Origin of the sequence: Mycobacterium sp. 852014-52144_SCH5372336 (assembly GCF_001665615.1) — a bacterium.
GTDB classification, from domain to species: domain Bacteria; phylum Actinomycetota; class Actinomycetes; order Mycobacteriales; family Mycobacteriaceae; genus Mycobacterium; species Mycobacterium neumannii_A.
The window spans coordinates 55,393-112,336 of sequence record NZ_LZSW01000043.1; the positions used below are offsets into that span (position 1 = coordinate 55,393).

Annotated in this window: 57 protein-coding genes and 1 pseudogene (2 of these 58 running past the window's edge); 37 read left to right on the forward strand and 21 right to left on the reverse strand. The window is 68.1% G+C overall.

Going from position 1 to position 56,944, the window contains the following annotated elements:
• Window positions 1-126: the 5' end (the start) of a DUF899 domain-containing protein gene (locus A5759_RS09775; RefSeq protein WP_068197102.1), read on the reverse strand. Its footprint begins 561 nt before the window's first position; the window shows 126 of its 687 coding nt (coding positions 1-126); the start codon lies at window positions 124-126; the stop codon falls past the left edge of the window.
• 143 nt (window positions 127-269) lie between these two features.
• Here A5759_RS09775 and A5759_RS09780 point away from each other — a divergent pair, with 143 nt between their 5' ends.
• Entirely contained in the window at window positions 270-1,580 is a 1,311-nt protein-coding gene (locus tag A5759_RS09780; RefSeq protein WP_369816183.1) for a lipase family protein, read from the forward strand.
• A 15-nt stretch (window positions 1,581-1,595) separates the two neighbouring features.
• Here the strand turns inward: A5759_RS09780 and A5759_RS09785 are convergent, their stop codons facing one another.
• Entirely contained in the window at window positions 1,596-2,222 is a 627-nt protein-coding gene (locus A5759_RS09785; RefSeq protein WP_068196781.1) for a trimeric intracellular cation channel family protein, read from the reverse strand.
• A 305-nt stretch (window positions 2,223-2,527) separates the two neighbouring features.
• Here A5759_RS09785 and A5759_RS09790 point away from each other — a divergent pair, with 305 nt between their 5' ends.
• The 7 genes from A5759_RS09790 to A5759_RS09820 all read left to right on the forward strand — a co-directional run bounded on the left by A5759_RS09790 (window position 2,528) and on the right by A5759_RS09820 (window position 9,842).
• Window positions 2,528-3,865, forward strand: a complete 1,338-nt coding sequence (locus A5759_RS09790; protein ID WP_082962069.1) for a DUF2254 domain-containing protein — start codon at window positions 2,528-2,530, stop codon at window positions 3,863-3,865.
• A gap of 39 nt (window positions 3,866-3,904) precedes the next feature.
• Window positions 3,905-4,537 carry a dTMP kinase gene (locus A5759_RS09795; RefSeq protein WP_068196784.1) on the forward strand — a complete coding sequence of 211 codons (633 nt, stop codon included), beginning with the start codon at window positions 3,905-3,907 and terminating at the stop codon, window positions 4,535-4,537.
• Between the two features lie 79 nt (window positions 4,538-4,616).
• Window positions 4,617-5,303, forward strand: coding sequence for a two-component system response regulator MtrA (mtrA, locus tag A5759_RS09800; protein ID WP_064345844.1), 687 nt, complete (start codon window positions 4,617-4,619; stop codon window positions 5,301-5,303).
• 73 nt (window positions 5,304-5,376) lie between these two features.
• On the forward strand, window positions 5,377-7,023 hold the full coding sequence (gene mtrB, locus A5759_RS09805; RefSeq protein ID WP_068196787.1) for an MtrAB system histidine kinase MtrB: 1,647 nt from the start codon (window positions 5,377-5,379) through the stop codon (window positions 7,021-7,023).
• Between the two features lie 2 nt (window positions 7,024-7,025).
• A complete protein-coding gene (gene lpqB / locus A5759_RS09810; protein WP_197506013.1) occupies window positions 7,026-8,777 on the forward strand; it encodes an MtrAB system accessory lipoprotein LpqB in 1,752 nt (583 codons plus the stop codon).
• A 76-nt stretch (window positions 8,778-8,853) separates the two neighbouring features.
• Window positions 8,854-9,411 (forward strand): DUF6529 family protein, encoded by a 558-nt coding sequence (locus A5759_RS09815; RefSeq protein WP_068196793.1) that lies wholly within the window; start codon window positions 8,854-8,856, stop codon window positions 9,409-9,411.
• Window positions 9,412-9,425: 14 nt separating this feature from the next.
• Window positions 9,426-9,842 carry a ubiquinol-cytochrome c reductase iron-sulfur subunit gene (locus tag A5759_RS09820; RefSeq protein ID WP_066848971.1) on the forward strand — a complete coding sequence of 139 codons (417 nt, stop codon included), beginning with the start codon at window positions 9,426-9,428 and terminating at the stop codon, window positions 9,840-9,842.
• A gap of 4 nt (window positions 9,843-9,846) precedes the next feature.
• On the opposite strand, the gene A5759_RS09825 is transcribed toward A5759_RS09820, so the two are convergent.
• Window positions 9,847-11,154, reverse strand: a complete 1,308-nt coding sequence (locus A5759_RS09825; protein ID WP_068197106.1) for a DUF2252 domain-containing protein — start codon at window positions 11,152-11,154, stop codon at window positions 9,847-9,849.
• Window positions 11,155-11,198: 44 nt separating this feature from the next.
• Here A5759_RS09825 and A5759_RS09830 point away from each other — a divergent pair, with 44 nt between their 5' ends.
• The 3 genes from A5759_RS09830 (at window position 11,199) to secA (ending at window position 15,778) form a co-directional block, all read left to right on the forward strand.
• Complete coding sequence (locus A5759_RS09830; protein ID WP_068196796.1) at window positions 11,199-11,828, forward strand: ComF family protein; 630 nt, start codon at window positions 11,199-11,201, stop codon at window positions 11,826-11,828.
• A 327-nt stretch (window positions 11,829-12,155) separates the two neighbouring features.
• Window positions 12,156-12,791 (forward strand): ribosome hibernation-promoting factor, HPF/YfiA family, encoded by a 636-nt coding sequence (gene hpf / locus A5759_RS09835; RefSeq protein WP_197506014.1) that lies wholly within the window; start codon window positions 12,156-12,158, stop codon window positions 12,789-12,791.
• A gap of 164 nt (window positions 12,792-12,955) precedes the next feature.
• Entirely contained in the window at window positions 12,956-15,778 is a 2,823-nt protein-coding gene (gene secA / locus A5759_RS09840) for a preprotein translocase subunit SecA (protein WP_068196801.1), read from the forward strand.
• Here secA and A5759_RS09845 read toward each other — a convergent pair.
• Window positions 15,775-16,248: an SRPBCC family protein gene (locus A5759_RS09845; protein ID WP_068196804.1), complete on the reverse strand. Its 474-nt coding sequence runs from the start codon at window positions 16,246-16,248 to the stop codon at window positions 15,775-15,777. The two genes, secA and A5759_RS09845, sit on opposite strands and share 4 nt — an antisense overlap.
• Window positions 16,249-16,264: 16 nt before the next feature.
• On the reverse strand, window positions 16,265-16,786 hold the full coding sequence (locus A5759_RS09850; protein WP_068196805.1) for an Rv3235 family protein: 522 nt from the start codon (window positions 16,784-16,786) through the stop codon (window positions 16,265-16,267).
• Between the two features lie 202 nt (window positions 16,787-16,988).
• On the opposite strand from A5759_RS09850, the gene A5759_RS09855 reads away from it, so the two are divergent.
• From A5759_RS09855 to A5759_RS09875, 5 genes are all read left to right on the forward strand, one after another.
• Window positions 16,989-18,398: a wax ester/triacylglycerol synthase family O-acyltransferase gene (locus A5759_RS09855; protein ID WP_068196809.1), complete on the forward strand. Its 1,410-nt coding sequence runs from the start codon at window positions 16,989-16,991 to the stop codon at window positions 18,396-18,398.
• A gap of 61 nt (window positions 18,399-18,459) precedes the next feature.
• Window positions 18,460-20,214 (forward strand): BCCT family transporter, encoded by a 1,755-nt coding sequence (locus A5759_RS09860; RefSeq protein WP_068196812.1) that lies wholly within the window; start codon window positions 18,460-18,462, stop codon window positions 20,212-20,214.
• Window positions 20,215-20,223: 9 nt separating this feature from the next.
• The gene (locus A5759_RS09865) at window positions 20,224-20,721 is read left to right on the forward strand and encodes a hypothetical protein (protein WP_068196813.1); all 498 of its coding nucleotides are present in this window, start codon (window positions 20,224-20,226) and stop codon (window positions 20,719-20,721) included.
• Between the two features lie 60 nt (window positions 20,722-20,781).
• Window positions 20,782-21,915, forward strand: a complete 1,134-nt coding sequence (locus A5759_RS09870) for a ferredoxin reductase (protein WP_068196815.1) — start codon at window positions 20,782-20,784, stop codon at window positions 21,913-21,915.
• Between the two features lie 69 nt (window positions 21,916-21,984).
• A complete protein-coding gene (locus A5759_RS09875) occupies window positions 21,985-23,223 on the forward strand; it encodes a fatty acid desaturase (RefSeq protein WP_068196817.1) in 1,239 nt (412 codons plus the stop codon).
• 239 nt (window positions 23,224-23,462) lie between these two features.
• Here the strand turns inward: A5759_RS09875 and rsgA are convergent, their stop codons facing one another.
• Window positions 23,463-24,449, reverse strand: coding sequence for a ribosome small subunit-dependent GTPase A (gene rsgA / locus A5759_RS09880; RefSeq protein WP_068196819.1), 987 nt, complete (start codon window positions 24,447-24,449; stop codon window positions 23,463-23,465).
• A complete protein-coding gene (gene aroA / locus A5759_RS09885; RefSeq protein ID WP_068196821.1) occupies window positions 24,446-25,765 on the reverse strand; it encodes a 3-phosphoshikimate 1-carboxyvinyltransferase in 1,320 nt (439 codons plus the stop codon). Before aroA ends, rsgA begins: the two co-directional genes overlap by 4 nt.
• A 44-nt stretch (window positions 25,766-25,809) precedes the next feature.
• Here aroA and A5759_RS09890 point away from each other — a divergent pair, with 44 nt between their 5' ends.
• The 8 genes from A5759_RS09890 to A5759_RS09925 all read left to right on the forward strand — a co-directional run bounded on the left by A5759_RS09890 (window position 25,810) and on the right by A5759_RS09925 (window position 31,784).
• Window positions 25,810-26,580 (forward strand): SOS response-associated peptidase, encoded by a 771-nt coding sequence (locus A5759_RS09890; RefSeq protein ID WP_082962070.1) that lies wholly within the window; start codon window positions 25,810-25,812, stop codon window positions 26,578-26,580.
• The gene (locus A5759_RS09895) at window positions 26,577-28,106 is read left to right on the forward strand and encodes a class I SAM-dependent methyltransferase (RefSeq protein ID WP_068196831.1); all 1,530 of its coding nucleotides are present in this window, start codon (window positions 26,577-26,579) and stop codon (window positions 28,104-28,106) included. Before A5759_RS09890 ends, A5759_RS09895 begins: the two co-directional genes overlap by 4 nt.
• Window positions 28,107-28,147: 41 nt before the next feature.
• Window positions 28,148-28,741, forward strand: a complete 594-nt coding sequence (locus tag A5759_RS09900; RefSeq protein ID WP_068196833.1) for a TetR/AcrR family transcriptional regulator — start codon at window positions 28,148-28,150, stop codon at window positions 28,739-28,741.
• Window positions 28,738-29,565: an enoyl-CoA hydratase/isomerase family protein gene (locus A5759_RS09905; RefSeq protein ID WP_068196835.1), complete on the forward strand. Its 828-nt coding sequence runs from the start codon at window positions 28,738-28,740 to the stop codon at window positions 29,563-29,565. The genes A5759_RS09900 and A5759_RS09905 overlap by 4 nt, the downstream gene beginning before the upstream one ends.
• 125 nt (window positions 29,566-29,690) lie before the next feature.
• Complete coding sequence (locus A5759_RS09910; protein ID WP_082962071.1) at window positions 29,691-29,900, forward strand: hypothetical protein; 210 nt, start codon at window positions 29,691-29,693, stop codon at window positions 29,898-29,900.
• Window positions 29,897-30,760, forward strand: a complete 864-nt coding sequence (locus tag A5759_RS09915; protein ID WP_068196841.1) for an oxygenase MpaB family protein — start codon at window positions 29,897-29,899, stop codon at window positions 30,758-30,760. The genes A5759_RS09910 and A5759_RS09915 overlap by 4 nt, the downstream gene beginning before the upstream one ends.
• Window positions 30,757-31,005, forward strand: coding sequence for a hypothetical protein (locus tag A5759_RS09920; protein ID WP_066848917.1), 249 nt, complete (start codon window positions 30,757-30,759; stop codon window positions 31,003-31,005). The genes A5759_RS09915 and A5759_RS09920 overlap by 4 nt, the downstream gene beginning before the upstream one ends.
• A 32-nt stretch (window positions 31,006-31,037) precedes the next feature.
• Window positions 31,038-31,784, forward strand: coding sequence for a YqjF family protein (locus A5759_RS09925; protein WP_068196844.1), 747 nt, complete (start codon window positions 31,038-31,040; stop codon window positions 31,782-31,784).
• On the opposite strand, the gene A5759_RS09930 is transcribed toward A5759_RS09925, so the two are convergent.
• Window positions 31,785-32,633, reverse strand: a complete 849-nt coding sequence (locus tag A5759_RS09930) for an NAD(P)-dependent oxidoreductase (RefSeq protein ID WP_066848912.1) — start codon at window positions 32,631-32,633, stop codon at window positions 31,785-31,787.
• 97 nt (window positions 32,634-32,730) lie between these two features.
• Window positions 32,731-33,224: pseudogene (locus A5759_RS09935) on the reverse strand (aminoacyl-tRNA deacylase).
• A gap of 242 nt (window positions 33,225-33,466) precedes the next feature.
• Here A5759_RS09935 and A5759_RS09940 point away from each other — a divergent pair.
• Window positions 33,467-34,123: a sigma-70 family RNA polymerase sigma factor gene (locus tag A5759_RS09940; RefSeq protein WP_197506011.1), complete on the forward strand. Its 657-nt coding sequence runs from the start codon at window positions 33,467-33,469 to the stop codon at window positions 34,121-34,123.
• Window positions 34,124-34,167: 44 nt separating this feature from the next.
• Window positions 34,168-34,425: a mycothiol system anti-sigma-R factor gene (gene rsrA / locus A5759_RS09945; RefSeq protein ID WP_231984608.1), complete on the forward strand. Its 258-nt coding sequence runs from the start codon at window positions 34,168-34,170 to the stop codon at window positions 34,423-34,425.
• A gap of 22 nt (window positions 34,426-34,447) precedes the next feature.
• Here the strand turns inward: rsrA and A5759_RS26560 are convergent, their stop codons facing one another.
• Window positions 34,448-34,540, reverse strand: a complete 93-nt coding sequence (locus A5759_RS26560) for a 50S ribosomal protein bL37 (protein WP_090355725.1) — start codon at window positions 34,538-34,540, stop codon at window positions 34,448-34,450.
• 155 nt (window positions 34,541-34,695) lie between these two features.
• Here A5759_RS26560 and A5759_RS09950 point away from each other — a divergent pair, with 155 nt between their 5' ends.
• A complete protein-coding gene (locus tag A5759_RS09950; RefSeq protein WP_043414713.1) occupies window positions 34,696-34,911 on the forward strand; it encodes a biotin/lipoyl-binding carrier protein in 216 nt (71 codons plus the stop codon).
• Window positions 34,912-34,948: 37 nt separating this feature from the next.
• Entirely contained in the window at window positions 34,949-36,436 is a 1,488-nt protein-coding gene (locus A5759_RS09955) for a sensor histidine kinase (protein WP_068196854.1), read from the forward strand.
• A gap of 117 nt (window positions 36,437-36,553) precedes the next feature.
• Here the strand turns inward: A5759_RS09955 and whiB1 are convergent, their stop codons facing one another.
• On the reverse strand, window positions 36,554-36,808 hold the full coding sequence (gene whiB1, locus A5759_RS09960; RefSeq protein WP_014208822.1) for a transcriptional regulator WhiB1: 255 nt from the start codon (window positions 36,806-36,808) through the stop codon (window positions 36,554-36,556).
• 248 nt (window positions 36,809-37,056) lie between these two features.
• Window positions 37,057-38,022 carry a diacylglycerol kinase family protein gene (locus A5759_RS09965; protein WP_068196857.1) on the reverse strand — a complete coding sequence of 322 codons (966 nt, stop codon included), beginning with the start codon at window positions 38,020-38,022 and terminating at the stop codon, window positions 37,057-37,059.
• Between the two features lie 51 nt (window positions 38,023-38,073).
• Here A5759_RS09965 and A5759_RS09970 point away from each other — a divergent pair, with 51 nt between their 5' ends.
• Window positions 38,074-38,502 carry a hypothetical protein gene (locus A5759_RS09970; protein ID WP_064394716.1) on the forward strand — a complete coding sequence of 143 codons (429 nt, stop codon included), beginning with the start codon at window positions 38,074-38,076 and terminating at the stop codon, window positions 38,500-38,502.
• Here A5759_RS09970 and A5759_RS09975 read toward each other — a convergent pair.
• Genes A5759_RS09975 through A5759_RS09985 form a run of 3 tightly spaced genes read right to left on the reverse strand, consistent with a single transcriptional unit; the run spans window position 38,451 to window position 40,680 of the window.
• The gene (locus A5759_RS09975; protein ID WP_068196860.1) at window positions 38,451-38,936 is read right to left on the reverse strand and encodes a GNAT family N-acetyltransferase; all 486 of its coding nucleotides are present in this window, start codon (window positions 38,934-38,936) and stop codon (window positions 38,451-38,453) included. The two genes, A5759_RS09970 and A5759_RS09975, sit on opposite strands and share 52 nt — an antisense overlap.
• Entirely contained in the window at window positions 38,933-40,027 is a 1,095-nt protein-coding gene (locus tag A5759_RS09980) for an isochorismate synthase MenF (RefSeq protein WP_068196863.1), read from the reverse strand. The genes A5759_RS09975 and A5759_RS09980 overlap by 4 nt, the downstream gene beginning before the upstream one ends.
• Window positions 40,024-40,680: an acid phosphatase gene (locus A5759_RS09985; RefSeq protein ID WP_369816184.1), complete on the reverse strand. Its 657-nt coding sequence runs from the start codon at window positions 40,678-40,680 to the stop codon at window positions 40,024-40,026. Before A5759_RS09985 ends, A5759_RS09980 begins: the two co-directional genes overlap by 4 nt.
• Window positions 40,681-40,686: 6 nt before the next feature.
• On the opposite strand from A5759_RS09985, the gene A5759_RS09990 reads away from it, so the two are divergent.
• Entirely contained in the window at window positions 40,687-41,553 is an 867-nt protein-coding gene (locus A5759_RS09990) for a ParA family protein (RefSeq protein ID WP_068196866.1), read from the forward strand.
• Between the two features lie 48 nt (window positions 41,554-41,601).
• On the opposite strand, the gene A5759_RS09995 is transcribed toward A5759_RS09990, so the two are convergent.
• The gene (locus A5759_RS09995; RefSeq protein ID WP_068196869.1) at window positions 41,602-42,819 is read right to left on the reverse strand and encodes a hypothetical protein; all 1,218 of its coding nucleotides are present in this window, start codon (window positions 42,817-42,819) and stop codon (window positions 41,602-41,604) included.
• Window positions 42,820-42,836: 17 nt separating this feature from the next.
• Window positions 42,837-44,303 carry a DEAD/DEAH box helicase gene (locus A5759_RS10000; RefSeq protein WP_068196873.1) on the reverse strand — a complete coding sequence of 489 codons (1,467 nt, stop codon included), beginning with the start codon at window positions 44,301-44,303 and terminating at the stop codon, window positions 42,837-42,839.
• Between the two features lie 254 nt (window positions 44,304-44,557).
• Here A5759_RS10000 and A5759_RS10005 point away from each other — a divergent pair, with 254 nt between their 5' ends.
• Window positions 44,558-45,253: a ferritin-like fold-containing protein gene (locus tag A5759_RS10005; protein ID WP_068196876.1), complete on the forward strand. Its 696-nt coding sequence runs from the start codon at window positions 44,558-44,560 to the stop codon at window positions 45,251-45,253.
• Window position 45,254: 1 nt separating this feature from the next.
• Here A5759_RS10005 and A5759_RS10010 read toward each other — a convergent pair whose 3' ends face one another.
• Window positions 45,255-46,001, reverse strand: coding sequence for a hypothetical protein (locus A5759_RS10010; protein ID WP_068196879.1), 747 nt, complete (start codon window positions 45,999-46,001; stop codon window positions 45,255-45,257).
• Between the two features lie 236 nt (window positions 46,002-46,237).
• Here A5759_RS10010 and A5759_RS10015 point away from each other — a divergent pair, with 236 nt between their 5' ends.
• Entirely contained in the window at window positions 46,238-46,483 is a 246-nt protein-coding gene (locus tag A5759_RS10015) for a DUF3107 domain-containing protein (RefSeq protein WP_064394334.1), read from the forward strand.
• On the opposite strand, the gene A5759_RS10020 is transcribed toward A5759_RS10015, so the two are convergent.
• Window positions 46,470-47,132, reverse strand: coding sequence for a TetR/AcrR family transcriptional regulator (locus tag A5759_RS10020; protein ID WP_064394435.1), 663 nt, complete (start codon window positions 47,130-47,132; stop codon window positions 46,470-46,472). The two genes, A5759_RS10015 and A5759_RS10020, sit on opposite strands and share 14 nt — an antisense overlap.
• A gap of 184 nt (window positions 47,133-47,316) precedes the next feature.
• Here A5759_RS10020 and A5759_RS10025 point away from each other — a divergent pair, with 184 nt between their 5' ends.
• The 3 genes from A5759_RS10025 to A5759_RS10035 all read left to right on the forward strand — a co-directional run bounded on the left by A5759_RS10025 (window position 47,317) and on the right by A5759_RS10035 (window position 50,620).
• Window positions 47,317-48,345, forward strand: a complete 1,029-nt coding sequence (locus tag A5759_RS10025) for a DUF3152 domain-containing protein (protein ID WP_064426867.1) — start codon at window positions 47,317-47,319, stop codon at window positions 48,343-48,345.
• A gap of 190 nt (window positions 48,346-48,535) precedes the next feature.
• A complete protein-coding gene (gene moeZ / locus A5759_RS10030) occupies window positions 48,536-49,729 on the forward strand; it encodes an adenylyltransferase/sulfurtransferase MoeZ (RefSeq protein WP_066848869.1) in 1,194 nt (397 codons plus the stop codon).
• A 36-nt stretch (window positions 49,730-49,765) separates the two neighbouring features.
• Window positions 49,766-50,620, forward strand: a complete 855-nt coding sequence (locus tag A5759_RS10035; protein WP_066849755.1) for a TIGR02569 family protein — start codon at window positions 49,766-49,768, stop codon at window positions 50,618-50,620.
• Between the two features lie 76 nt (window positions 50,621-50,696).
• Here A5759_RS10035 and A5759_RS10040 read toward each other — a convergent pair whose 3' ends face one another.
• Both A5759_RS10040 and A5759_RS10045 read right to left on the reverse strand, forming a co-directional pair.
• Window positions 50,697-50,993, reverse strand: a complete 297-nt coding sequence (locus A5759_RS10040) for an MGMT family protein (protein WP_068196881.1) — start codon at window positions 50,991-50,993, stop codon at window positions 50,697-50,699.
• 2 nt (window positions 50,994-50,995) lie between these two features.
• Window positions 50,996-51,769 (reverse strand): alpha/beta fold hydrolase, encoded by a 774-nt coding sequence (locus A5759_RS10045; RefSeq protein ID WP_068196884.1) that lies wholly within the window; start codon window positions 51,767-51,769, stop codon window positions 50,996-50,998.
• 64 nt (window positions 51,770-51,833) lie between these two features.
• Here A5759_RS10045 and A5759_RS10050 point away from each other — a divergent pair, with 64 nt between their 5' ends.
• Complete coding sequence (locus A5759_RS10050) at window positions 51,834-54,956, forward strand: ATP-dependent DNA helicase (RefSeq protein ID WP_068196887.1); 3,123 nt, start codon at window positions 51,834-51,836, stop codon at window positions 54,954-54,956.
• Window positions 54,953-56,944 carry the 5' portion of an ATP-dependent DNA helicase gene (locus tag A5759_RS10055; RefSeq protein ID WP_068196891.1) on the forward strand. The gene runs 1,242 nt beyond the window's last position, so only the first 1,992 of its 3,234 coding nucleotides appear in the window; its start codon is at window positions 54,953-54,955; the stop codon falls past the right edge of the window. The genes A5759_RS10050 and A5759_RS10055 overlap by 4 nt, the downstream gene beginning before the upstream one ends.

Below are 56,944 nucleotides of genomic sequence, written 5' to 3' on the forward strand. Positions count from 1 at the left end.
CCACGGCAGCGCCTGCCGCTCCTGCGCCAGCTCGGTGGCCCTGTGGGTCAGCTCCTTCTCCTTGGCCAGCTGCCGCTCGTAGGCCGTTCTCCACTGTTCACGCGTTCCGACCGCATGAGTCGTCATTCCCAGCGCCTCCTCGTCACGAAAGGGGTTCGGGTAAGCAGACTTGCACCGGCGCGCGAACTCATCGCTCGACTGCGACGACACGACACCGTTGAGCCGGAAACACGCCTCATAGAATGAGTTTCGTTGCTAACGTCCGACCGGTGCGTCGCATCGTCGAAATCGCGATTGCCCTCATCCTCTTTTCCCTCGGTGTCTCGGCGCCCGCGGCGGCCGACGACCCGACCATTGACGATCACCATCCCTATTTCAACGAGGACGAGTACCAGGCGTTCTACACGCCGCCGGATCCGCTGCCGCCGGGCAAGCCCGGCGATCTGGTCCGCACGGAGCCGTCGCGCCTGGTGCTCGAACCGTCCGGCGAACTCGGCATGATCATGGCCGACGGCACGCGGATCATGTACCGCAGCAACGACGCTCGAGGAAACCCGAACGTCGTCACCGGCACGTACTTCGAACCGCACGCGCCGTGGCCGTTCGGCGGGCCGCGCCCGCTGATCGTGTACGGTCCTGGCACCCAGGGCCAGGGCGACCAGTGCGCGCCGTCGCGGCAGTTCAATCAGGGCATCCACTGGTCGCCGTACCTCGACCTGGCGTTCAACTACGAGGAGTTGTTCGTCGCGACGATGGTCGCGCGCGGTTTCGCGATCGTCATGACCGACTACGAGGGTCTTGGCACCCCGGGGCTGCACACCTACGCGAACCGGGTGTCGCAGGGCCACGCGATGCTCGACGCGGCGCGCGCCGCCAAGAACCTACCCGTAACCTCGCTGGTTCCCGACGGCCCGCTGGCATTTTGGGGTTACTCACAGGGCGGTGGTGCGGCGGCGTCCGCCGCGGAGATGGCCGAGTCGTACGCCCCCGAACTCAACGTGGTCGGCTCATACGCCGGGGCGCCGCCCGCCGATCTCAAGGCGCTGTTCCCGTTCATCGACGGCAGCATGCTGATCGGGGCAGTGGGTTATGCGCTGAACGGGGTGATGACGGCTTATCCCGAACACGAGGCGGCGATCAGGGCCACGCTGACACCGCGCGGCGCCGACATGCTCTTCAAAGTGCAGGACCAGTGTGTCGCAGAGACGCTGACGAAGTTCATGTTCCGGCACCTGCAGCCGTACTTCAATCAGGACATCTTCGAACTCGTCGAGCAGGAGCCGTTCAAGTCGCTGTTCGACGAGCAGAAGCTGGGCCGCATGAAACCCAATGCGCCCGTACTCATCAACGCCAACCGGTACGACCCGCTGGTCCCGTGGGCGCCGGCGATGCAGATGGGTCGCGACTGGTGCGCTCAGGGCGCAGACGTCGAGGCGCGCACCAACGAACAACCGCCGTTCCTCAACAAGGCGATGGTCAACCACGGCCTGCCCATGCTGGTCGACGGTGAACCCGCCATGCAGTGGATCGCGGACCGATTCAAGGGTGTGCCGACAGCGTCTAACTGCGGGCGGTTCTGACTGGGCCAGTGGGCCTCAACGTTGCCAAGGGGGACGGGGCGCGTGGAGATCGAACTGCACGCCCACGATGCGGATCACGAAGCACACCCCCGCGGCACTCAGCGTCGCCGCGATGCTCTGGACGCCGAGCCCGTGGAGGATCGCCGCGCAGGCCGCGCCGGTCATCGCCGGTATCGCATAGAGCTCGCTGCGGAACACCGTGGGCACCTGCCCGATCGCTACATCGCGGATGGTCCCTCCGCCCACGGCGGTGATGGTGCCGACGATGACCGCCTGAAGGACGCCGAACTCGAGGTTCAGCGCCTTATAGGCGGCGAGCACCGCGAACACGCTCAGCCCCACGGCATCGGCGATGGTGATGGGCATCGTGAACCGCTCGAGCGCAGGACTCAGGGCGAACGCGATGACGCCGCCGCCCGCTGCCACGGCCAGATAACGCCAGTCCACGAAGGTCGCAGGCGGAAGTGAATCGAGAAGGATGTCGCGGATGACGCCACCGCCCAGGCCGGTGAGCATGCCAACGGTGACGACGCCGAAGATGTCCAGACGCGTTGCGCGCAGTGAGACGAGGGCGCCGTTGAGAGCAAACGCTAACGTGCCGATGAGGTCAAGCACCAGCAGCAGAGGCGTTTCGGTTGACATTGCTTGGTGTATACCCGAGGCCATGCCCGGCTCGCAGGATGCTGTCGGCGCGGTCCTAGTGGGCTGCCCCGGGTGCCGGACTGGCAGGAGGCGCTCCACACCGGCAGCCGGAACTCCAGGTAGGCGAAGGCATTCTGTTACACCGGGAGAACCATGACGACCCTCACCATCCGTCCTTCGGTCGGAGGCGGCGCGACGCCGCCGAGTCGCGTCGCTCTCCAACCACTCTGCCCATGGGAGCGCAGCAAGGGCGCAGCTGTCCCAGGCAAATGGCATGGCGCACAACACATCAGGTGCACGACGGTATGATGCGTCCCTTCAGCGGACCGTCGGCCCTGCGCTTCGCCACCGCCCGTTACCACTTCCGCGAAAGCCTCTTCGCGCTGCCCGCGCTGGTCCTGGTGGGCGGCATCGCCTTAGCGGAGGTGACGGCCTATCTCGACGACGTCATCGGCGTGGACACTTCGCTGCCGTTGACACTCGAGATGAACAGCAATGCGGCGACGTGGTTACTGAGCACCGTCGCGGGCGCCACCATCACGACCGCCGGGGTGGTCTTTTCGCTTACGGTGGTCAGCCTGCAGCTGGCCAGCAGCCAGTTCTCCCCCCGGGTGATGCGGTCGTTCATCCGGGACCGGCTCAGCCAGTCGGTGATAGGCCTGCTGGTGGGCACCTTCGTGTTCTGTGTGCTGACCCTTCGCCATATCAGCGGGGACCCGATGTCGAATGCGCCGCGGGTGTCGATGACGGCGGCGGTCGTGCTGGCGGTGGTGACGGTGCTGTTGATCATCGCCTACCTCAATCGGCTGGCCTATGGCCTCCAGGTGGGGGAGGTGGTGCGCACCATCGCCGCGGAGGCCGACACTGTCATCGACGAGCAGGCGCGGCAGACGCGTATGGAGACACCGGCCCCGCACCCGCCGGCACCGGGTACGGGCGAGCACCTCACGGTCCATGCGGGCAGCGACGGCTGGGTCACCCAGTCGGCGAGCAGATACATCCTCGCCGCCGTCCCGCCCGCGACCGTCGTGCGATTGGAGACCCGCACCGGCGCCTACATCCATCAGGGTGAGGTACTGATGACCTTGTGGCCGAAGCCGGCCGATCCTGACCGCGTCGAGCGCAAGCTGATGTCGACGGTGGAGGTGGCCGACATCCGCACCATGCAGCAAGACGTCGACTTCGGGATCCGCCAACTGGTCGACATCGCCCTGCGTGCGCTCAGCCCCGCCATCAACGACCCGACCACCGCGGCCGACGTGATGCTGCGCCTCGGCAGCATGATGCGCAAACTGCTGACGGCGGACATGCCGCCGCCGGCGGTGTGCGGACCTGACGACAGGATCCTTCTTCGCCCGTGGGATCTGTCGCACGAGGAGTACGTCGCGCACGCGTTCGACCAAATTCGCCAGAGCTCGGTGGGCCAGCCGAACGTCGTCGCCACCGTGCTGCGCGTGCTGCGCATGCTCATCGCGCATGCGCACAATGAGCATTGTGAGGAGTACGTGCCCGCGCTGCGCCGCCAGATCGAGCTGTTGATGGACGCCATGGCCGGCCAATCCGGCCTTCACCCCGCCGACCTCGAACGCCTCCGGGCGATCTCTCGGGAGACGGCCCCTGATCCGGCCGAACACGACGTCTGATGGCGCCGGCGGCGACTGGGCATCGCTAGTCTCACAGCCGTGCTGATGGTCATCGAAGGGGTCGACGGCGCGGGTAAGCGCACGTTGACCAACGGACTTCGAACGGCGTTCGAAGCCGAGGGCAGGACGGTGACGAGCCTGGCGTTTCCGCGCTACGGCCAGTCGGTGGAGGCCGACGTGGCCGCCGAGGCGCTGCACGGATCCCACGGTGACCTCGCCGACTCCGTGTACGCGATGGCGGTGTTGTTCGCGCTCGACCGTGCCCGCGCCCGAGCCGAGATCGAACGCCTGCAGGACGCCTACGACATCGTCATCCTGGACCGCTATGTCGCGTCCAACGCCGCCTACAGCGCCGCGCGCCTTCGCCAGGACGCCGACGGCGAGGTCGTCGAGTGGGTGCGCGCCCTGGAGTACGAGCGCCTCGCGCTTCCGCGGCCGCACGCACAGGTGCTGCTGGCCGTGCCCATAGAACTGGCCGCCCAGCGCGCCGAGCAGCGCGCCAACACCGAAGTGGACCGGGCCAAAGACGCCTACGAGCGCGACGGCGGGCTGCAGCAACGCACCTCCGACGTCTACGCCGCACTGGCCGCATCGCAGTGGTGCGGCCGCTGGAAGGTCGCCGGACCCGACGTCGATCCGGTCGCGCTCGCCGCCGAACTGGACGCTCACTAGCCCCGTTCGGCGCCATTCGCCGGTCAAAGCGCGAAACGCGCCGTGTGGTAGCCGGGGTTTATCGCAATTCGGTGACACCATGGTCTCCATGAGGCAAAGGATTCTGGTTGTCGACGATGACCCGTCGCTCGCCGAGATGCTCACCATCGTGCTGCGGGGCGAAGGCTTCGACACCGCCGTCATCGGCGACGGCACCCAAGCGCTGACCGCGGTCCGCGAGCTGCGGCCCGATCTGGTCCTTCTCGACCTGATGCTGCCCGGCATGAACGGCATCGACGTCTGCCGGGTGCTCCGCGCGGATTCCGGCGTGCCGATCGTGATGCTGACGGCCAAGACCGACACCGTCGACGTCGTACTGGGCCTGGAGTCCGGCGCCGACGACTATGTGATGAAGCCGTTCAAGCCCAAAGAGCTCGTCGCCCGCGTGCGGGCCCGCCTGCGGCGCAACGAGGACGAGCCGGCCGAGATGCTGTCGATCGGCGACGTCGACATCGACGTGCCCGCGCACAAGGTCACCCGTCAGGGCGAGCAGATCTCGCTGACCCCGCTGGAGTTCGACCTGTTGGTGGCGTTGGCGCGTAAACCGCGGCAGGTGTTTACTCGTGATGTGCTGCTCGAACAGGTGTGGGGTTATCGACACCCCGCGGACACCCGTTTGGTGAACGTGCATGTCCAACGGTTGCGGGCGAAGGTCGAGAAGGACCCGGAGAACCCGCAGGTGGTGCTCACTGTTCGAGGAGTGGGGTACAAGGCCGGACCCCCGTGACATGCACGGCTGTCGGCCGTGGTCGTGATCCCGACCGCTTGGCGGTCGCCGTGTTGACCGCTCGGCGGGCGCCGTGATCTTCAGCTCCAGACGACGCATCCATCGGCGCTCGGCGCCGCTGGTGCGGGGGCTGGGAGCGCTGGGCCGGGCGTTGAGCTTGGCGTGGCGGCGCTCTCTGCAGCTGCGTGTCGTCTCGTTGACGTTGGGCCTGTCGCTGGCCGTGATCCTGGTGCTCGGGTTCGTGCTGACCAGCCAGATCACCGATCGCATCCTCGAGGTCAAGGTCCGCGCGGCCACCGAGCAGATCGACCGCGCACGCACCACAGTCAGCGGAATCGTCGGCGGTGAGGAAACCCGCTCGCTCGACAGCAGCCTGCAGTTGGCGCGCAACACGCTGATCGATCGCAGCGCTGACGCCGAACCGGGCCTGGCGGGAACCTACGACGCGGTTCTGGTGGTGCCTGGTGACGGGCCGCGTGCGGCGACCGCGGCAGGCCCGGTCCAGCAGGTGCCCAACACGCTGCGGGAGTTCGTCAAGGCCGGCCAGGTCAGCTATCAGTACGCGACCGTGCACACCGACGGCTTCTCCGGGCCCGCGCTGATCGTCGGCAGTCCGACGTCGTCATCGGTGACCAACCTCGAGCTCTATCTGATCTTCCCGCTCAACAACGAGGAGTCCACGATCGCGCTGGTGCGCGGGACGATGGCCACCGGCGGCGTGGTGCTGCTCGGCCTGCTCGCCGCGATCGCCTTGCTGGTGGCGCGCCAGATCGTGCTGCCGGTGCGCTCCGCGTCGCGTATCGCCGAGCGGTTCGCCGAAGGCCACCTCACCGAGCGCATGCCGGTGCGCGGCGAGGACGACATGGCCCGCCTCGCCGTCTCGTTCAACGACATGGCCGAGAGCCTGCACCGCCAGATCACCCAACTCGAGGAGTTCGGCAACCTGCAGCGCCGGTTCACCTCCGACGTCAGCCACGAACTGCGCACCCCGTTGACGACGGTGCGCATGGCCGCCGACCTGATCTACGACCACAGCGAGGATCTCGATCCCGCGCTGCGCCGGTCCACCGAGCTGATGGTCAGCGAGCTCGACCGGTTCGAGACGTTGCTCAACGATCTGTTGGAGATCTCCCGCCACGACGCCGGTGTCGCCGAGCTGTCGGTCGAGTCGCTGGATCTGCGGTCGACGGTGCGAAGCGCGTTGGACAACGTCGGACACCTGGCCCAAGACGCCGACGTCGAACTCGTCGTCGACATGCCCACCGAGGAGGTCATCGCCGAGGTCGACCCGCGGCGCGTGGAGCGCATTCTGCGCAACCTCATCGCCAACGCCATCGACCACGCCGAGCACAAACCTGTCCGCATCCGGATGGCCGCCGACGACGACACCGTCGCCGTCACCGTCCGCGACCATGGGGTGGGACTGCGGCCCGGCGAGGAGAAACTGGTGTTCAGCCGGTTCTGGCGGTCGGACCCCTCGCGGGTGCGTCGTTCCGGCGGCACAGGTCTCGGTTTGGCGATCAGCATCGAGGACGCCCGCCTGCACCAGGGCAGGCTGGAGGCCTGGGGTGAGCCGGGTAACGGCGCCTGCTTCCGTCTCACGCTGCCGCTCGTGCGCGGGCACAAGGTGACCACCAGCCCGCTGCCGCTCAAACCCGTTGGGCCCGAGAATGTGCCGCCGCGCAGCCACGATCGTGAACCCGCGCAGGAGTCCGTGTGAGAATCCTGCTGGCAATCCTGAGCGTGCTGGCGTTGGTTCTCACCGGCTGTGCGGGCGTGCCCAGTTCGTCCTCCCCGCAAGCTATCGGAACCGTCGACCGACCCGCCCCGCCGAGCCTGCCCAAGCCGACTCCGGGCATGGATCCCGACGTGTTGCTGCGCGAATTCCTCAAGGCCACCGCCGATCCCGCGAACCGGCATCTGGCTGCGCGCCAGTTCCTGACCGAATCAGCTTCGCAAGCGTGGGATGACGCGGGCAGCGCGCTGCTGATCGACAACGTGGTGTTCGTCGAGACGCGTGGTCCCGACCGGGTGTCGGTGACCATGCGCGCCGACATCCTCGGATCGCTGTCGGACATGGGTGTGTTCGAAACGGGGGAGGGCGCGCTGCCCGACCCGGGGCCGATCGAACTGGTCAAGACCGCCGACGGTTGGCGCATCGACAAGCTGCCGAACGGCGTCTTCCTGGACTGGCAGCAGTTTCAGGCCACCTATCGACGCAACACCCTGTACTTCGTCGACCCGACCGGCAGCACCGTGGTGCCCGATCCGCGCTATGTCGCGGTGTCCGATCCCGACCAGTTGGCCACCGAACTGGTGAGCAAGCTGATCGCCGGGCCGCGACCGGAGATGGCCAAGACCGTCCGCAATCTCCTCGAACCGCCACTGAAACTGCGCGGCCCGGTCACCCGCGCCGACGGCGGCAAGATGGGCGTCGGCCGGGGCTACGGCGGCGCCAAAATCGATCTGGACAACCTGTCGACCACCGATCCGCACAGCAGGCAACTGCTTGCGGCGCAACTCATCTGGACGCTGTCCCGCGCGGGGGTCAACGGGCCGTACGTGATCAACGCCGACGGCGCCGCCCTCGACGACCGGTTCACCGACGGGTGGGAGACCTCCGACGTGGCGGCCACCGACCCGGGCGCGGCCTCGGGAGTGGCGGCGGGCCTGCACGCGCTGGTGGGCGGTTCGCTGGTCGCGCTCGACGGTCGGCGGGCGCCGCGGGTTCCCGGACAGTTCGGGCAGATGCCGAACCAGACCGCGGCGGCGGTGTCCCGCACGGGCCAGGAGGTGGCGTCGATCGTCACGGTGCGGCCGGACGCACCGGATATGGCGTCGTCGATGTGGGTCGGCGCGCTCGGCGGGGCCGCGTCGCAGGTGTTGGATGCCCGAAGCCTGTCGCGGCCGAGCTGGTCGCTGGACAACGCGGTGTGGGTGGTGATCGACGGCAACAACGTCGTGCGTGTCATCCAGGACGCGTCGGGCCAGCCGGCGCGCATACCGATCGACTCCACGCTGGTGTCGAGCAGGTTTCCCGGCGTGATCACCGAACTGCAGCTGTCGCGCGACGGCACCCGCGCGGCGATGGTGATCGACGGCCGGGTCGTATTGGCCGGTGTCGAACAGACGCCCGGCGGCGGCTACGCGCTGACCTACCCGCGACGCCTGGGCTACGGCCTGGGCAACACCGTGGTGTCGCTGTCATGGCGCACCGGCGACGACATCGTGGTCAGCCGCACCGATCCTGCGCATCCGGTGTCCTACGTCAACCTCGACGGTGTCAACTCCGACGGTCCGAGCCGCAACCTGCTGATGCCGGTCACCACCGTGGCGGCCAACCCGTCGACGGTGTACGTGGCCGATGCCCGTGGGGTCGTGCAACTCTCCGGTTCGGTGGCCGAGGACGATCCGGCGTGGGCCGAGGTGCGTCCGCTGCTGGTGCCCGGCGCCGAACCCGTGCTGCCGGGCTGACAGCCGCTCACCGCGCCGGCAGCCGAAGCGCCCGCCGGCCTCTTTGTGTACGAGCGGAACGGCGTGCGCAGCGGCGATGTCTGATCCCGTCGTCACCCGCAACACCGGCACAGTGGGGATGCTGATCGCCGTCAGCCTCGGCGCAATGGTCGCCGTCGCGCTCGGAGTGTTCGGCAAGATCCATGAGCCGCAATTCTTCTCGATCAACGTGGCGGGGTTCTCCAGCGGCACGGCGGTGAAGTCGTGGCTGGCCACTCTCGCGATTGTGTTGGCGCTGTTCCAACTGTCCTCGGCGTTCGTGATGTATCGGTTGACGCCCGGTGGGCGCGCGCCGACGTGGATAGGAACGGCCCACATATGGTCGGGGCGGTTGGCGGTGTTGGCCACTGTGCCGGTGGCCGTGCACTGCCTCTACGCTCTCGGCTTCGCCGAAACCGACAGCCGGGTGCTGTTTCACTCGCTGTTCGGCTGTTTCTTCTACGGGGTCTTCGTCACCAAGATGATCCTGTTGACGCGCGGCGGGCTTCACGGCTGGGTGCTTCCCGTCGTCGGGGGACTGGTGTTCTTCGGGTTGGTCTACGTCTGGCTCACCTCGGCGCTGTGGTTCTTCCAGACCAGCGGGCTGAGGTTCTGAGGAAAGGAATCGCCATGCGACGCAAACAATTCCTTGCGGGTGCGGGGCTCGGAATCGCTGGTACCGCGTTGGGGGCCTGCAGCACGTACGGCAAGGATCCCGACGCCGCCGAGGAGTCGGCCGTGACGACGACCGGTGGCGCGGTGGTGCCGGTTGCGGTCCTCGCAAACGTCGCCGACGTCCCGGTCGGCGGAGGTGTCATCGTCGACCAGACCGTGGTGACGCAACCGACGGCGGGTGATTTCATGGGATTTTCGGCCACCTGCACTCACGCCGGGTGCACGGTGCGCGACGTCGCAGGCGCCACGATCAACTGCCCCTGCCACGGCAGCAAGTTCCACCTGGACGGCACGGTGGCGAACGGACCGGCAACGCGTCCGTTGGTGTCGAAACCAGTGGCATTGCAAGGCGATTCGATCGTCTTGCGCTGACGGGTCAGGTCGACGTGACCCCCGGGATGCGGCCTTCGCGAAACGCTTCGACGAAATGGCGGTGATCGTCGCGCACGATGCGGGCGTACTGAAGCCCGAACGTCACGAGGTCGGCCGAGAACTCGTCGACATGGTCGCCGATGACCGCGTCGATCGCCTCCTCGGTCTGGAACTCGACCACCTTCTGGTCGCTGTCGGCATCCCCGACGCAATGCACCTTGGCCACCGCCCGCCCCAGCTGCTCGATCACCTCGTCCAATTCGTCCGGTTCGGTCAACTCGCTCCAGTCGAGATCGGCTGCATACGGCGATAACTCGCTCACGACGAACCCGACGCCGTCGATGTCGGTGTAGCCGAGCAGCGGATCGGCATGCGCCTGCAGCGCACGTTGTGACACCGCCGTTCGGTGGCCATGATGCTTGAAATGCCGGCCCAGGCCCGCCTCTTCGACGACACGGCTGGGCGCGGCGATGTTGCCCTGCTTCATCGACAGCACGGCGTCGTTGTCCAGCGCCTGGTTGAATCCCTCGATCAGCACGGTGTAGGTCGGCAGACCCGCGCTGCCGATACCGTGACCCGTCTTGCCGATCACATCCTTGATGTCGTAGGTGATGCCCTGGAACCGTTTGGTTTTGGGGATGGTCTCGAGGTATCGCGCGAACGCGCCCTCGACGTTGTCGCGTTCGGCATCCTCGAGTCGGCGTACGCCCGCGGCGTCCCGGAAGCGTCGGTCCCAGTCGTCGACCACGGTGAGACGATCCAACATCTCGGCCCTCGTCGACAATCGCGCACTCTGCAACGCGGACAGCACGGCGCCGCGTGCGGTGTCGAGATTCAAGGAGAAGCCCGTGTCGTCGTCGGCCTGCAGGAACCACCGCACCTGATCGACGTAGGCGTGCGCGAAAGTGTTTATCAGCCCGCTGATCTCGTGGTCCGACAGCGCCTTCTGCCAACACATCAGCGCGACGCTGGCCGCGAACCGCTGCAGGTCCCAGGTGAAGTGACCGATGTAGGCCTCGTCGAAGTCGTTGACGTCGAAGATCAGCGTGCCTTCGCCGTCCATATAGGTGCCGAAGTTCTCGGTGTGCAGATCGCCCTGGATCCACACCCGGCTGGTGCGCTCGTCGGCCCAGCGGTCCTCGCGCGCGGCGACGTCGCCGTAGAAGACGCACGCGCTGCCGCGGAAGAAGGCGAAGGGCTCGGCCGCCATCTTGCGGAACTTGGTCCGGAACGCATCTGGATCGGCCTTCATCAGATCGGCGAACGCACTCACCAGGCAATCGACGATCCACGACTCCCGTTGGTCCTGCATGCCCACGGAGTACCCGTGTCACCCACCACCGCCACACTGACCGCGTGCTCGATCTCGTTCTCCCGCTGCAGTGCGGCGGCTGCGGCGCACCGTCGACGCGGTGGTGCGCGGCCTGCGCGGCGACGCTGACGGTCAGGGCAGAGGATCCGCACCTCGTCTCGCCGCGGGTGGATCCCGGCGTCCCGGTGTATTCCCTGGGCCGTTACGCGGGGCCGCGGCGAGCAGCCGTCATCGCGGTCAAAGAGCACGGCCGAACCGATCTGCTGCGCCCGCTTGCCGGGGCGCTGCGGGCCGGCCTGTCCCACCTGCTGACCTGGGGTCTTCTCGATAGCCCGCTGACGGTGGTCCCCGCACCGACCCGCCGGTGGTCGGCCCGTCGGCGCGGCGGTGACCCGGTGACTCGGATTGCGCGTACCGCTGTCGCCGACCTGCCGGGGGTGGGCGTCGTCCAGGCGCTGCGCACACGCGCTCTCGTGGCGGATTCGGTCGGGTTGTCCACCGCCGATCGGCAGCGCAACATCGGCGGCCGGGTCCGAGTCGTGCGGCCTGTCGCGGACGAAGTGCTCGTCGTCGACGACATCGTCACCACCGGCGCCACCGCCGCCGAGTCGGTTCGCGTGCTGCACACCATTGGGGCGCGCGTGGCGGCCGTGCTGGTTGTGGCAAACGCGTGACCGCGCCGCGAGGCCGGATTTCAGGCCCTACATATCAGACCGAGGTGAAGAACTGGAAACAGGTACCCGGATTCACTGGCACTACCGGGTGAACGCGGCTACCGTCGGCTTCAACACCCGTGAATGACTCACGGCCGGCGCTCAGATACGAAGCGCCAGCATCGCCGACGCGGTAGGAGGTGAGTAGACGACACCTTGCACCGGCGAGCGGCGAGACATGCAAAGCCCCGTCGGTGCGGATCACGACAACCCGGGCACGCTCACGCGTGCGGACGCCGAAGAAACGAGTTGCCAAGCATGTCAAGCCAATCCCTGGACTCCCGAACGATGGTGATCGAGGACGAAACGCCCGAAACCCGACCGCGCGCCGAAGTCGCGGTCACCGGTCGCAACGTCGAGATCCCCGACCACTTCCGCACGTACGTCGCAGAGAAACTGTCACGCCTGGAACGATTCGACCGCTCGATCTATCTGTTCGACGTTGAGCTCGATCACGAGCGGAACCGACGTCAACGCAAGTATTGCCAACATGTGGAGATCACCGCGCGCGGCCGCGGCCCCGTGGTCCGCGCCGAAGCCTGTGCCGACAGCTTCTACGGCGCGATGGAATCAGCGGTGGACAAGCTCGCCGAGCGGCTGCGCCGTGCGCGTGATCGCCGCAAGATCCACTACGGCGACAAAACCCCGGTATCGGTCGCCAAGGCCACCGCGGTCACCGCACCACCCGAGCCGCTGACAGCGACGCCGGCCGAACACGACGGCGCGGCGCTCGACGAGCACGAGCCCGGACGCATCGTGCGGATCAAGGAGCATCCGGCCACCCCGATGACCGTCGACGACGCGCTGTCGCAGATGGAACTGGTAGGCCACGACTTCTTCCTTTTCCATGACAAGGAGAGCGACCTGCCGTCGGTGGTCTACCGCAGGCACGCCTACGACTACGGCTTGATTCGGCTCGCCTGAGCCGGAGGCTTGATTTCGGCGCCTGAGCCGCGTGGTTCGGTCCGGCTCACCTGAGCCGGGCCGACCCATATTTCGCCTGGCCTGACGCAGCTGGGCCGGGTTCAGGGCGCATGTCGCCTACCATGGGTTGAGCTCAAGACTTCCAAACCCATAGGGGAACTAGCGTGCTGCAAAAGTTGCTGCGTCTCGGCGAGGGCCGGATGGTCAAACGCCTCAAGGGGGTGGCCGACTACGTCGACTCCCTGGAGGGCGACGTCGAGAAGCTGACCGACGCTGAACTGCGGGCCAAGACCGACGAGTTCAAAAAGCGCGTGGACAACGGCGAAAGCCTCGACGACCTGCTGCCCGAAGCGTTCGCCGTCGCCCGCGAGGCGGCCTGGCGGGTGCTCGACCAGAAGCCGTTCAAGGTGCAGTTGATGGGCGGCGCGGCGCTGCACTTCGGAAACGTCGCGGAGATGAAGACCGGTGAAGGCAAGACGCTGACCGGCGTGCTCCCGGCTTACCTCAACGCGCTGTCGGGCAAGGGCGTGCACATCGTCACCGTGAACGACTACCTGGCCAGGCGCGACGCCGAGTGGATGGGCCGCGTGCACCGGTTCCTCGGCCTGGAAGTCGACGTGATCCTGGCGCAGATGACCCCCGACCAGCGGCGGACCGCCTACGCCGCCGACATCACGTACGGCACCAACAACGAATTCGGCTTCGACTACCTGCGCGACAACATGGCGCACTCCCTGGACGACCTGGTCCAGCGCGGACACAACTTCGCGATCGTCGACGAGGTCGACTCCATCCTCATCGACGAGGCCCGCACCCCGCTGATCATCTCCGGCCCCGCCGACGGCGCGTCGCAGTGGTACACGGAGTTCGCCAGGATCGTGCCGCTGATGGAAAAGGACGTCCACTACGAGGTCGACATCCGCAAGCGCACCGTCGGCGTGCACGAACTCGGCGTCGAGTTCGTCGAGGACCAGCTGGGTATCGACAACCTCTACGAGGCGGCCAACTCGCCGCTGGTCAGCTACCTGAACAACGCGCTCAAGGCCAAGGAGCTGTTCCAGCGCGACAAGGACTACATCGTGCGCGACGGCGACGTGCTCATTGTCGACGAGTTCACCGGTCGCGTGCTGGTGGGCCGTCGCTACAACGAGGGCATGCACCAGGCCATCGAGGCCAAGGAGCGCGTCGAGATCAAGGCCGAGAACCAGACGCTGGCCACGATCACGCTGCAGAACTACTTCCGCCTCTACGACAAGCTCTCAGGTATGACCGGCACCGCGCAGACCGAGGCCGCCGAGCTGCACGAGATCTACAAGCTCGGTGTGGTTCCCATCCCGACCAACAAGCCGATGATCCGCGCCGATCAATCCGACCTGATCTACAAGACCGAAGAGGCCAAGTACATCGCTGTCGTCGACGACGTCGCCGAGCGCTACGAGAAGGGCCAGCCGGTCCTGATCGGCACCACCAGCGTGGAGCGCTCGGAGTACCTGTCTCGCCAGTTCACCAAGCGCAGGATCCCGCACAATGTGCTCAACGCGAAGTACCACGAGCAGGAGGCCTCGATCATCGCCGAGGCCGGCCGGCTGGGCGCGATCACCGTCGCGACCAACATGGCGGGCCGCGGTACTGACATCGTGCTCGGCGGCAATCCGGACTTCCTCACCGACAAGCGGCTGCGCGAACGCGGCCTCGACCCGGTGGAGACCCCGGACGAGTACGAGAAGGTCTGGCACGAGACGCTGTCCGCGGTCAAAGCCGAGTGCGCGCGCGAGTCCGAGGATGTCATCGCCGCGGGCGGCCTGTACGTGCTGGGCACCGAACGGCACGAGTCCCGCCGCATCGACAACCAGCTGCGCGGCCGCTCCGGCCGCCAGGGCGACCCTGGCGAATCCCGGTTCTACCTGTCGCTGGGTGACGAGCTGATGCGACGGTTCAACGGCGCCACCCTGGAGTCGTTGCTGACCCGGCTGAACCTGCCCGACGACGTGCCGATCGAGGCGAAGATGGTCACCCGCGCCATCAAAAGCGCGCAGACGCAGGTTGAGCAGCAGAACTTCGAGGTCCGCAAGAACGTCCTCAAGTACGACGAGGTGATGAACAAGCAGCGCGTCGTCATCTACGACGAGCGCAGGCGCATCCTCGAGGGCGAGAACCTCGCCGAACAGGCCCGCAACATGCTCGTCGACGTGATCACCGCCTACGTCGACGGTGCCACGGCTGAGGGCTATTCCGAGGACTGGGATCTCGAACAGCTCTGGACCGCGCTGCGGCAGCTCTACCCCGTGGGCATCGACCACCACGACCTGATCGACTCCGACGCGATCGGTGAGCCCGGCGAGTTGACGCGCGAGGAGCTGCTGGAGGCGTTGATCGCCGACGCCGACCGCGCGTACGCCGAGCGGGAGAAGCAGATCGAGGAGATCGCGGGCGAGGGCGCGATGCGCCAGTTGGAGCGCAATGTGCTGCTCAACGTGCTGGACCGCAAGTGGCGCGAACACCTCTACGAGATGGACTACCTCAAGGAGGGCATCGGCCTGCGGGCGATGGCGCAGCGCGATCCGCTGGTCGAGTACCAGCGCGAGGGTTACGACATGTTCATCGGAATGCTCGAGGGGCTCAAGGAGGAGTCGGTCGGGTTCCTGTTCAACGTCGCAGTCGAACCCGCGCCGCAGCCGACCGTCGCCCCGGTCGCACCGCCGTCCGGTCTGAGCGAGTTCGCCGAGGCCGCCGCCGCACAAGCCCAAGGTGGGGTGGCGACCAAGGAACGGCCGACGGGAACGGGCCTGCGCGCCAAGGGAATCGACGACGAGTCGCGTCCGCTGACCTACACCGGGCCGTCGGAGGACGGGTCGGCCGAGGTGCAGCGGTCGGGCAACGGCAGTGGCGCCCCGCGGCAGGCTGCGCCCAGCGGCGGCACCCGCAAGCAGCGGCGCGAAGCCGCGCGCCAGCAGGCCCGCGAGCAGAAGGCGATGCGCAGGCGTTAAGAGGGCTCGACGAGCGCGGCGATACGGCGCAGCGTGGCGCGCATCCCGTCTTCGGCTTGCTTGGGTGCGCCGCCCCTCTTGAGCAGCAGGCGTTGCCGGTCCTCGGATACGTCCCAGGTTTCGCGCACCAGCGTGCCCTCCGGTGTCGGTTCGAGCTCGTAACGCCAGATGCGCCCGCCGATCAGCCCGAGGGGACCCATCGTCGTCTTCCACGCGATGCGGCGGTCGGGTTCGAACTCGACGACGGTGTTGGTGGTCCGGTATCCAAGGAACACCGACTCGGGCCTTCCGCGCATCGCCATGCCGAATGTCGCACCGGCAGACAGAGGTTGAGACTTCTCGCCGGATGTGTGAGCGACGGTGCCCGAGCCGTCGAAGGCCGGATGCCTGCCGGCGTCGGCGAGTAACGCGAAGATCGCGTCCGGGGGCGCCTTGATGACGCGCTGCACGCTGATCGAGTCTCCCTGCACGCGAGCAGGCTAGCGCTCAACCGATCTGCAGCGCGACCACCCGCCAGCGCCGGCCGTCGTACGCGATGCGCGCCGCGATAGCGCGGATGCGCTGTCCGCGACTGTAAGTGCCGAATACCTCCGCGGCCGGACCGTCGTCATCGGTCACGCGCACCCTGACCCGGCGCAGGGTGGCGACGGTGGAGTGTGGGTGGCGGGTCAGCGTGAGCACGGTTTCGATCAGCGCCGGTGCCAACAGCGGTTGCAACTGGGCGACGGGGCGCCGCCGGTCGATCACCTCGAGCACCCTGCGCAACGCCGCATCGGCGAAGGCGACCGCCGCGCGCGGCGGGGCGGGCTCGGCGGGGATCGGCATTTGCGGGCGCCGAGTGTGTACACCGGCGGATGGTCGGCGGCGCAGCGCTTTTGGCGACGGTGGCGGACAGGCGCCGACACCGAGGGGAGGCGGTTCACAGTCGATGACCGGTGCCACCAGCGCAGCCGGTCGCTGTTGGTCGGGGCCGGAGGCGGCCTCGGCAGGGGTGCGGAAGGATGTCACAACGCGTTCTCCAGCGACTCGACGAGACAGGACCCGTCTGCTGGAGAGTTGGCAGACACCACCATGATCGCACGGTCCGCGGGGGCTCCCAGACAGCGATAAGCACCCGTGATGCGCATCCTCGGGGTTTGCCTATAGCGTGGCGGGGACTTCGGCGCCCGCGGTCGGACCGCGGGCAGTACAGGGGAGGGGCGACGTCGCGATGGTCACCCGGTTGTCGACGGCGGACGCGTCGTTCTACCGCCTGGAGAACACGTCGACGCCGATGTACGTGGGTTCGCTGGCGATCCTTCGCAAACCCCGCAGCGGCCTGAGCTACGAGACCCTGCTGGCCACCGTCGAACAGCGGCTGCCACAGATACCCCGCTACCGGCAGAAGGTGCGTGAGGTGACGTTGGGCCTGGCACGCCCGGTGTGGGTGGACGATCGCGACTTCGACATCACCTACCACATCCGTCGCTCCGCGCTGCCGTCGCCGGGCAGCGACGCCCAGTTGCACGAACTCATTGCGCGGCTGGGGTCCCGGCCGCTGGACAGGTCGCGGCCGCTGTGGGAGATGTACCTGATCGAAGGCCTGGCCAAGAACCGCCTCGCGATCTACACGAAGTCGCACCAGGCGCTGGTGAACGGCATGACGGCCCTCGAGATCGGCCACGTCATCGCCGACCGCACCCAGAAGCCGCCGGAGTTCGGTGAGGACATCTGGATCCCGCTGCGCGAGCCCAGCGATCGGCAGTTGCTGCTCGGTGCGCTCGGTGAGTGGATCACCCGGCCCGCCGAGCAGATCAGTGCGGTCCGCAACGCCGTCGTCGACGTCGCCACCAACGCGGGCCAGTTGGTCGACATCGGCCGCCGCGCCCTCGAGGTGGCCCGCACCGTGGCGCGCGGCACCGCGCCGAGCAGCCCGCTGAACACCACCGTGTCGCGCAACCGGCGGTTCACCGTCGCCTGCGGACGGCTCGAGGACTTCCGCGCGGTGCGCGCCCGCTACGACTGCGACGTCAACGACGTGGTGCTGGCCGTGGTGGCCGGCGCGTTACGCAATTGGCTGATGTCGCGCGGTGAACCGGTGACCTCGACCGCGAGAGTGCGGGCGATGGCGCCCATGTCGGTGTATCCGGATGCCGAACTCGACGCGACCGGCCCGGGTCAGGCCATCAGCGAGGTGACGCCGTTCCTCGTCGACCTTCCCGTCGGTGAGGGCAACCCGGTGGTGCGGCTCTCGCAGATCGCCCACGCCACCGAATCGGCGTCCACCGCCGCGAGCCTGGTCGACGCGAGAACCATCGTGACGCTGTCCGGGTTCGCCCCGCCGACCCTGCACGCGATGGGCATCCGGGTGGCGACCACGTTCTCGGCGCGCCAGTTCAACCTGCTGATCACCAACGTGCCGGGTGCACAGCATCAGATGTACATCGCGGGCACCAAACTGCTGGAGACCTACGCGGTACCGCCGCTCTTGAGCAACCAGGTGCTGGCGCTGGGGGTGACGTCCTACCACGGCATGGTCTACTTCGGCATCAATGCCGACCGCGACGCCATGAGCGACGTCGATGTTTTGCCGAGCCTGCTGCGCGAGTCGATGGAAGAACTGCTAGAAGCGGCCCAATAACACCCTCTGTGCGTTTGCGGGATTGACTCTCTCAACGCCAGCGGGGTCGAATTGGGTCACCATGACCACGAGCGCAGAGAACGAGACGCCAGGAAAAGCCAGGTCCGCCACACAGCGCGCATTTCGATCGCCGACCGATTCCGTCGTACCCCACCCGGCACTCGACCTGCCGCCACATGATGACGCGTTCACCCGCTCGCGCGGCGTGGACTGGGTCGTCTTCGGGGTCACCGCGGTCATTGCGATTGCCTTCCTGGTGTGGGGCTTCGTCAGCACGGAGTCGCTGGCCTCCGCTTCGGACAGCGCGCTGACGTGGGTGATGGACAACACCGGGTGGCTGTTCGTGCTGACGGCCTCCGGTTTCGTGGTGTTCATCCTGTGGCTGGCGATCGGTCGCTTCGGCGCCATCCCGCTCGGTCGTGACGACGAGGAACCCGAGTTCCACGGGGTGTCGTGGGTCGCGATGATGTTCAGCGCCGGCATGGGGATCGGGCTGATGTTCTTCGGGGTGGCCGAGCCGCTTTCGCACTACGCGACACCGCCACCGGGCACCGGCGAGCCGGGCAACACCGAGGCCGTGCAGACCGCGATGGCCACCACGCTGTTCCACTGGTCACTGCACCCGTGGGCGATCTACGCGGTGGTCGGCCTGGCGATCGCCTACGGCGTCTACCGCAAGGGCCGGCTGCAGCTGATCAGCGCGGCGTTCGAACCGCTGCTGGGCTCGCGCGCCAACGGACCGTGGGGCAAGGTCATCGACATGCTGGCGATCTTCGCCACGCTGTTCGGCTCGGCCGCCTCACTCGGTCTGGGTGCGCTGCAGATCCGCAGCGGCCTGCAGATCGTCGGCGGTATCGGGGAAACCGGCAACACCATCCTCGTCGTCATCATCACGGTGCTCACGATCGCGTTCGTGCTGTCGGCGGTCTCCGGGGTCGCGCGCGGCATCCAGTGGCTGTCCAACATCAACATGGTGCTGGCGATGGTGCTTGCATTCTTCGTATTCGTCGTCGGGCCAACGGTTTTCATCCTCAACCTGCTGCCGACATCGCTGGGCAGCTACATGGCCGACTTCGCGATGATGTCGGCGCGCACCGGCGCCGAGGGCTCCGCGGTCAACGTGTGGCTGCAGTCGTGGACGATCTTCTACTGGGCGTGGTGGGTGTCGTGGACGCCGTTCGTCGGCATGTTCATCGCGCGGATCTCGCGGGGGCGCACCATCCGTCAGTTCGTCACCGGCGTGTTGTTGGTGCCGAGCCTGGTGTCACTGGTGTGGTTCGCGGTGTTCGGCGGGTCGGCGATCCGCGTACAGCAGGAGGGCACCGACCTCGCCGGCGAAGGCAGCATCGAGGCTCAGCTGTTCGGCCTGCTCGAGCAGTATCCGATCGCGACCGTCGCCAGCGTGCTGGTGATGGTGCTGGTGGCGATCTTCTTCGTCTCCGGCGCGGACGCCGCGTCGGTGGTGATGGGATCGCTGTCCGAACGCGGCACGATCAGACCCGGTCGAGCCACCGTGATCTTCTGGGGTGTAGCCACCGGCGCCGTCGCTGCGGTGATGCTGCTGGTCGGCGGGGAGGACGCGTTGACCGGGTTGCAGTCCATCACCATCATCGCGGCGCTGCCGTTCGTCGTGGTGATGGTCGGCCTGGCCGTGGGGTTGGTCAAGGACCTGCGCCGCGACCCGATGATGGTGCGAAAGAAGTATGCCGAAGAGGCCGTCGACAGCGCGGTCATCCACGGTGTCACGGAGCACGGTGACGATTTCGTCATCTCGGTGGAGAAGGATCCGGCGAGCGAGAAATCGCCTGACGACTAATCTCGCCTGGTGCGCGTCTACATCCCCGCGACCCTGACCATGCTGCAGCAGCTCGTGGCCGACCGGGTGCTCCATGCCCGCAGCGGTACGGCGTTCGCGGTGACGCCCGTCCTGCGCGAGTCCTACGCCGAGGGCGACGACGAAGAACTCGCCGAGGTCGCGCGCCGGGAAGCCGCGCTGGCGTCGCTGCGCCTGCTCGGGAGCGAAGGGGTGGGCGACCTGCCGCCGCGCCGCGCGGTGGTGGAGGCCGAGGTCGACGGCGTGACGCCGCGCCCCGATCTCGATGACGCGGTGGTGCGGCTGGCCGGTCCGGTCGCCTTCGAGGACGTCATCGCCGCCTATGTCGACAATGCCGAGGCCGAGTCCGCGGTGTTGCCCGCGATCGAGGCCGTCGACGACGCGGACCTCGGCGACGAGGATGCCGACTTCGTCGTCGGTGATGCCCAGGACCACGACCTGGCCTGGTACGCGCCGCAGGAGTTGCCGTTCCTGCTTGAACTGCTCTGAGCCCGCATCGGCCTTGATCTCGGCTGGATACGGCAGCGTAGGTTACGGTACCGTAGGTTCATGGCCAAGAACTCCATCAAGGTGTCGGCCAATGTCGCCGACACGGTGAAGCCGACGGTCGCCGGGACCAAGAACCCAGGCCTGCACGCGCTGCGGACCATCGTGGGACGGATCACCACGCCGCTGCTGCCCGACGACTACCTCAAACTCGCCAACCCGCTGTGGTCGGCGCGTGAGTTGCGCGGCCGGGTGCTGAGCGTCCGGCGCGAAACCGAGGACTCGGCGACGCTGGTCATCAAGCCGGGCTGGGGCTTCTCGTTCGACTACCAGCCCGGCCAGTACATCGGAATCGGCGTGCAGATCGACGGCCGTTGGCGCTGGCGGTCCTATTCGCTGACCTCGGCGCCGTCGCGCACCACCCGAACCATCACCATCACGGTCAAGGCCATGCCAGAAGGGTTCCTGTCGACGCATCTGGTCGACGGGTTGGCGCCCGGCACGATCGTGCGGCTGGCCGCGCCGCAGGGCAACTTCGTCATGCCCGACCCCGCCCCGGCGAAGGTGCTGTTCCTCACCGGCGGCTCCGGTATCACGCCGGTGATGTCGATGCTGCGGACGCTGGTCCGCCGCGACCAGATCACCGATATCGTTCATTTGCATTCTGCGCCAACCGAATCCGATGTCATGTTCGCCTCCGAACTCGCCGAGCTGGCCCGCGCGCACCACTCCTACCGACTGCGGACACGCGCGACGCGCACCCAGGGCCGGCTGGACCTGTCGCGCCTCGACGACCAGGTGCCCGACTGGCGCGAGCGACAGACCTGGGCGTGTGGTCCCGAGGGCATGCTCGATGCCGCCCAGCGGTGCTGGTCGAGCGCCGGCCTCGGCGAACGCCTGCACCTCGAGCGTTTCGCGGTGTCCAAGGCCGCCGTGCACGGGCAGGGCGGCACCGTCGAGTTCGCGCGCAGCGGCAAGACGGCCACCGTGGACGCCGCGACTCCGCTGATGGACGCCGGGGAGCAGGTCGGGGTCCAGATGCCGTTCGGCTGCCGGATGGGTATCTGCCAGTCATGTGTGGTGGGTCTGGTCGAGGGCCACGTCCGTGACCTGCGCACCGGTGTCGAGCACGAGCCGGGCAGCCGGGTACAGACCTGTATCTCCGCGGCATCCGGCGATTGCGTGCTCGATGTCTGAGGTTTACTGGCCGGTAACCTACGGGTACGTAGGTTACGGTAACGTAGGCACGCGAGAGGAGGCTTGACGATGGCAATCACTGACGTTCCCGAATTCGCGCACCTGACTGACGCGGACATCGAGAGTCTGGCGGTAGAACTGGATGCGATCCGGCAGGACATCGAAGACTCCCGCGGTGAGCGCGACGCGCGCTATATCCGTCGCACCATCGCCGGCCAGCGTGCGCTGGAGGTCGCGGGCCGCCTGATGCTGGCGGCAAGCTCGCGCCGCTCTGCATGGTGGGCAGGTACCGTCACGCTGGGCGTGGCCAAGATCATCGAGAACATGGAGATCGGCCACAACGTCATGCACGGGCAGTGGGATTGGATGAACGATCCCGAGATTCACTCCTCGACATGGGAGTGGGACATGAGTGGCTCGTCCAAGCACTGGCGCTTCACCCACAACTTCATGCATCACAAGTACACCAACATCCTGGGCATGGACGACGACGTGGGCTACGGCCTGCTGCGGGTCACCCGGGACACGAAGTGGAAGCCGTTCAACCTCGGAAACCTGCTGTACAACACGATTCTCGCGCTCGGCTTCGAGTGGGGCGTCGGCCTGCAGCACGTGGAGTTGGGCAAGATCTTCAAGGGCAGGGACAACCGCGACGAAAGCAAGGTCCGGGCACGCGAGTTCGCCGCCAAGGCGGGCGCGCAGTTGGTCAAGGACTACGTCGCCTACCCCGCATTGACCTCGCTGTCGCCCGGTGCGACATACCGGTCGACGCTGACGGCGAACGCGGTCGCGAACGTGATCCGCAACGTCTGGTCGAATGCGGTCATCTTCTGCGGCCACTTCCCTGACGGCGCAGAGAAATTCACCAAGACCGACATGGTCGGTGAGAGCAAGGGCCAGTGGTATCTGCGACAGATGCTGGGCAGTGCCAACTTCGAGGGCGGCCCGGTGCTGCGGTTCATGAGCGGCAATCTGTGCCATCAGATCGAGCACCATCTGTATCCGGACCTTCCGAGCAACCGTCTGCACGAAATCTCGGTTCGGGTGCAGCAGGTGTGCGACAAGTACGACCTGCCCTACACGACGGGTTCGTTCCTGCTGCAGTACGGCAAGACGTGGCGGACCATCGCCAAACTGTCGCTGCCGGACAAGTACCTGCGCGACACCGCTGACAATGCGCCAGAGACGCGCAGCGAGCGGATGTTCGCCGAACTGGAGCCGACCCAACGGCGTGGTCTCAAGTCGTCGATGGCCGCCGTGCGGGCCCGCCGCCGGGAGAAGCGCGCAGCCAAACTGGCCGCCGCCTAGCCCCCTCCTTCCGGTTTGCGCGAGCGTGCGTGCTTGCGCACGACACGCCGCGCATTCTCGACACTTTGCGCAAGTTGGCGCCGCGGTGACCGTGCGTCCGGCGCCGAGCCTTCCCGCGTCGACCGCACTTCACGCACTCTCGTCGACGACGGGCGTGCGAGAAGTGCCGTAAATCCGCGGCGTGTCGGATGCAGACGCGCACGCTCGCGCATTGGTGGGTAGGGCGTGAGAGGCGCGCGCTACCAGTCTGACTCGTGGAGGGCGGCCAGCAGCCGACGGGCGGCGGCGACGCGGTCGAACGTGGGGCCGGTCAACGTGTCGAGCGCGCACTCCGGATCGGCGGGCGGACCCATGTGCCCGCATCCGCGGGGGCAGTCTTTGATCGCTTCGGCCAGATCCGAAAACGCGAGCAGCACATCGTCGGGTTCGATGTGTGCCAGTCCGAACGACCGGATACCGGGCGTATCGATCACCCACCCGCCGAGTTCCAGCGGCAGTGCCACCGACTGGGTCGACGTATGTCTTCCCTTCCCGACGTCGGTCACCTCGCCGGTGGCCCTCTCAGCTTGCGGGACAAGGCGATTCACCAGCGTCGACTTGCCGACCCCCGAATGTCCGAGCAGAACGGTGACGCGGCCCGCCAGCATCGGGGCCACCGCGTCGAGCGGATCGTCGCGACCCGCCGTGGTGATCGTCAGGTCAAGATCGGCGAAGTGCGCCGCAAATGGTTCGGGCGGAGCGAGATCGGTCTTTGTCAGGCACAGGATCGGCTCAAGCCCGCCGGCGTAGGCCGCGATCAGCGCGCGCTCGACCAGCCCGGTGCGCGGCGGCGGATCAGCCAGCGCGACGACGATCAGCAGTTGGTCGGCGTTGGCCACCACGACCCGCTCGGTCGGATCCGTGTCATCGGCGGTGCGGCGCAACACTGTTCGCCGTTCACCGCGTCGGACGATGCGGGCCAGCGTGTCGGGCCGGCCGGACAGGTCGCCGACGATTCCCACCTCGTCGCCGACGACGATCGGGGTGCGGCCCAGTTCGCGCGCCCGCATCGCGACCACGCGGCGGTCCGGGTCGCCACCGAGCGCGCATCCCCACCGCCCACGGTCGACGGTCACCACCATCGCTTCCTGCGCGTCGGCGTGATCGGGCCGAATCTTGGTCCGCGGCCGCGAGCCTCGGCCGGGCCGCACCCGGACATCGGACTCGTCGTACTCGCGTCGGCTCAAGCGGGGTCGACCTCCGCCGTCTGCCCCGCGAGCATATCGGCCCACAACTGCGGGAAATCGGGCAACGTCTTGGCGGTGGTGTCGATGTCCTCGACCGCGACGCCGGCCACCCGAAGCCCCACGATCGCGCCCGCGGTGGCCATCCGGTGGTCGGCATAGGACCGCCACAGCCCGCCGTGCAGCGGTCGGGCCGTGATCACCAACCCGTCCTCGGTCTCCTCGCACTGACCGCCGAGACCGTTGATCTCCGCCGAAAGTGCTGCGAGCCGGTCGGTCTCGTGTCCACGCAGATGCGCGACACCACACAGCTTCGACACCGAGCCGGGGGAGGCCAATGCCGCGAGCGCAGCGACGGCGGGCGTGAGCTCGCCGACCTCGTGCAGATCGACGTCGATACCGCCGTACACTTCGGCGCCACACACTTCAAGGTAGCTATCACCATGTTGCACAACCGATCCCAACTTCTTGAGGATCGAGATGATGGCATCGGCCGGTTGCGTGCTGAGTCGTGGCCAGCCCGTCAACCGCACGCTGCCTCCGCTGACCACCGCGGCCGCCAGGAACGGCACCGCGTTGGACAGGTCGGGCTCGATGTCCCAATGGCGGGCGGCCACGGGCCCCGGCGACACCCGCCACTGGTTGTCGCGGCCGTCGTCGACGTCGACGCCGGCGTCGCGCAGCATCGCGACCGTCATCGCCACGTGCGGTGCGGAGGGGACCGAGTCGCCGGTGTGTACGACGGTCAGCCCATCGCGGAAGCCCGCTCCCGACAGCAGAAGCCCGGACACGAACTGTGACGAGGCCGAGGCATCGATCTCCACTGTCCCGCCGGTGACCGATCCGGCGCCCCGCACCGCGAACGGAAGTCCGTCGCCGTCGATGTCGACCCCGAGGCCGCGCAACGCGTCGAGAAGGGGCGCGATGGGACGGGCACGAGCCTGTTCGTCTCCGTCGAACGTGACCGTCGCCGTGCCCAGGGCGGCCACCGGTGGCACGAACCGCAACACCGTGCCTGCCAGTCCGCAGTCGATGCGCGCGCCATCGCTCGGCGCGATCGCGCCGCTGACGGACAGTTCGTCGGCGCGGCCCTCGACCGTCACACCGAGCGCACGCAGCGCCCCGATCATCAGGTCGGTGTCGCGGCTGCGCAGCGCCCCGCTGATCGTCGAATCGCCGTTCGCCGTGGCCAGCGCCGCCAACACCAACGCCCGGTTCGTCTGCGATTTCGAGCCGGGCACGGTGACGGTGGCATGCACCGGAGCCGTCGTCGACGGTGCAGGCCAGGCCTGGCGTTCTTGGTCTGCGGGCGCGCTCACCGCTCCATCTTCCCCTGTCGGCTCGCCGTGCCACCATGGGATTCATGTGTGGACGTTTCGCGGTGACCACGGACCCGGCGTTATTGGCCGAGAAGATCAAGGCGATCGACGAGACCACGTCGGCCACCTCCGGCGGCAAGGACGCGTCGGCGCCGAACTACAACGTCGCGCCGACCACGACTGTCAGCACCGTGGTCCAGCGCCACAGCGAACCCGACGACGACGCCACCCGGCGGCTGCGCTCGATGCGCTGGGGCCTGGTGCCGCCGTGGGTGAAGGCCAAAGAGGACGGCAGCCCCGAGACCAAAGGGCCGCTGCTGATCAACGCCCGCTCGGAAAAGCTGACCACCTCGCCGGCCTTCCGCAACTCGGCCAAGAGCAAGCGCTGCCTGGTGCCGATGGACGGCTGGTACGAATGGCTAAAAAAGGGAGAGGCAAGGGTTCCGAAAATTCCCTTCTTCATGTACGCGGGCGACGGCGAGCCGCTGTTCATGGCGGGTCTGTGGTCGACGTGGCGGCCGAAAGACGCTCCCAAAGACGTCAAACCGCTGCTCAGTTGCACGATCATCACCACCGACGCCGCCGGGCCGCTGGCCGACATCCACGACCGCATGCCGCTGACCATCAGCGAACGCGACTGGGACCGCTGGCTGAACCCCGACGCGCCGATCGACGAGGGGCTGTTACGCGGCCACGGCGACCTCGACCGCATCGAGATCCGCGAAGTGTCCCGGCTGGTGAACAGCGTCCGCAACAACGGCCCCGAGCTGATCGAGCCCGTCGAACCCCAGGCCGAACAAGGCACCCTGCTTTGACGCAGCCGGATCCGCCCGGCCCGCTGTCCGATGTCGCCGTCGTCGACGCGCTGGCCGCCGACCTGCGCAGCGCGGGGTACACGACCGACGCGGTGGCCGGACTGCTCGGCGAGGACGCCGACGCCGCGTTCGCCAGGGGAGTGGGGTGGCCGGCCCTGAGAGCCACCGATCGCGTCCTCGACGCCGGGACAGCACAGCAGCGACGCCTGGCGGTGCTGGTGCGGCTGTTTCTGTTCGGCTCGACCGAACCCGCCGACCGCGTCGTCCTGGCGCTCGGCCCCGATATCGACGCACTCGTGACGAACGGCGTGCTGGAGTGGGCCACGGAGGGGACCGTGCGCGCCGCACTGGACGTCCGGCCCCACGGCGACGGCGTCAACGACTTCTTCGTCGTCTCCGACCTGGACGCCTCGATGCGCTCTGGACCGGTGCACCGCGACCACGTCCTCGGTATCGGCGGTGCGTCGGTCTCGCTGGCCCGCGCCGTCGTGCGCAGGCCTGTCGCCCGCGCGCTCGACCTCGGCACAGGCTGCGGAGTGCAGGCGCTGCACCTGAACGGGCACTGCGCGCAGATCGTGGCCACCGACACCAACGAGCGGGCGCTCGCACTCGCGGCGGTGACCGCGCGGCTCAACGGCATGTCCTGGGATCTGCGGCGCGGCAGCCTGTTTGAGCCGGTCGTCGGTGAGCGCTTTGACCTCATCGTCTCCAATCCGCCGTTCGTGGTGGGCGCCGGCGACCGCGACTACATCTACCGCGACCCGGGTCTTGCCGGAGACGCCCTGTGCCGCAACCTGATCGAGCAGATAGGTGCTCACCTGGAGCCGGGAGGCACGGCGCTGGTCATGGCCAACTGGATCGTCCGCCGAGACGACTGGCGCGACCGGGTGCGAAGGTGGTTGGCGGGCAGCGGTTTGCACGCGTGGGTGGTGCAGCGCGAGCTCGCCGATCCGGTCAGCTACGTGTCGCTGTGGACGGCCGACGCCGGAGAGGATCCAGAGCAAGCGGCGCGCCGCGGAGGGCAGTGGCTCGATTGGTTCGCCGACGAGGGCATTACCGGCGTCGGTATGGGCGTGATCGCGTTGCGTGCACCACGATTCGGTGAGCATCGCCCGCCTGAGCACATCCTCGAGGAGATCACCGGCGTAGACGATGCCGTCACCGGAGACGAAGTCGACGCGTTCTTCGCGCGCCGGGAGTACCTGTACGACACGTCCGACGAGCAGTTGCTCGCGGCAAGGCTGTCGACGGCGCCGGTGTTCCTCGACGAACAGTCGCTGCCGGGGCCCGACGGCTGGCAGGTCGTCGGCGCGGCCGTGCGCCGCCCCGGTGGGCCAGGCGCGGTCATCGGCGTCGATGAGATCGGGCGGGCGTTGTTGGCCGGCTGCCGGGGCGAGGTACCGCTGGGGACGTTGATCGACCTGCTCGCAGCCGTTCACGGTGTCGACGCCGACGCGCTGGCGCGGGCCGCGCTGCCCGTCGTGCGGGAAGCGGTCGGGCGGGGCATCCTCTACCAGGCCACCTGACCCTTGACAGAGAATTCCTCGGTTCAGTTAGAGTAATCCTCGTGCCATCGCGGACGCGTCCCGATGCGCGGAGCCGGTTGCTTGCCGTCGCGCGCCGCCGCTTCGCGTCCGACGGCGCGCTCTCGGCCACCCTCGACGAGGTGCGCCGCGAGGCCGAAGTGAGCGTTGGTGCGCTGTATCACCATTTCCCCGACAAACTTTCACTCGCCGCCGCTGTCTTCGCAGAGTTGCTCAGCGAATACCAGGCCGGGTTCGTCACCACGCTGCGCGGACACGACACCGCCGAGGGCGGCATCCGCGGCGGCGTCACCTATCACCTGCGGTGGATCTCGGCGCATCGCGGCGAGGCCGGTCTGCTGCTCGGCCCCCGGCTCGACAGCGCAGAACTGCGCGCACACAACGACGCCTTCTTCGCAGCCATCAAAGACTGGTGGCGTCCGCACCACGGCTACGGCGCGCTACAGCCGATGCGCGCGGGAGTCACGGCAGCGCTGTGGCTCGGCCCCGCCCAGGAGTACAGCCGGTACTGGATCGCCGGAGCGGCCAAACGGATACCGCCGGGCACCATCGAGACCCTTGCCGACGCTGCGTGGAAGGCGTTGCGCGCCAACGATACCGAGGAGAACCCGTCATGACCGATTCGCTGTACCGGAACATGGTGACCAGCGGCGACCAGGCCGATGCGCCGCTTCGGGTGCGCGTCGAGCACCGCGGAGACAGGGCCGTCGTCACGCTCGACGAGCCACGACGGCTCAACGTGCTGTCCGCCCCGCTCGTGCGTCAACTGCGGCGAGCGCTGACCGACCTGGACGCCGACCCCGACGTGCGTTCGGTCGTGCTCACCGGCACGGACCCGGGTTTCAGCGCCGGAGGCGATCTCCGCATGATGGACGCCGCGATCGACCAACTCGACGCACCGGAGGGCGCTGCCGACATCTGGCGCTGGATCCGCCGCGAATTCGGGGGTATCGCGCGGCTGATCGCCGGATCGGACACGATCTTCGTCGCCGCGCTCAACGGCGCAGCGGCAGGCGTCGGGCTGGCCTGGGCGCTGACCTGTGATCTCGTGATCGCCAGCGAACGCGCCGTCGTGGTGCCCGCATTCGCCAAGCTGGGACTGATCCCCGAGGTCGGCACCAGTTGGGCGCTGACCCGGCGGCTGGGCTACCAGGGCGCGCTGGCCTACTATCTGCGCGGCGAACACATCGACGCCCGCGAGGCCCGACGGCTCGGCCTGGTGCAGGAGGTCGTCGATCACGACCGTCTGCTCGCGGCCGCCGACGACTGGTGTTCGCGCATCGCCGCGCTCCCGCCGCACGCCGTCGCGATGAGCAAGCCCCTGCTGCGGGCGGCCGCCGACGCCGACTGGTCCGATGCCCTCACCCTGGAGGAGTTCGCCGAACCGACGTGCTTCACCACCGCGGCGTTCGCCGACAGCGTGCGCTCGATGCTCTCCTGAACCGGCACCGGCACCGGCACCCCCGTGCCGCGGTCGAGTTTTCCCGCATCTGCCTGATCACGTCAGAATGGGCATTAACATAGTGCCGGATAGGTCAGATGAGGGGGTCAGGCATGGTCACTGCGGTGAGGAAGCTCTTGAGCTTCGAGATGACCATCGCCGAGTGGATCGGCACCGGGCTCATCCTCGCCGCACCCTACGTCGTCGTCGGCATCGGCTGGACCGCCCTGCGCCTGGACCGGCTCGACGGCAGCGGACTGGCCTGGTTCGTCCAGCTGGTCGGTTCCGTCGCGTTCTGGCCGGCGCTGGTCTTCTCGGCGGTGTGCGTCGGATGACGAACCGCAACCGCATCTCCGTTCGACGGCGCACCGCCCGATGGGACCCCGACGCCGATGTCACCGCCGCCGAGGCGATGGACTTCTGGGCGTTCGCCGGGGGAGCGGCCAACGTCGTCATGCAGTTGTCCTGGCCGGAGGTCGGCTACGGCGTCGCGGAGAGCAAGGTCGACTCGGGAAACCTGCTCAAACACCCGTGGAAGCGGGCGCGCACGACGTTCCAGTACCTCGCGGTCTCGGTGCTGGGGACTCCCGATGACCGCGCGGCGTTCCGGGAGGCGGTCAACAGCGCGCACCGGCACGTCAAGTCGACCGCCGAGAGCCCGGTGCGGTACAACGCGTTCGACCGCGACCTGCAGATGTGGGTGGCCGCTTGTCTCTTCGTCGGGCTGGAGGACACCTATCAGCTGCTGCGCGGTGAGATGACACCGGAGCAGGCCGAGCAGTTCTACCGCTCCGCATGGCCGCTGGGCACCACCCTGCAGGTCACCGAAGAGCAGTGGCCGCCGACGCGCGCCGAATTCGACGACTACTGGCGCACCGCGTGCGAGCGGGTGAAGATCGACGACCGGGTCCGCGAACACCTGATGCACATGCTGAACCTGCGCATGATCAACCCGTTGCTCGGACTGCCGTTTCGGCCGTTGCTGAAGTTCCTGACCACCGGATTCCTCGCCCCGGTGTTCCGCGAACAGATGGGCCTGCGGTGGAACGCATTTGCCCAGTTCCTGTTCGAATGGCTCTTCCTCACAGTCGCTTTCGTCAACAGGTTCATGCCGGTGTTCCTTCGCCAGGGCGGTAGCTACGTGCTGCTCGCCGACGTGCGCCGCCGGGTCCGTATGCACAAGGCACTGGTATGACGGCCTTGCGCCGCCTGCTCAGTCGCCGGGTCAGCGTCGAAGCGATGATCGAGGCAGCCATGTGGCTGTCGATTCCGTACCTGCTGATCGGCCTGGTGTGGGCCTTCTTCGACGCCGAGCAGGTGCAGTTGATCGACACCGCGCTGCGCACGCGGATCCCGGCCGGGTCGGACATCGGCGCCTTCATGGTGACGGCGGTATTCTGGCCTGCCAACCTGTTCGGCATTGAACTCTGCGTTCCCTGACGCGCCCTTGACGGCGATGCCACGATGGGCCGATGACGGGCGTACCCGACGACGCACTGGCGGGATACCCCGTCGTCGCCGGCGCGGTGCCACGACCGGTCTTCTCCGAACAACGTTGGTGCGACCTCACGTTCGTCCACTGGCCGGTACGTCCGGACACGGTCGCCTCGCTCTGCCCACCAGGCACCCGCCCCGACGTCTTCAGTGACGGATTCACCTACGTCGGCCTGGTGCCGTTCCGGATGCGCGGCACGACGATCGGGCGGACCGTTCCGCTGCCGTACCTCGGCACCTTCGCCGAGACCAACGTCCGGCTGTACTCGATCGACGAATCGGGCCGCCACGGGGTGGTGTTCCGTTCGTTGGAGACCGAGCGGCTTGCGGTCGTTCCGACTCTCCGGCTCACCCTCGGAATTCCCTATGCGTGGGCGAAGATGCGCATCGAAAGGACCGCGGCCACGGTCACCTACACCAGCCGGCGGCGGTGGCCGCGCCGCGGACTGCGCAGCGTCCTGACCGTGCGTGTCGGCGGCGAAGTGACGCCCACGCCGCTGGAGGTGTGGCTGACCGCGCGCTGGGGTGCGCACACCCGCAAGGCCGGCCGCACGTGGTGGGTGCCGAACGAACACGACCCGTGGCCCCTGTGTGGCGCCGAAATCATCGATGTGCGCGACGATCTCGTCGCCGCCGCCGGCGTCATCCCCACCGGGCCGATGCTGCGGGCACTGTTCACGACCGGCGTGCGGGCGCGATTCGGGCGCCCGTGCGTCGTCGGCTGACTACGGACCCGTGTACCCGGGCGGGTTCGGAGTGTCCACCCACAAATCGACGCCCAGTTCCGCGCCGGGCACGCAGTTGTACACCGACAAGTCGGTCACGCCGGACTCCAGCAGCACGTCCTCGCAGAGCAGAGATTGGCCGGTGTACTCGCGGGCCGGCTTGTTGAGGATTACGTAGGCGGCGTCGGCGTAGACGTCGGGCTTACGGGCGCGGCCCATCGCCTCGTCGCCGCCCAACAGGTTCTGCACGGCCGCGGTCGCCACCAGCGTGCGGGGCCACAGCGTGTTCGACGCGATACCGGCGTCGCGCATCTCCTCGGCGATTCCCAACGCGCACAACGTCATCCCGAACTTCGCCATCATGTAGGCAGTCGGCTTGAGCCACTGCGACTCCAGCCGGATTGGCGGCGACAACGTCAGGATGTGCGGGTTCTCGCGGCCCTTCATGTGGGGGATGCACGCCTGCGACACCGCGTAGGTACCGCGGATCTGGATGCCGTTCATCAGGTCGAACCGCTTCAAGGGGACGTCCTCGATCGAACCGAGGTTGATCGCCGAGGCGTTGTTGACGCAGATGTCGATGCCGCCGAACTGCTCGACGGTCTTGGCGACCGCCGCATTCACCGAGTCACCGTCGCGGACGTCACCGACGATCGGCAGCGCCTGCCCGCCCGCGTCCTCCAGCTCCTTGGCCGCGGTGTACACCGTGCCGGGCAGCTTGGGGTGGGGTTCAGCCGTCTTCGCGATCAGCGCGATGTTGGCGCCGTCGGCCGCGGCGCGCTTGGCGATCGCCAGGCCGATGCCGCGGCTCGCGCCGGAGATGAACATGGTTTTCCCGTTAAGCGACATGGTCTCACCCTATCCGCCGCGAAATTGCGTTCCGGCAGGTCCGCACTCGAACTTTCGCTGCTGGAATGCCGTTTCGCGAAAAACAGGCGCCGGACGCTCACGCGCAGATGTCTGCGGTCACCGCGTCGGTCAGCCGGATCAGGTCTTGCGGGGCCACGGCGACCTCCAAGCCGCGCTTGCCTGCGCTGCACAGCACAGCACCCGGTCCCACATCAGCGCCGTCTCGTCGATCACCGTCGGCAGCGGCGTCCGCTGCCCAAGCGGGGAGATACCGCCGATCACATAACCCGTCGACCGCTCGGCGGCCGCGCGTTCGGCCATGGTGGCCCTGGGCACGCCGAGCGCGGACGCGGCCGCCTTCAACGAAAGCTTGGCAGGAACCGGCACCACGGCAACGCCGAGGCCTGTCGGCAACGCCAGCACCAGCGTCTTGAAGATCTGTTCCGGCGCCACGCCCTCGGACCGGGCAAGCGCCTCCACGGCTTCCTCGCCGAACGACGGCTGGCGCGGATCGTGGCGGTAGCGCAGAACCTCATGCGTAACACCGGCGGCCACCAGCGCGGCGATGGCCGGAGTTGCTGCGCGTGCCACCGCGCCAGCCTAGTGCGACGCTCTAACGTCGGGCTTCGGGGAACAATCGGGGCCGGTGCCGCTGTTGTTGACGATGGCTGCACCGCGACGGGAGTTCGCGGGCAGAAAACATGTCGGTCTCAACCTCTAGGATGAGCGGAGGGGGTCAGGTGCCAACGCTGGCTATGGACTTTCCAGTGCTCCCGGTCGATCTGCCGGGTTTATTCGCTGGCACCGCGACAGAAGGGACGGTGTTCCCCACCATGACCGACTCCGACGGGTCAACCCGAGATTCGGCGCAGGAGGCTCCTGAACCTCAGGAGACCGACGCCGAGCTCACCGCGCGCTTCGAGCGCGACGCGATTCCGCTGCTCGACCAGCTGTACGGCGGTGCGTTGCGGATGACGCGCAACCCCGCCGACGCCGAGGACCTGCTGCAGGAAACCATGGTCAAGGCGTACGCCGGCTTCCGGTCGTTCCGGGAGGGCACCAACCTCAAGGCGTGGCTGTACCGCATCCTCACCAACACCTACATCAACAGCTACCGCAAGAAGCAGCGTCAGCCGGCGGAGTACCCCACCGAGGAGATCACCGACTGGCAGCTCGCGGCCAACGCCCAGCATTCCTCGACCGGCCTGCGCTCGGCCGAGGTGGAGGCGCTCGAGTCGCTGCCGGACAACGAGATCAAGGAAGCGCTGCAGGCGCTGCCGGAGGATTTTCGGATGGCGGTTTATTACGCCGACGTCGAGGGCTTCCCCTACAAAGAGATCGCCGAGATCATGGACACGCCGATAGGCACGGTGATGTCCCGGTTACATCGGGGCAGGCGCCAGCTCCGCGAGCTGTTGGCCGACGTGGCCCGCGACCGCGGGTTCATTCGGGGACAGCAGATGGACACACCCGAGGAGGTCTCGTCGTGAGCTCGTTCTCTGGCGAAGAGCGATGGCAGCCCCCCGTCGGTCCCATCGACCCCGAGCATCCCGAATGCGCCGCGGTCATTGCCGAGGTGTGGACGCTGCTCGACGGTGAATGCACCCCCGAAACCCGCGACAAGCTGCGGCATCATCTCGAGGAGTGCCCCGCATGCCTGCGCCACTACGGCGTCGAGGAGCGGGTCAAGAGCCTGATCGCGAAGAAATGCGGCGGCGAGAAGGCGCCGGAGAGCCTGCGCGAGCGGCTGCGCATCGAGATCAGCCGCACCACCATCATCCGGCGCGGTTAGCGCCGAGGATCACGCCCAGGCGCTAGCGCACCGACTTCGAGCCGGCGTTGGGCCGCTTACCGTGGTTGGCCTTCGTGTGCTTGCGGTCACGCTTCTTACGGCCACGCTTGGCCATGGTCTACCTCCGAGTGCTCTGGGGATTTCTCGGCCCGTGCTCGGCGGGCGCGTTCGGACCATTGTCTCATGGCCCGGCGACAGCGCTGACAAGCCGGTCGTGTGGTTCGATGTAGGCCGAAAGTCGTACAGCAGCGGAAAGCGGATGGGGTGATGATGGCCGAGGACGTTCGCGCTGAGATCGTGGCCAGTGTGCTCGAGGTCGTGGTGAGCGAGGGCGATCAGATCGGCGAGGGGGACACCCTGGTGCTGCTGGAGTCGATGAAGATGGAGATCCCGGTGCTGGCCGAGGTGGCGGGCACCGTGAGCAAGGTCAGCGTTTCGGTCGGCGACGTCATCCAGGCCGGTGACCTCATCGCGGTGATCAGCTGATCACCGCGTCGTGAACCACCGCCGGAAGTAACCCCCGATGTCCACCCTCGGTGATCTGCTCGCCGAGCACACCATGCTGCCCGGCAATGCGGTCGACCACCTGCATGCGGTGGTCGGCGAATGGCAACTGCTCGCCGACCTGTCCTTCGCCGACTACCTGATGTGGGTGCGCCGCGACGACGGCGCCCTGGTCTGCGTCGCGCAGGTGCGGCCGAACACCGCGCCGACGGTACTGCTGGCCGACGCGGTCAGCACGCTGGCCGACGCCGACGCGATGCCACTCGTAACCACGGCGTTCGCAGCGGGTGAAATCGTCGTGGGAGACGGTGCAGGACAACAGGTTTCACCAGGGCTCAACGTCGAAGCCGTTCCGGTCCGGTACAAGGACGAGGTGGTCGCGGTGCTGACGCATCAGACCGCATTGGAGTCCAGGAAGGCCAGCCCGCTGGAGTCGGCCTACCTCGAGTGCGCAGGCGACCTTCTGCACATGCTGTCGGAGGGCACCTTCCCCAACGTGGGGGACATCGCGATGTCGCGCTCGAGCCCACGGGTCGGCGACGGGTTCATCCGGCTCGACGAGACGGGTGTGGTCACCTTCGCGAGCCCCAATGCGATCTCGGCCTATCACCGGATGGGGCTGGCCGCCGAACTCGGCGGGCACAACCTGGTCACCGTCACACGCCCGCTCATCGGGGACCCGTTCGAGGCGCAGGAACTGGCCAACCATGTGCGCGACTCGCTGGCCGGTGGATCGAGCATGCGCATGGAGGTCGACGCCGGTGGTGCGGCCGTGCTGATGCGTACGCTCCCGCTCGTCGTGCACGGCCAACCGGTGGGCGCAGCGGTGCTGATCCGCGACGTGACAGAAGTCAAGCGCCGCGACCGCGCCCTGCTGTCGAAGGACGCCACGATCCGCGAGATCCACCACCGGGTGAAGAACAACCTGCAGACCGTCGCGGCGCTGCTGCGCCTGCAGGCCCGGCGCACCAACAACGACGAAGGCCGCGAGGCGCTGATGGAATCGGTGCGACGGGTCTCCTCGATCGCGTTGGTCCACGATGCGCTGTCGATGTCGGTGGACGAGGAGGTCAACCTCGACGAGGTGGTCGACCGGATCCTGCCGATGATGAATGATGTTGCCGCCGTTGACAGTCCGATCCGCATCCACCGGGTCGGCGATCTCGGTGTGCTCGACGCCGACCGCGCCACCGCGCTGATCATGGTGATCACCGAGCTGGTGCAGAACGCCATCGAGCACGCCTTCGACCCCGGCGTGCGCGAGGGCAGTGTCACCATCCGCGCCGAGCGCTCGGCCAGGTGGCTGGATGTGGTCGTCCACGACGACGGCCGGGGGCTACCCGACGGGTTCAGCCTGGAGAAGGCCGACCGGCTCGGCTTGCAGATCGTGCGGACGCTGGTGTCGGCCGAACTGGACGGGTCGCTGGGCATGCGCGAGGGACAGGACGGCGGAACCGATGTGGTGCTGCGGGTGCCGCTGGGCCGGCAGCGTCGACTCGCGCAGTAGCAAACTTCGCAATTCGCAAATCGACCTTTCGTGTCGTAAATCGGCCGTTATTGCATTTACAGAAAGATACGGCCCCGACGAATGTCGGGGCCGTATCTTGTTTGGTTCGGGTAGTGCTCAGACTCCGCTGCGGGCCTTGGTGCGAGCATTACGACGCTTGAGTGCGCGACGCTCATCCTCGCTCATACCGCCCCAGACACCGGCATCCTGTCCGGACTCCAAAGCCCAGGTCAGGCACTCAGTGGTCACGGGGCAGCGGTTGCAGACGAGCTTCGCGTCAGCGATCTGGGCGAGCGCCGGGCCGCTGTTTCCCACCGGGAAGAACAGTTCCGGATCCTCATCGCGACAGACCGCCTTGTGGCGCCAATCCATTAGATCAAACTCCTCGTCAGATACGTCACCTGTGCGCAGCACGGCGCATGGCATATTCTTCGGCTGTTTAACGCGTGCACATTGAATGTTTCTGCAACGTTGCTTCGATGCTTTCACAGGCTGGACAGATGTCAATACTCGCGAGTTAACAAGTGCGCAATGTCACTAGCCGGGTGGCTTCGCACGCCGCAGACTCGTCTGTACTAGACTCGATCCAACTGCGCCCGAAATGCTACGCCGCCAGTCCATCACCGCAGGTCAGGGACCTCTACTGGTGCAGGCGCCAACACGCCGAGCGCGTCGGGGACGGCGGTGAACATCATCGAATCGCGTAATCCGACGTAGTCGCCGTCGATCTGGCAGGCGACCGGCGCCTCGCTGGTCACCTGCAGCCACGGCAGGTCGTCGTCACGGATCAGATGCTTGGCCTCGATGCGCGCTTTCTTGGACAGCATCCGCCGCACCAGCATCAGGTTGGCCCACACATTCATGCTGGTCGTGGCGAAAACACCCAGGCCGGTCTCAAAGGTCGTCATCGGGTTGGTCCACACGGGGCGGGCGTTGGCGTACGTCCAGGGGCTGGCGTTGGACACGAACGCGAAGTGCACGCCGCCGACCGGTTCGCGGTCGGGCAGGTGCACGGTCAGCGACGGTTCGTTACGGGTGCTGGCCAGCATCTCGCGGATGGCGACGCGGATGTAGCGCGAAGCGGTGACGACGCGGCCCTTCGCGCGCTGCGCCTCGACGGCGGCCACCACGTCGCCGTCGACGCCCATCCCTGCGGTGAACACGCCCCAGCGTTCACCGCAGTCCATCAGCCCGATGCGCCGCCACGACTTGCGGCGGCGGTACTCCGACAGCAGGTCGATCAGCTGATTGGTCGCCTCGATCGGGTCCGGGCTGATGCCGAGGGCGCGCGCGAAGACGTTGGCCGACCCGCCGGGCACCACGCCGACGGCGGGCGCTGCGGCACCGGGCCCCCCGACCTCGAGAATGCCGTTGACGACCTCGTTCACTGTGCCGTCGCCGCCGTGCACGATCAGGACGTCGACGCCGTCACGTGCCGCGTCGCGGGCGATCTCGATGGCATGTCCGCGGTGATCGGTGTGCGCGACGGTCAGCTTCACCCGACTCTCCAGCGCATGGGCCAACAGATCACGGCCGGCCGGAGTCGTTGACGTCGCATTCGGGTTCACGATCAGCACGGCGCGCACGGGGTCTGAGCCTACTGAACCGGTTCTGCGCGCCCCTCTACGCTCGAGGGCGTGATCGTTCCATCTCCGACGACGGTGCGCCAAGCCGCTGTCCTGGTCGCCGTGGAGGGCGCGGCTGCCCTGGTCGCGGCGCTGGTCTATGTGGTGAGCGGGTTCGGCAGGGCCGAAGAGTCCGGGCTGAACAAATACGGCACGGCGCTGTGGTTCGCGATCATGGGCGCCGGTGTGCTGGCCGCGGCATGGGCGTTGTGGACGGGCAGGCGGTGGGGGCGTGGCATCGCCGTGTTCGCCCAACTGCTGCTCCTACCGGTCGTTTACTACATGGGCGTCGGTTCGCACCAGTGGTTGTACGCCGCGCCCATCGGCGTGGTGGCGGTGGTGACGCTGGCGCTGCTGTTCAGTCCCTCGACCCTGGAGTGGGTGGGGACTCACGGCGATTCTGCGGCCAGCGCCGACAGTTCGGGCCCCGAGACGCGGTAAGTGATCCAGTCCGTCTGTTGCTTGCCGCCGACGGCGTCGTAGAGCGCGATCGCATTGACGTTCCAGTCGAGCACCGCCCACGACAACCGGGTGTAACCGTGCGTGGTGCACTCCCGTGCCAGGGTTGCCAACAACTTGTGGGCCAACCGGCGCCTGCGGAACTGCGGGCGCACGTAGAGGTCTTCGAGGTGGATGCCGGCGACACCGTCCCATGTGGAGAAGTTGCGAAACCACAGCGCGGCCGCGGCGGCCTGTCCGTCGACCTCGGCGATGTGGCCCGCGACGGCGGCCGGTTCGTCGAAAAGCGCTCGGCGCATCTGGTCTTCGGTCACGGTGCACTCGTGCGCGGCGTGTTCGAACTCGGCGAGTTCGTGGACCATCGCGGTCAGCTCGCGCTCGTCACCGGGGCGCACCCTGCGGATCAGCTCGGTCACGTCGCGGCGCCAAGCGCAGCGAGGATTGTGGTGAATTTGGTTGTGGTTTCCGCCAGTTCGTCGTCGGGATCGGATTCGGCGACGATGCCGCCGCCCGAATATGCCTCGGCCGTACGGCGATCCGCCGACAGCGCAGCGCAGCGAATCGACACCACCCACCGGCCGTCGCCGCGTTGATCGCACCAGCCGACCGCACCGGCGTAGAAACCGCGGTCGCCTTCGAGCTCGGCGATCAGGTCGGCAGCATCGGCGGTGGGCACGCCGCCGACCGCAGGCGTCGGGTGCAGCGCGATGGCCAAGTCCAGTGCGGTGATCGATCTTTCGCGAAGTGTGCCGGTGATGCGGGTGGCCAGATGCCACACCGAGTCGGTCTTGCGAAGCGCCGGTTCGGCGGCCACCTCGAGGTCGGCGCACAGCGGCTCGAGCGCGTCGCGGATCGTGTCGACCACGAACTGGTGCTCGCGAAGGTTCTTCGCTGAGGCGGCCAGCGCGGCGCCGTTCGCCTCGTCGGTGTCGGGGTCGGGGGAGCGCGGAGCCGAACCAGCGAACGGTGCGCAGACCACCTGATCGCCGCGGCGGGCCACCAGCAGCTCGGGGCTTGCGCCCACCAGCACGCTTCCGGAGTAACCGCCGCCCGCGGCGGTCAGATCGGCGAGGTACCCGTTGGCCGCGGGATCGGCGCTGACGAGCCGGTGCAGGACGGTGCGCGCGTCCAGCGGTCCGTCGGCGGCCAGCCGAAGGGCCCTGGCGAGCACGACCTTGTGCAGTCCGCTCGACGGGCTGTTGAGCCGGTCGACGGCGCTGGCGACCCGCGCGCGGTGTTCGTCGGGATCCGGCAGCGCCTCGGCTATCTGTACGCCGGGCATCGGACGTAGCGGCCAGTCCGGCAGCGCGTCGAGGAACTGGACGCTCTGCGGGCGGATCAGCGCCGCCGGTTTGGTCATGTCGAAAGGCAACGCCCCCACGATGATCGGGGCGCTGTGCGATGCCAGCGCGGCTCGCGCCTCGGCGACCTTCGGGAACGCGGTGTGCACTCCCTCCGCGACGACGGCGCCGCGGGAGGCCAGGACGAAGGACGGTTCGCGGGTCACCGTGGTTTACACGGATCCTGATGGCCGGTCAGTCCCTGCGCGATGATCTGGCGCATGGCGTGCTCGAATCCGAGGACGGCCAGCGACGCGGCCGCCATCGCGAACCGGATCCCGTCGGACACCGGCAGTTCGACCCACCGCGCGATCATCGAGCGGGAGAAGTGCGCGTGGCCCACGAATACGACGTCGCGCGACGTCATGTTGCTCAGCGCCGACTCCAGGGCGCTGTCGGCGCGCTGCGTGACCGTCTCCACGCTCTCGCCGCCGTCGGCGCCGTGCGTCCAGATCAGCCAGTCGGGGACGGTTTGGCGGATCTCGGGCGTCGTCAGCCCCTCGTAGCGGCCGTAGTCCCATTCCCGCAGAAGCGGCGACACCTCGTCGATGTTCAGCCCGGCCAGTTCGGCGGTCTGCACCGCGCGCCGCAATGGGCTGGACAGCACCAGCGGGTTGTCCAGTTCGAGTTCGGCCAGCGCTTCGGCGGCCAGCTTGGCGCGTTCCACGCCGGCCGCGGTCAGTTCGAGATCGGTGTGGCTGGTGTGCCGACCGCTTCTCGACCACTCCGTTTCGCCATGACGAAGCAGGATCAGGCGGTGCTCCAGAAGGGCCACGCTCACTGATTCTGCCGCACGGTCGGTCGCGGTGTCCCGAGCCATGCAACGATGGGCACCGTGACGCGAGTACTTGCGGTCGCCAATCAAAAGGGTGGGGTAGCCAAGACGACGACGGTGGCGTCGTTGGGTGCGGCGATTCAGGAGACGGGTAAGCGGGTCCTGCTCGTGGACCTCGACCCGCAGGGGTCCCTGACGTTCTCCCTGGGCCACGACCCGGACAAGCTGGCGGTGTCTATCCACGAAGTGCTGCTCGGCGAGGTCGAACCCGACGTCGCCCTGCTGGAGACGCCCGAGGGGATGACACTGCTGCCCGCCAACATCGACCTGGCGGGGGCCGAGGCCATGCTGTTGATGCGCGCCGGGCGCGAGTACGCGCTCAAGAGGGCGCTGGCCAAGCTCGGCGTCGGAGCCGGAACGCCGGCGACATCAGGCCGAGGGGCTGGGGCGTCGTCTTCATCGGGCCGGTCCGACTACGACGTCGTGCTCATCGACTGTCCGCCCTCGCTCGGCGTGCTCACGCTCAACGGGTTGACCGCCGCCGACGAGGTGATCGTGCCGCTGCAATGCGAGACGTTGGCGCACCGCGGCGTCGGGCAGTTCCTGCGCACCATCGCCGATGTCCAGGCGATCACGAACGCCGACCTCAAGCTGATGGGTGCGTTGCCGACCCTGTACGACTCACGGACGACCCACAGCCGCGACGTGCTGCTCGACGTCGCCGACCGCTACGACCTGCCGGTGCTGGCGCCGCCGATTCCGCGCACCGTCCGGTTCGCCGAAGCCAGCGCCTCGGGCGCGTCGGTGTTGGCCAGCCGCAAGAACAAGGGTGCCGCCGCCTACCGCGAGCTGGCCACCGCGCTGCTCAAGCACTGGAAGAACGGCAAACCGATGCCGACGTTCGCCCCCGAGATATAGCGATTTCGGTGCACTACCGATCGCTGCGCGACTGGTAGCGCACCCAAGTCACGACTGGCCGAGCGCCACCAGTTCCGCGCCGCGCTGTTCGATCACCATCGAGCCGGCCACCGCGGGCACCACCGGCGCCGCGCTCGGCGGCCGTGTCAGCGGAATGTGGCGTTCGCCCTGCCCGGTCGTGGGGTCGAACACGTCGTAGCCGTCGGTGACGGGGACCAGCAACCGCCCCGCCATGATCGTCGCCGGCCCCAGCGGCTTGTTCCGGCCCTCGGGCGTGACGGTGTAGCGGTATTCCAATCCGTTGGCGGAGAACACCATTACGCTGTCACCGGTCCACCACGTGATCAGGTCGCCTGCCCGCGACATCGTGGCCTGCGGCGACGGCGGGCTTGGCACCGGGGTGCTGGCGACCGTCGCGCCCGTCTCGTCGACGATGTTGACCACGGGCTTGGGTGTGGGCACATAGACCGCGGTCATCGTGTCGGCCACGGCCACCACGCGTGCGCCTGAATCCGGCGCGACACCCGGTTGCTGGACATACCTCAACTCCGGGGTGTCCTCCTCATCGGAGGGCCGCAGCAGCGTCAGGCGCAGATCGGGCTGCCGCGGGCACGCCTCGAGCACCGACACCGCGCTCGAACTCGCTTGTGCGGACACCAGCCGGCACAGCGGCTGCGAGGGGACATCCGGCTTGATGCGCGCGTCCAGGGCGCCGTAGCTCAGCATTCGGACCATGTCGGAACGCCACAACTCAAGCCGGTTCTCACCCGCCGAGAGCACCGCGGTGCCATCCGACGACAGGGTCACCGAGGGGTCGGCGTAGGACGACCGCGCCGGACCGCGCATGCCGGTCTTGGCGTCGATCGTGCTGACCTGGCCACAGCCGCGGGTGTCGGGGTAGACCGCGACCGCGTACTGGTAGACGTAGCTGACCCCGCACAGGTCGAGATCACGTTCGTAACTCCACAGCGTGGTCCCGGTCGCGGGGTCGCGGCCCTCCACGGCCCGTCCGTCGCCGGTCACCGCCGCGCCGCCGACGACCAACGGCATCGTGGTGGCCCCGCTGGGTGCGCTCCACAGCTGCCGCAGCGACTGCGGAACCGCCTTGGCGGGGGTCAGTGCCGGAACCGGGCCGTCGGCGGGCCTGCTGATCGTGGCCCGCGCGTCGCTGGTCCACCACACCAGCCCGGCCGTCACCGCGACCACGACGCCAATCGCCAGCGCCACCATCACATCGGTGCGCGTGCGGCGTTCGGGTTTGACCATCGCGGGGAGGCGGTGGGTTAGCCGGTGCTGGCCGGAGCCTTGCGGGGTCGGCGCCTGCGCCTGCGCTTGGCGGGAGCTGTGTCGCCGGACCCTTCGCCCGTCTCGCCGGAATCCTGATCGGACGACGTCGGGGACGCCTCGGGGTGACCGGTGACCGACTTGCCGCCGCGGGTGCGGCGACGCGTGCGGTTGCGGTTGCGCGCGGGGCGGTCATCGGACTTTTCGGCCTGGGCGCGCCTGCTGCTCTGCACCTTCACGGGCTCGCCGACGGTGCCGGAGGCATCGGCGGGAATGCCCAGTTCGCTGTAGAGGTGCGGTGAGCTCGAATACGTCTCGGCGGGATCGGGGCAGCCGAGATTCAGCGCCTTGTCGATCATCGTCCAGCGCGCCAGCTCGTCCCAGTCGACGAGGGTCACCGCGACACCGGTCTTGCCGGCGCGCCCGGTGCGGCCGATGCGGTGCACGTAGGCCTGCTCGTCCTCGGGGATCTGGTAGTTGATGACGTGGGTGACGTCGTCGATGTCGATGCCGCGCGCGGCGACGTCGGTGGCGACGAGTACGTCGATCTCGCCGGTGCGGAACGCCTTGAGCGCCTTCTCGCGCGCGCCCTGTCCAAGGTCGCCGTGCACCGCGCCGACCTTGAAGCCGCGCTCGGCGAGTTCGTCGGAGACCTTCTGTGCGGTGCGCTTGGTGCGGGTGAAGATCATCGTCGCGCCCCGACCCTCGGCCTGAAGGATGCGGGCGACCATCTCCACCTTGTCCAGGGCATGCGCGCGGTAGGCGAACTGCTCGGTGGTGTCGTGGGTGGCCGCCGAATGCGGGGCCTCGGCGCGGATGTGCGTCGGCTGGTTCATGAAGGTCCGGGCCAGCGTGATGATCGGATCCGGCATCGTCGCCGAGAACAGCATCGACTGCCTGCTGTCGGGGATCTGGCGCAGGATCCGCTCGATGTCAGGCAAAAAGCCCAGGTCGAGCATCTCGTCGGCCTCGTCGAGCACCAGCATCGACAGTCCGCCCAGCTTCAGGTGCCCTTGCTGGGCAAGGTCGAGCAGCCGGCCCGGTGTGCCGACGACCACGTCGACGCCCTTCTCGAGCGCCTCGATCTGTCCTTCGTAGGGCCGACCACCGTAGATCGACGTGACCGACAGCTTGCGGTCGCCGACGGTGAGGTACTTCGCGGCGGCCGCCAGGTCGCCGTACACCTGCAGACACAGTTCGCGGGTGGGTACGACCACCAAGGCCCGTGGGACGCCCGTCAGGGGGCGGTCGGGGTCAGTGGTGATCCGCTGGAGCAGGGGAACGCCGAACGCCAGCGTCTTGCCCATGCCGGTGCGGGCCTGGCCGATCAGGTCGTCGCCGGCCAATGCCATCGGCATGGTCAGCTCTTGGATGGCGAATGGATGCTGCTTGCCGTCCTCGGCGAGAGCGCGAACGATTTCGTCGCGAACTCCCAGTTCAGCAAAGGTGGGATTGAGATGCGTCATACGCGAAAACGAGGCCTTTCAATTGTCGTCCTCATGGCTTCCACGCGCGCACGAGTTCGACAAAAGCTGGCCCGTGAAGACCAAGGCCCTGCACTGAGGTAGGCGGACCGACTGCGTGCACGCACATTTCTTTGGGTCGCGGCGGGCTCTACAAATGTCTTGCAGACGCCTTGAAAATGCCACCGCCCGCACCCATCGTACCTGGCGGCGCTCGCTCGACGAGCCACCCGCCGTCGGCGTTTATTGTTGGGCCCATGAACACGACGCCTCCGGCACCCGGGCAGACCGACTCGGCGACCTCGGATGTGTCGGCCGACCATCCCGGCGTAAACGAGCTTTTCGCGCTGCTGGCCTATGGCGAGGTGGCGGCGTTCTACCGCCTCACCGACGAAGCGCGCATGGCGCCGAACCTTCGGGGGCGCATCAACATGGCGAGTATGGCGGCCGCGGAGATGAACCACTACGAGGTGTTGCGCGACGCGCTCGAGCACCGCGGAGTCGACGTCGTGCCAGCGATGACGAAATACGCGTCCGCCCTTGAGAATTACCACCGGTTGACCACCCCGAGCACCTGGCTTGAGGCACTGGTGAAGACCTATGTCGGTGACGCCCTTGCGGCCGACTTCTACCTCGAGATCGCCCACGCCCTGCCCGACGAGGTCGCCGACGTGGTGCGCGCGGTCCTGTCGGAGACCGGCCACTCCCAGTTCGTCGTCGCCGAGGTGCGCGCGGCGGTGACGGCCAGCGACCGGCAGCGCCACCGGCTGGCGCTGTGGTCGCGGCGGCTCCTGGGTGAGGCCATCACCCAGGCGCAGTTCGTGATGGCCGATCACGACGAGCTCGTCGACCTGGTCCTGGCCAGCGGTGAAGGTCTGACCCAGATGACCGAGTTCTTCGACCGGCTCCAGCGGACACACGCCTCCCGGATGGAGGAACTGGGCCTCGCCTGACCTACTGGGTGCAGGTGGCGATCATCGAGTTGTTGTTCTGCGCGGCGATCAGCGTGCCCGCGGCGTCGAGGATGCTGCAGTTCAGCTGACCGCCGACGCTGGTCGCGGTGACCGATTTCAGCTCCACACCCGGGTCGAGGACCACCTGCTTGACCCAGGGCAGCGCGACGTTGACGTCGGTGCGCAGCGCGCCCTGTCCGTCGGTGTAGATCACGGTCACCAGGTCGAGCAGCTGGCGGTTACCCGTCACCCGGTAGGTCACGGTGCGCGGTGACGGCGGTGCGGGCGGCGGAACGGCTGCCTGCGCCGTCGTGCTCGGTGCGGGTGGTGGGGTCGTCTCGGCGCTCGGGGTAACCGTCGTGACGGTCTCCGGCGGCAGCGAGGGGACGATGGGCGCAGCCGTTCCCGCGTTCGGCGCGGTGGTGGCGGGAGCGCTCGACGGCGCCGGCGCGTCCGACGTCGCGGTGGCCGACACCGAACCGCTGTCGCCGCCGCCGAGGATGATGCCGGTGGTGCCGATCGCGATGAACAGGATCACCCCGGCCACGCCGGCGACCCACATCCAGCGCCGGTCGATGCTCTCCTCGTCGTATGACTGCTCGTAGTCGTCGTAGTCCTCGAACTCGGGCGACCCGGGGTAGTCGTAGTCGAAGTCTTCGACAGGCGGCTCCGAGTAATCGGAGTAGCTGGGAATCCGCTCCGTCGGGGCCAGCGAATACGGTGAGTGCGCGGTGTAAGACCTGTTCATGTGGGTTTTCCCGGTGTCGTCTCGAGCGTAGAAGATCTTGCCGCGCCTGATGCTATCGAGGCAGAAGTGACAGATGAGGTTCAGCGGCTGGTGTGTTGGTTACGGTCCGGACTCGGTTCGGTCGCCGTAGGTCTCGGCGCTTCGCCGACCGCGAACTCACCGGCGTGGTGCGGTCGGTCGGCGGGTCGTCCACTAGCCTTGGCTCAAGTTCTTCGAAAACGAAAGGGGCCCACGGCGTGGAGGTCAAGATCGGTGTCACGGACAGCCCGCGCGAGTTGAGCTTCAACAGCGCGCAGACACCCAGCGAGGTGGAGCAGTTGTTCACCGAGGCGCTGGCCAAGGATTCGGGTGTGCTGGCCCTGACCGACGAGAAGGGCCGGCGCTTCCTCGTGCAGACGTCCAAGATCGCCTACGTGGAGATCGGCGCTGCCGATGTCCGACGCGTCGGCTTCGGGGTCGGGATCGGATCTAAGACCGGGTAAGCGGCACGTGTGACAGTCCGCCCCAAGCGAACTGGACCGTGCCCTCGACCGCGTCGTCCTTGGAGATCGGGCGGTCGTTGTTGAGCCAGTAGCGTGCGGAGTCGACGCTGATGGCGACCAGGCCGACCGCGATCATCCTGGCCCGGTGCGCCTCGAGCCCGGAGTCGCGGCTGATCAGGTCGAACACCGCGTCGGTGCACGCCTCGGTGGCCACCTTCACCTGCGCGGCGACCTGCGGTTCGTTGACGTAGTCGTTCTCGAAGATCAACCGGTAGCCCTGGCCGTCGTGCTCGATGAAGTCGAAGAACGCCTGGACCGCCGCGCGCAACCGCTGCCGGTTGTCGGTGGTCGTGCGCAGCGCCTGGCGCACACCGGAGACGAGGTTCTCCACATGCTTGGCAAGCACCGCCAGGTAGAGCTCCAACTTGGACGAGAAATGTTGGTACAAAACGGGTTTGCTGACCCCGGCGCGCTCGGCGATCTCATCCATACCTGCCGCGTGGTAGCCGCGGTCGACGAAAACCTCGCTGGCAGCGACCAGTAGCTGCCCTCGACGCTCATCGCGCGGCAGCCTGCCGCCGCGCCGATTCAACACTTCGCCGCCCGGCTGCGCGCCTCTCCTCGCGGCGGTGTTGGCGAGATCGCTCATCACATCCTTCATCTGCGTCGACGGGCACCGGTTATCGCAATGACCTTACTACCGTTGATAAAGCATGCAGGTGAGGCGCGGATCACAGCGTTCGAGGTGGTCGATGGCGCGCCGAAAGTATGAGGACGTCGGCCTGTGTCATCCTGTTGCGGTGACCTACGACTCCCGTACGCGAGGAGGACAGATGGGTCCCGAACCCGGCGGGGGTGTTCGCGTGCCCGCGCTGCGCAATGAATGGCGCGAGCCGTTGCGCGCCCAACGCGATCCGCTCGCCGAGAGCTCGGGACGGGTGAGGTCCAATCGCGATGAGCACCGCGGCTTCCGCAAGCAGTCGTGGCTCGGTCGCTTCGTCTCCACTTACGGCTGGCGGGCCTATGCGTTGCCCGTCCTGATCGTGTTGACCGCGGTCGTCGTCTACCAGACCATCACCGGCACCGGCGCGCCCGCACCCAAGCAGGCCGAGGGTCCGGTGCAGGGCCCACCGACCATCGGCGTGGCCAGCACCGCGATCATCGGTGCCCCGCCCAAGGGGTTGACCCAGTTCGACGCGGACCTGCCGACCGGAATACTGCCCCAGGGTGGCCCGTTCACCGAGGCCGGCGCCAAGACGTGGCACGTCGTGCCCGGGGCGACCTCGCAGGTCGGCCAGGGCACCGCGAAGGTTTTCACCTACACCGTCGAGGTCGAGGACGGCATCGACACCACGACATTCGGCGGCGACGAGGCGTTCGCCCGCATGGTCACCGAGACGCTCGCCAACCCCAAGAGCTGGACCCACAATCCGCAGTTCGCCTTCACCCGCATCGACGGGACGTCAGGAATCGAACCGGACTTCCGGGTGTCGTTGAGCACGCCGATGACCGTGCGCGAGGGCTGCGGCTACGACATCCAGCTGGAGGCGTCCTGCTACAACCCGGCCTACCGGGACGGGCAGCCGCGCGTGTTCATCAACGAGGCGCGCTGGGTGCGCGGTGCGGTGCCGTTCCAGGGTGACGTCGGCTCGTATCGGCAGTACCTGATCAACCACGAGGTCGGCCACGCGATCGGTTACCAACGGCACGAGCCGTGCGGGGGCAACGACCAACTCGCGCCGGTCATGATGCAGCAGACCTTCTCGACCAACAACAACGACGCCGCGCGCTTCGACCCGCAGTCGGTCCAGCCCGACAATCACACCTGCAAACCGAACCCCTGGCCGTACCCGATCGCCTGAGTTCCTTCCCCCCTGCCGCGAGTGACCGTGTCTGTGCAGCGACACGCCGTGCGTGGGCGTACAACAGCGGTCGCTCGCCCACGGTGAGCGGCCACGGTCCTGGGGGAAGCGATCGCCGCTCGTTGCTGTTGAATGTCGTAACTGCTGTGATGGTCATAGACGTTGAATAGGTGGATCAAGGAGAAACACGGTGTCGACACCGTTGCCGCCGCTGGTAGAACCGGCGGCCGAACTCACCCGCGAAGAAGTGGCGCGCTACAGCCGTCACCTCATCATTCCCGACCTGGGCCTGGACGGGCAGAAGCGGCTGAAGAACGCCCGCGTACTGGTCATCGGCGCCGGCGGGCTGGGTTCGCCGACGCTGCTGTACCTGGCCGCCGCGGGTGTCGGCACGATCGGGATCGTCGAGTTCGACGTGGTCGACGAGTCCAACCTGCAGCGCCAGATCATTCACGGCCAGTCCGACATCGGCCGGTCGAAGGCCGAAAGCGCGCGTGACTCGATTCTCGACATCAACCCGCTGGTCGACGTGCGGCTGCACCAGTTCCGGCTCGAACCCGAGAACGCCGTCGAGCTGTTCGAGCAGTACGACCTGATCCTGGACGGCACCGACAACTTCGCGACGCGCTACCTGGTCAACGACGCCGCCGTGCTGGCCCACAAGCCGTACGTGTGGGGGTCGATCTACCGGTTCGAGGGCCAGATCTCCGTGTTCTGGGAAGACGCCCCGGCCGACGAGGGCGGCAATGAACGAGGCCTGAACTACCGCGACCTGTACCCCGAGCCGCCGCCGCCGGGAATGGTGCCCTCGTGCGCGGAGGGCGGGGTGCTCGGCATCTTGTGCGCCTCGGTGGCATCGGTGATGGGCACCGAGGCCATCAAGCTGATCACCGGCATCGGCGAAACGCTGCTGGGCCGCCTTATGGTCTACGACGCGCTCGACATGACCTACCGCACGATCAAGATCCGCAAGGACCCGTCGACCCCGAAGATCACCGAGCTGATCGACTACGAGGAGTTCTGCGGCGTGGTGTCCGACGCCGCCGCCGAGGCCGCCGCCGACGCGACCATCACCCCTCGCGAACTCAAGGAGCTGCTCGATTCGGGCAAGCCGTTGGCGCTGATCGACGTGCGCGAACAGGTCGAGTGGGACATCAACCGCATTCAGGGCGCCGAGCTGATCCCCAAGGGCGCCTTCGAATCCGGCGAGGCGCTGGCCAAGTTGCCGACCGACCGGACGCCGGTGTTCTACTGCAAGACCGGTGTGCGCTCTGCCGAGGTGCTGGCGATCGCGAAGAACGCCGGGTTCTCCGACGCGATGCATGTGCAAGGCGGGATCGTCGCGTGGGGTAAACAACTCGAACCCGACATGGTGATGTACTAACGGCTGGTTTGCCGAAACTCCGCTTACGCTGAGGTGGTGACTGTCGAACGGCCACCGGATCATGTGCTGGCCGCGTTCGGCCTGACCGGTGTTGAGCCCGTTGCACTCGGGCCGGGCTGGGAGGGCGGCTGGCGCTGTGGCGAAGTGGTGGTGTCGATGGTCGCCGACCACGCCCGCGCCGCATGGTCGGCCAAGGTCCGCGAGACGTTGTTCGTCGACGGGGTGCGCCTGGCGCGTCCGGTGCGTTCGACGGACGGGCGGTATGTGGTGGCCGGGTGGCGCGCGGACACCTTTGTCGCCGGGACGCCGGAACCCCGCCACGACGAGGTGGTCTCGGCCGCGGTGCGACTCCATGAGGCGACGGCCAAACTCGAACGCCCGAGGTTTCTGACGCAGCCGCCGGTCGCGCCGTGGGCTGACGTGGACGTGTTCATCGCGGCCGACCGCGCCGCCTGGGAGGAACGGCCGCTGCATTCGTTGCCGCCGGGTGCCAAGGTGTCGCCGGGGTCGGCCGACGGGCAACGCTCGATCGAGTTGCTCAATCAGCTTGCCACCCTGCGTAAGCCGACGAAGAGCCCCAGCCAACTGGTCCACGGCGACCTCTACGGCACAGTGCTTTTCGCGGGCACCGCCGCACCCGGGATCACCGACATCATCCCGTACTGGCGGCCGGCGTCGTGGGCCGCCGGTGTCGTCGTGGTGGACGCGCTGTCCTGGGGCGAGGCCGACGACGGGCTGATCGAGCGCTGGAGTCCGCTTCCCGAGTGGTCGCAGATGTTGTTGCGCGCGTTGATGTTCCGCATCGCCGTGCACGCCCTTCATCCGCGGTCGACGGCCGCCGCGTTCCCCGGTCTCGCGCGGACGGCGGCTCTGGTCCGCCTGGTGCTCTAAGCGTCGCCCCGCCGAACGTGGGTTACCCGCACGCGCGCGGCGCTCGGAGCGTGCGTCGACCCCACACTCGACACCTTCAGAATTCGTGGCGCACGGCGCGCAGGTTCACCCGGCCGTCGTCGGCAAGCACACCCTCGGCGCGCAGTCGTTCGAGCTGTCGAGTGCTCAGGTGCGGCGCGGGGCGACCGGACGCGCGAATCACCCGGTGCCACGGCAGGTCCGACGAGTCGGTGCGCATGATCCAGCCGACGATGCGCGGGCTGGAAAGCCCGGCGGCATCGGCGATGTCGCCGTAGGTCGACACCCGGCCCGGCGGGATCGCGGCGACAAGCGCGCGCACGGCCTCCACCTGCTCGTCGGTGACCGGCGCCATCCCTAGGAGCCGAGCTGCTCGCGGATCAACGCCGCCGTCTCGGCGGGCTTGGCCTGCGCAACCATGTGGTCGCAGTCCCACTCCAGCAACGTGAAGTCCGCGCCGAGGCGCTGCGCCAGAGCCGTGACGATGTCGTCGGTCGCATACGGTGGTTCGGTGCGTGCTGCCCGCACGAGTGTCGTGGGAATACCTCTGGGAGGCAACGTGACCGGGCGAGCGAGCTCGCTCCAGTACGACATCATCGCCGGGATGCTGATCCGCCAGCCGACCCGTCCGGACGGCAGATCGATCAGATGCTCGTCGAGCTCGCGATCCAGCTCGGCCGACTCGACCTCACCCCATGAGCCGTTCGCCTTTTCGGCGCGCGCCTCGGCGCGGTCGGTGTAGTCGGGGGATGCGAACATGTCGTCGGCGATTCGGCGCATCCAGTCGCCGTCCAGGCCGACGGCCGGGTCCAGCAGGATCATCCGCGACACCAGGTCTGGCCGGGCGGCAGCCAGATTCAGCGCAACCGCTCCACCGAAGGAGTGGCCGACCACCACCGCGGGACCCTCGAGCAGCGCGGCCAGCGCCGCGACGTTCGAGTCGATCGACCACGGCGCCGCCCAGGATGCGCGGCCGTGCCCGATGAGGTCTGGTGCGACGACCGCGTACTCGTGCAGGTGGCGTGTGGCCAGCGTCTGCCATCGCTGCCCGTGCCCGGTCAGGCCGTGGATCGCCAACACTTGTGCGGGCCCGGCAGGCCCGTAGCGGTGAACGTGCAGGAGTTCGGTCACGGCTATCGATGCTGCCAGCCTCGGGTGACGGCCACTTGTCGGACCCCCGTGGTGTCATGCCCACATGTCCGCACCGCACACCGACCTCACGCCGAACGCGCTCACCGATCCCGGCACGCGCGGCGTTTTCCGCGTGATCGGCGGGCCCGGCACCGGTAAGAGCTCGCTGCTGATCCAGACGGCGGTCGCGCACATCGCCGCCGGCGTTGATCCGGAATCGGTTCTGCTGCTGACCGGTTCGGCACGCCTCGGCGCGCAGGTGCGGGCGCGCGTCACCTCGGCGCTGTTACAGGCCGGCACCCGCACAGTCGTGCGCGAACCGCTGGTGCGCACCGTGCACTCGTATGCGTTCGCGGTGCTGCGGCTGGCCGCTCAGCGCAACGGCGATCCGCCGCCGCGGCTGATCACCAGCGCCGAACAGGACGGGATCATCCGGGAGCTGCTCGCCGGCGACATCGAGGACGGCGACCGCGCGGCGACGGCATGGCCGCCCCATCTGCGCCCGGCGTTGAGCACGGTCGGCTTCGCCAACGAGCTGCGAGACCTGCTGGCCCGCTGCGCCGAACGCGGGGTCGATCCCGTTGAACTGCAGCGCATCGGGCGGCGCTCGGGCAGGGCGGAGTGGCTCGCGGCCGGCCAGTTCGCCCAGGCCTACGAGCAGATCATGCTGTTGCGTTCGGCCGTCGGCATGGCGGCACCGCAGGCCACCATCCCCGCACTGGGAGCGGCCGAACTGGTCGGGGCGGCGCTGGAGGCGTTGGGCACCGACGGCGAGCTGCTGGCCGCTGAACGTGGCCGCGTCAAGATCCTCCTGGTCGACGATGCGCAGCAGCTCGATCCGCAGGCGGCGCTTTTGGTCCGGGTGCTGGCTCAGGGCGCCGAAACCGCTGTGTTCGCAGGTGATCCCAATCAGGCGATCTTCGGCTATCGTGGCGCCGACCCGGCGCTGCTGCGCGGTGACGAGCCGGCGATCGTGCTGACCGGGTCGCACCGCTGCGCACCCGCGATCGCCGGGGCCATCACCGACGTCGCACGACGACTGCCCGGTGCCGACGAGGGGCGCGTGCTGACCGGGGCGCCCGGCCCAACAGGCGCACTGGCCGTGCGCATCGCCGCCTCTCCGCACGCGGAGTCGGCGATGATCACCGACGCGCTGCGACGGGCGCACCTCGTCGACGGCGTCCCGTGGTCCCAGATGGCCGTCGTCGTGCGTTCGATGCCCCGCCTCGGTGCGGCGTTGGCCCGCACACTGGCCGCGGCCGGAGTCCCGGTGGACACGTCGTTGCCCGCGACACCGCTCGGCGACCAACCCGCCGTGCAGGCGCTGCTCACCGTGCTGGCGGCAACGTCGCAGGGACTCGACGCCGAGCAGGCGGTGTCGCTTGTGACGGGACCGATCGGCCGCGTCGATCCGGTGTCGCTGCGCCAACTCCGGCGCGCGCTGCGACGCATCGACGGCTCGCAACCGCCACGAGACTTCGGCGATCTGCTGGTCGAGGCGGTGGAGCACGGGGTCGACGGATTGCCCGAGAACCTGGGCCGGCCCCTGGATCGCGTGCGCAAGGTGCTGGTGGCGGCCCGGCGCAGTGCCGAGTCGGGCGCCGATCCGCGCTACACGCTGTGGCAGGCCTGGCAGCGCTGCGGGCTGCAACGACGCTGGCTGGCCGCGAGCGAACGCGGCGGTGTGTCCGGCGCACAGGCCGACCGGGACCTCGACGCCGTCACCGCGCTCTTCGACGTCGCCGAGCAGTACGTGAACCGCACCGCGGGCGCGACGCTGCGCGGGTTGCTCGACCATGTCGCCGGTCACGGGTCGCCCGCCCGCGACGAGCGCGTGGATGCCGAAGCGGTCGCCGTGCTCAGCGCCCACGCCGCGATGGGCCGCGACTGGGAGTTCGTCGTCATCGCCGGTGTGCAGGAAGGCCTGTGGCCCAACACCGTTCCGCGTGGCGGGGTGTTGGCCACCCAGCAGCTCGTCGACCTGCTCGACGGCGTCACCCAGGACGCTGCAAGGGTGTCGACCCGGGCGCCGCTGTTGGCGGAGGAACGCCGGTTGCTCATCGCCGCGATGGGTCGTGCCCGCAGCCGTCTTCTGGTGACGGCAGTCGACAGCGATAGCGGTGACGAGTCGCTGCTCCCGTCGGCGTTCTGCTACGAGTTGGCCGCATTATCGGACGACCGCGATTGTGAGCTCACCGAGCCGGTCAGCGCACCGCGCGTACTTGCCCCCGCAGCGTTGGTCGGCCGACTGCGCGCCGTGGTGTGCGCGTCCGATGATGCGGTCGATGACACCGTAAGGGCTTGCGCGGCAACACTGCTGGCGCGGCTGGCGGCCGCCGGCGTGCCCGGTGCCGACCCGGCGCAGTGGCAGTCGATGACTCCGCTGTCCAGCGAGGAGCCATTGTGGAGCGGTGACGGGCACACCGTGACATTGTCGCCGTCGACGCTGCAGATGCTCGCCGACTGCCCATTGCGCTGGCTGCTGGAGCGGCACGGCGGCTCCGACGGTCGCGATGTGCGCTCGGCGGTCGGCTCGTTGATGCACGCCCTCGTCGCCGATCCGGGGCGCACCGAAAGCCAGATGGTCAACGAGCTCGAAAAGATCTGGCCCAAGCTGCCGTTCGAGTCGCGGTGGTACGCCGACAACGAACTCGACAGGCATCGTGCGATGTTGGCGACGTTTGAGCAGTGGCGCGCGCAGACCCGCGGCCAGCTCACCGAGGTGGGCAGCGAGGTCGGTGTCGACGGTGTCGTGATCGAGGGTGACGACGGTGGGCCCGACGTGCGTGTGCGCGGACGTGTCGACCGCCTCGAACGCGACAGCGAGGGCCGGCTCGTCGTGGTCGACCTCAAGACCGGCAAGAGCCCGGTGACCAAGGATGACGCGCAGAACCACGCCCAGTTGGCGATGTATCAGCTGGCCATCGCGGAAGGTCTGCTGGGACAAGGGGACTCTCCGGGTGGTGGCCGCTTGGTCTATCTCGGCAAAACCTGCGCATCGGGGCCTACCGAGCGCACTCAGGACGCGCTGACCCCGGAGAAGTGCACCGAGTGGCGCGACACGGTGCGCGCGGCAGCGGCGGCCACCCAGGGCCCGGAGTTCGTCGCGCGGATCAACGACGGATGCAGCCATTGTCCCGTCCGCACGATGTGTCCCGCCCAGGCCGGGACCGGAGGACAGCCATGACCGCGCGATACAGTCCACACGAACTCGCCGCGGCCCTCGGCCTTTTCGCGCCGACCGAGGAGCAGGCCGCCGTGATCGCCGCCCCGCCCGGGCCTCTGGTGGTCATCGCCGGCGCCGGCGCGGGCAAGACCGAGACGATGGCCGCGCGGGTGGTGTGGCTGGTCGCCAACGGGTACGCGCACCCCGGCGAGGTTCTCGGCCTCACCTTCACCCGCAAGGCCGCCGGCCAGCTGCTGCGCCGGGTCCGCACCCGACTGGCCCGGCTCGCGGGCGCCGGCCTTCTCGACGGCGCTGCCTTCGCCGACGAGCCACCGACCGTCAGCACGTATCACGCCTTCGCCGGTAACCTGCTGCGAGAGCACGGCCTGCTGCTGCCGGTCGAGCCCGAGACCCGGCTGCTGAGCGAAACCGAACTGTGGCAGTTGGCCTTACGCGTGGTGTGCGAGCACCCCGAACTGCATACCGAGAAGACACCGGCGGCGGTGACATCGATGGTGCTGCGGCTGGCGGGCCAGCTCGCCGAGCACCTCGTCGACACCGACCAGTTGCGCGACACACACGTCGAGCTCGAGCGGTTGGTGCATACGCTCCCTGCCGGTCCGTATCAACGCGACCGGGGCCCCAGCCAGTGGCTTCTGCGGCTGCTGGCCACCCAAACCGAGCGCACCGAGCTGGTCCCGCTGATCGACGCCCTGCACCAGCGGATGCGGGCCGACAAGGTGATGGACTTCGGCATGCAGATGGCTTCGGCGGCCAGGCTGGCCGAGAACTTCCCGCACGTGGGTGAGCAACTGCGCCAGCGGTATCGCGTGGTATTGCTCGACGAATACCAGGACACCGGGCATGCGCAGCGGGTCGCCTTGTCGTCGTTGTTCGGCGGCGGAGCCGACGACGACCTCGCGCTGACCGCGGTCGGCGATCCCATCCAGTCGATCTACGGGTGGCGCGGTGCGTCGGCCACCAACCTGCCGCGCTTCACCACCGACTTCCCCCGTTCGGACGGCACGCCGGCGCCCACCCTGGAACTGCGCACGAGCTGGCGCAATCCGCCGCGTGCGCTGTATCTGGCCAACGCGGTGTCGGCGCAGGCGCGGCGTCGTTCGGTGGCGGTGCGCTCGCTGCTGCCCAGGCCGGACGCCCCGTTGGGCACCATCCGGTGTGCCCTGCTGAACGACGTTGCAGCCGAACGGGAGTGGCTGGCCGGCCATATCGCCGACATCTTCGGGCGGTCGCGCGAAGACGGGGTGTCGGCGCCGACGACGGCCGTGCTGGTGCGCCGAAACGCCGACGCCGCGCCGATGGCCGAAGCGCTCACCGCCCGCGGGGTGCCGGTCGAAGTCGTCGGGCTGGCCGGCCTTCTCGGTGTGCCGGAGGTCGCCGACGTGGTGGCGATGTTGCGGACGATGGCCGACCCGAGCGCGGGCAGCGCGACCATGCGGGTCCTCACCGGGCCACGCTGGCGGCTGAGCGGCGGCGACATCACCGCGCTGTGGCGGCGCGCTGTACAACTCGACGACAGAACCGACGCCCCCGCCGGGGCCGCCGAACGCATCGCCGCGCAGGCGGCACCCGACGCCGATACCGCGTGCCTCGCCGAAGCGGTCACCGATCCCGGTGCGTCTGCGGCGTATTCGCCGACGGGGTACGCGCGGATCGTCGCGCTGGGCCGCGAGCTGACCGCTTTACGGGCGCATCTGTCGCACCCGCTTCCCGAACTGATCGCGGAGGTGCGCCGCGCGCTCGGCATCGACACCGAGGTACGCGCGCGCCGCCCCGTCACGGCGGGCTGGTCGGGCACCGAACATCTCGACGCGTTCGCCGATGTGGTGGCCGACTTCGCCGACCGTCCCGGCACCGATGTCACCAGCCTGCTGGGCTACCTCGACGCCGCCGAAGAGGTGGAGAACGGTTTGGCCCCGGCCCCAGGGTCTGTCGCGGCCGACCGGGTGCAGATCATGACCATCCACGCGGCGAAGGGACTCGAATGG

Bases quoted from the DNA above. Each gene is read 5' to 3' on its own strand.
- A5759_RS09875 (WP_068196817.1), top strand. From the start codon at position 21,985: ATGGCAATCACTGACGTTCCCGAATTCGCGCACCTGACTGACGCGGAC.
- A5759_RS09915 (WP_068196841.1), top strand. From the start codon at position 29,897: ATGACGAACCGCAACCGCATCTCCGTTCGACGGCGCACCGCCCGATGG.
- A5759_RS10025 (WP_064426867.1), top strand. From the start codon at position 47,317: ATGGGTCCCGAACCCGGCGGGGGTGTTCGCGTGCCCGCGCTGCGCAAT.
- A5759_RS10005 (WP_068196876.1), top strand. From the start codon at position 44,558: ATGAACACGACGCCTCCGGCACCCGGGCAGACCGACTCGGCGACCTCG.
- A5759_RS09920 (WP_066848917.1), top strand. From the start codon at position 30,757: ATGACGGCCTTGCGCCGCCTGCTCAGTCGCCGGGTCAGCGTCGAAGCG.
- A5759_RS09890 (WP_082962070.1), top strand. From the start codon at position 25,810: ATGTGTGGACGTTTCGCGGTGACCACGGACCCGGCGTTATTGGCCGAG.
- A5759_RS09860 (WP_068196812.1), top strand. From the start codon at position 18,460: ATGACCACGAGCGCAGAGAACGAGACGCCAGGAAAAGCCAGGTCCGCC.
- whiB1 (WP_014208822.1), bottom strand. From the start codon at position 36,808: ATGGATTGGCGCCACAAGGCGGTCTGTCGCGATGAGGATCCGGAACTG.
- A5759_RS09790 (WP_082962069.1), top strand. From the start codon at position 2,528: ATGATGCGTCCCTTCAGCGGACCGTCGGCCCTGCGCTTCGCCACCGCC.
- A5759_RS09930 (WP_066848912.1), bottom strand. From the start codon at position 32,633: ATGTCGCTTAACGGGAAAACCATGTTCATCTCCGGCGCGAGCCGCGGC.
- mtrA (WP_064345844.1), top strand. From the start codon at position 4,617: ATGGTCTCCATGAGGCAAAGGATTCTGGTTGTCGACGATGACCCGTCG.
- A5759_RS09940 (WP_197506011.1), top strand. From the start codon at position 33,467: ATGACCGACTCCGACGGGTCAACCCGAGATTCGGCGCAGGAGGCTCCT.
- A5759_RS09815 (WP_068196793.1), top strand. From the start codon at position 8,854: ATGTCTGATCCCGTCGTCACCCGCAACACCGGCACAGTGGGGATGCTG.
- A5759_RS09905 (WP_068196835.1), top strand. From the start codon at position 28,738: ATGACCGATTCGCTGTACCGGAACATGGTGACCAGCGGCGACCAGGCC.
- A5759_RS09825 (WP_068197106.1), bottom strand. From the start codon at position 11,154: ATGCAGGACCAACGGGAGTCGTGGATCGTCGATTGCCTGGTGAGTGCG.
- A5759_RS09950 (WP_043414713.1), top strand. From the start codon at position 34,696: ATGGCCGAGGACGTTCGCGCTGAGATCGTGGCCAGTGTGCTCGAGGTC.
- A5759_RS10000 (WP_068196873.1), bottom strand. From the start codon at position 44,303: ATGACGCATCTCAATCCCACCTTTGCTGAACTGGGAGTTCGCGACGAA.
- A5759_RS09870 (WP_068196815.1), top strand. From the start codon at position 20,782: ATGGCCAAGAACTCCATCAAGGTGTCGGCCAATGTCGCCGACACGGTG.
- A5759_RS09925 (WP_068196844.1), top strand. From the start codon at position 31,038: ATGACGGGCGTACCCGACGACGCACTGGCGGGATACCCCGTCGTCGCC.
- A5759_RS09855 (WP_068196809.1), top strand. From the start codon at position 16,989: ATGGTCACCCGGTTGTCGACGGCGGACGCGTCGTTCTACCGCCTGGAG.
- A5759_RS09785 (WP_068196781.1), bottom strand. From the start codon at position 2,222: ATGTCAACCGAAACGCCTCTGCTGCTGGTGCTTGACCTCATCGGCACG.
- A5759_RS10020 (WP_064394435.1), bottom strand. From the start codon at position 47,132: ATGAGCGATCTCGCCAACACCGCCGCGAGGAGAGGCGCGCAGCCGGGC.
- A5759_RS09820 (WP_066848971.1), top strand. From the start codon at position 9,426: ATGCGACGCAAACAATTCCTTGCGGGTGCGGGGCTCGGAATCGCTGGT.
- A5759_RS10010 (WP_068196879.1), bottom strand. From the start codon at position 46,001: ATGAACAGGTCTTACACCGCGCACTCACCGTATTCGCTGGCCCCGACG.
- A5759_RS09990 (WP_068196866.1), top strand. From the start codon at position 40,687: ATGGGCACCGTGACGCGAGTACTTGCGGTCGCCAATCAAAAGGGTGGG.
- A5759_RS26560 (WP_090355725.1), bottom strand. From the start codon at position 34,540: ATGGCCAAGCGTGGCCGTAAGAAGCGTGACCGCAAGCACACGAAGGCC.
- A5759_RS09985 (WP_369816184.1), bottom strand. From the start codon at position 40,680: ATGGCTCGGGACACCGCGACCGACCGTGCGGCAGAATCAGTGAGCGTG.
- A5759_RS09955 (WP_068196854.1), top strand. From the start codon at position 34,949: ATGTCCACCCTCGGTGATCTGCTCGCCGAGCACACCATGCTGCCCGGC.
- A5759_RS10050 (WP_068196887.1), top strand. From the start codon at position 51,834: ATGTCCGCACCGCACACCGACCTCACGCCGAACGCGCTCACCGATCCC.
- A5759_RS10040 (WP_068196881.1), bottom strand. From the start codon at position 50,993: ATGGCGCCGGTCACCGACGAGCAGGTGGAGGCCGTGCGCGCGCTTGTC.
- hpf (WP_197506014.1), top strand. From the start codon at position 12,156: ATGGTGATCGAGGACGAAACGCCCGAAACCCGACCGCGCGCCGAAGTC.
- A5759_RS09995 (WP_068196869.1), bottom strand. From the start codon at position 42,819: ATGGTCAAACCCGAACGCCGCACGCGCACCGATGTGATGGTGGCGCTG.